Origin of the sequence: Amycolatopsis sp. NPDC026612 (assembly GCF_040638285.1) — a bacterium.
Classification (GTDB): domain Bacteria; phylum Actinomycetota; class Actinomycetes; order Mycobacteriales; family Pseudonocardiaceae; genus Amycolatopsis.
Window position 1 is genome coordinate 1 of sequence record NZ_JBEZYB010000066.1, and the last position, 42,726, is coordinate 42,726.

The window sequence follows — 42,726 nt, forward strand, 5'->3', positions numbered from 1 at the left end:
ACGGTGCCCTTGTTTGCCAACACCCCACCCATGGGGCCCTTCGGTGCGTTCAACGCACCGAAGGCCACATTGGGGCGCTCGGGTCAGCCCAGCGCAGCGTGCGTCGCCGCCAGCGAATCCACCAGGATGTCCAGGCCCTCCTGGGCTTCGTCCGCCGTCAACGTCATCGGCGGACCCAGCCGCAGCACGTTGCCGTGCAGGCCGCCCTTCCCGATCAGCAGCCCGCGCTTCTTCGTCTCCTCCAGCATCCGGGCGGCGGCCGCGACGTTCGGCGAAGTCGTGCCCGGCTCGATCAGCTCCACCCCGATCATCAGGCCCTTGCCACGGACCTCCGCCACGATCGGCGAGGAAGCGGCCCGCAGCCCCGACAGCAGCTGGGCACCCCGGGCCGCGCAGTTCGCCTGCAGGTCGTGGTCCTTGATGTAGTCGAGCACCGCCGTCGCACCGGCCATCGAGACCGGGTTGCCGCCGAACGTCGAGAACGACTGGGCCTGGAAGCAGTCGAGCACGTCGCCGCGGGCCACCACGCCACCGACCGCCAGGCCGTTGCCCAGGCCCTTCGCGAACGTCATCATGTCCGGCGTCACGCCGTGCGCCTCGATGCCCCAGAAGTGCTCGCCCGTGCGGCCCCAGCCCGTCTGGACCTCGTCGGAAATGAACAGCACGCCGTACGAATCCAGGACTTCCTTCATCGCGCGGAAGAGCCCGTCCGGCGGGAGGCTGAACCCGCCGACACCCTGGATCGGCTCGGCGATCAGGCACGCGACGTCGCCCGCCGTCGCCGTGTTCAGGACGTCGACCAGGTCCGCGACGCACGCGTCGATGTACGCCGCGTCCGAAAGGTCGCGGAAGGGGCTTCGGTAGCGGTACCCGCCGTGGACGTAGTCGACCTTGACCGGGCTCAGCGCCGACGCCGACCAGCCGCGGTTGCCGGTGATCGCGACCGTTCCGAACGACCGCCCGTGGTAGGAGTTCCGCATCGCCAGCACCTGGTTGCTGCGCCGGTACTGCGTCGCCAGCATCAGCGCCGTGTCGTTGGCCTCGCTGCCGGAATTCGTGAAGAACACCTTCGCGTCCGGGATGCCGGACAGCTTCGCGATCCGCTCGGCCAGCTCGACCTGCGACCGGATCAGGTAGAGCGTCGAGGTGTGCAGGATGCCCGTGTCGAGCTGCTTGCGCACCGCGTCGCCGATCTCGGCGACGTCGTAGCCCATCGAGTTGGTCAGCACCCCGGCGAAGAAGTCCAGGTAGGTGCGCCCCTGCGAGTCGGTCATCCGCCGGTCGTGCGCGTGCACGATCTCGATCGGCTCTTCGTAGAGCAAGGACATCCAGCTCGGCATGACGGCGCGGTGGCGGGCCAGCAGCTCGTCGGTCATCTCAGACGCCTCCTCTAGGTCTCCAAGGAGTATGGGGAGGCCGTGAACAGCGCTTCAACGATCAGACTGTCGGGACAACCGAGTACGGGCGCACAGTCTGTACGGACTACTCTCTGTCCTCGTGATTGACCCCAGGACTCTGCGCGATGACCCGGAAGCCGTGCGCGCGTCGCAGCGCGCCCGTGGCGAGGACGAAGGAGTGGTCGACAAACTGCTCTCCCTCGACTCCCGGCGCCGGTCCTCGATCGCGGCCGCCGACAAGCTGCGCAACGAGCAGAAGCTGCTGGGCAAGCAGATCCCGAAGGCGCCGCCGGAGGAGAAGCAGCGGCTGCTGGCCACGGCCAAGGACCTCGCCGCGCAGGTCAAGGCCGCCGAGGTGGAGCAGAACACCGCGTCGGAGGAATTCGACCAGCTCTTCCGCACGGTGCCGAACCTCGTCCACCCGGACGCGCCGGTGGGCGGCGAGGACGACTTCACCGTCGTCAAGCACGTCGGCGAACCGACGAAGCTCGGCTTCACCCCGCGCGACCACCTCGAGCTGCTCGAAGCGCTCGGCGGCGTCGACATGGAACGCGGCGCGAAGGTTTCGGGCTCGCGGTTCTACTTCCTCACCGGCATCGGCGCGCAGCTGCAGCTCGGCCTGCTCAACATGGCCATCGCGCAGGCCCTCGAGAACGGCTTCACGCCGATGATCACGCCGTCGCTGGTCCGCCCGGAGATCATGGCGGGCACCGGCTTCCTCGGCCAGCACTCGAGCGAGATCTACCACCTCGAGGACGACGACCTCTACCTCGTCGGCACGTCCGAGGTGCCGCTCGCCGGCTTCCACGCCGACGAGATCCTCGACCTGACCGACGGCCCGAACCGGTACGCCGGCTGGTCGTCCTGCTACCGGCGCGAGGCCGGCTCGTACGGCAAGGACACCCGCGGCATCATCCGCGTCCACCAGTTCGACAAGGTCGAGATGTTCGTCTACGCCAAGCCGGAGGACGCCGAGGCGGAGCACGAGCGGCTGCTCGGCTGGGAAGAGGAGATGCTCGCGAAGATCGAGGTGCCCTACCGGGTGATCGACACCGCGACCGGCGACCTCGGCACGTCCGCGCACCGCAAGTTCGACTGCGAAGCGTGGATCCCGACGCAGGAGACCTACCGCGAGCTGACCTCGACGTCCAACTGCACGACGTTCCAGGCCCGCCGCCTGTCGGTCCGCTACCGCGGCGAGAACGGCAAGCCGCAGATCGCCGCGACGCTCAACGGCACCCTGGCCACCACCCGCTGGATCGTCGCGATCGTCGAGAACCACCAGCAGGAAGACGGTTCGGTCCGGGTGCCGGAGGCCCTGCGCCCGTTCGTCGGCGGCAAGGAAGTCCTCACGCCCCGCTGATTCGAGTGGATCCGCGGTGCTGCTCCGTTCGTCCCAGTACAGTCCGGGCCGAACGGGAGAGGACTCTTCGCATGCGGATGAAGTGGCAGGCCGCGGCGGCGGTGGCGGCCGCGGCCGTGGTGGCAGGCTGCACCGTGACGGTCGGCGGTTCGGCGTCGCCGGTGCCCGGCCAGGGCCCGGTCACCCAGGCGGTCGACGCCTGCTCGTTGCTGAGCCCGGAGCAGCTCGACGCCCTCGGCTACCGGTCGCCGGGGAAGCCCGTCAAGGAGAACAAAGCGCGGCTCCAGCCACCGATGTGCCTGTGGAACTCGAAGGACGACGTCGAGCCGCCGGCCGTGCTCGACGTCGGCCTCGCCACGGACATGGACTTCGGCGAGTACCTCTCCGGGGCCGTCCCGAAGTCCTCGCCGCAGCAGATCGGCGGCCTGAACTGGGTGCAGTACGGGTCGATCCTGCCCGACGACTGCACGTTCTACGCCACGCTGGGCGCCAAGTCGTTCGCTTACGTCGGTGTCTCGGCGGGCAAGCTCGACAAGTCCTGCGAGCTGGCGAGGCGGGCGATCCCGCAGGCCGCGGCGCACCTGCCCGGCGGGCAGGACGCACCGCCGATCACGGCCTCGGCCAAACCGGGGCCGGCCGGGCCGCTGCTGTCGGTGGACCCGTGCACGATGCTGAAGCCGGACCAGGTGGCGCAGCTGACGAACATCTCGCCCGCGGGGGAGAAGGACACCTCGTCCACGGTGCCGGACGCGTCCTTCTGCCTGTGGGACGACACCGACGGCGACGACGGCCAGAAGGCGTTCGAAGTCTGGCTCGGTCCCAGCACGCCGGTCGGGGAGTGGCCGGGGACGAAGAACGTCAACCCGACCGAAACCGTCGACGTCGGCGGCAAGAAGTGGGGCCTGTTCCCGAACATGGGCGGCCTGCGGGTGACCTGCGGGGCGACCCTGGCGATCACCGACACGTCGTCGGTGCAGGTGGTCAGCGGGTTCATCGGCGACGACGCGAAGACCTGCGACCTCGTGAAGCAGGGCCTGCCGCTGGTGACCGCGAACCTGCCCGGTTAGCCCTCTGAGACCTGGTCCGCGATGTGGCGCGCGATCTCCAGCGCGCTCGTCGCGGCCGGTGACGGCGCGTTCAGGACGTGCACCTGGTCGCGCGCGGTCTCGATGAGGAAGTCGTCGACGAGCGAGCCGTCGCGGCGCATCGCCTGGGCGCGCACGCCCGAGCCGTGGCGGACGATGTCGTCCTCGGTGACGGCCGGGACGAGCCGCGCGAGGCTCGCGGCGAAGCGCTTCTTCGAGAACGACCGCCGGACCTCGTCGAGCCCGGTCGGGAAGGCGTACTTGCGCGCGAGCCGCCAAACGCCGGGGAAGGTCGCCACCTCGGCGACGTCCTTCGCCGAGAAGTCGCTCCAGCGGTAGCCCTCGCGGCGCAGCGCGAGCACGGCGTTCGGGCCGGCGTGCACGCTGCCGTCGAGCATGCGCGTGAGATGCACCCCGAGGAACGGCAGTGTCGGGTCCGGCACCGGGTAGATGAGGCCCTTGACGAGGTGCCGCCGGTCCGGCTTGAGCTCGTAGTACTCCCCGCGGAACGGCACGATCCGCGCGGACGGCGTCAGCCCGGCCAGCCGCGCGACGCGATCGGAGTGCAGGCCGGCGCAGTTCACGAGCGCATCGGCTTGCACGACGTCGTCGCCGGTCGCGACCTCGACCCCGCCGTGGGTCCCGGCCCGGATGGCCAGTGCGGGACTGTTCAGCCGGAGGTCGACGCCGGCTTCGTCGAGCAGCCGGACGAGCGTGTGGCAGACGGCCGGGAAGTCGATGATCCCGGTGGATTCGACGCGCAGGGCGGCGACGCAGGAGACTTCGGGCTCGTACTCGCGAGCTTCGGCGGGTGAGATCGGCTTGGCCGGAACGCCGTTGGCCTCGGCCCGCTCGGCGAGGGTGTTCAGGGCCGGAATCTCGTTCTCGTGGGTCGCGACGACGAGCTTCCCGCACACCTCGACGGGCACGCCGTACTGGCGCGCGAAGTCCACGATGGACCGATTGCCGGCGACGGACATCCGCGCCTTGAAGGAGCCGGGCTTGTAGTAGAGCCCGGCGTGCACGACGTTGGAGTTGTGCCCGGTCTGGTGCGCGGCCCAGCGGGATTCCTTTTCCAGGACGGTGACGTCCAGCCCTCGCCTGGTCAGTTCCCAGGCCACGGCCAGACCGACGATCCCGCCTCCGACGACTACGACGTTGCGCACGATCGACCAGGCTACGCGAGTCCGCGGTGCTGCTGCTCCTGGCGCTACCTAACGTTCGTCAGGTACTTTACCTAACCAATGTCAGGTAAGCGATTGACCCGGGAAGCGCGACGCGAGCGGATCCTCGCCGCGGCCGGCGAGGTGTTCGCCTCGGTGGGTTACGACGCCGCCGGGATGCGCGAGGTCGCGGCGGCCGCCGGGATCAGCACGCCGGTGCTCTACGACCACTTCCCGGCGAAGGCGCAGCTGTACGCGGCCCTGCTGGAGTCCGAAGTGGACAGACTGCCGGCCGGCTGGGCCGAGCGGCCCGTGCCGGGCGATCCGGAGCAGCTGCTGCACAGCCGCGTTTCGGCGATCTTCCAGTGGATCGAGTCCCACGAGCGCGGCTGGCGGATGATCTTCGCGGAGCCGCCGTCGGACCCGGCGGTCGCTTCGGTGCACCGAAGCGGTCAGGCCCGGGCGACGGCCACCCTGGCTTCGCTCTTCCACGGGGTGCCGCTGGACCTGACCGCCCGCATCCCGCGCCCGCTGGCCGACGAGGTGCTGGCCGAAGCGTGCAAGAGCGCGCTCAACTCGATCGCGACGTGGTGGTGGCGCCACCGCGACATTCCGCGTGAGGAGGTGGTGGCACTGACGACCGACCTGCTGTGGCGCGGGCTCGCCACGCTGACCAAGGGGGAACGATGAGAGCACCCGGCCGGCATCCGGACGTCGGCGGCTCGCGGACCCGGGTGTTCGTCCACACCGGGGTGCGTGACGAAAGGGTGCCCCGCCGATCATCGCCCCGGAGGAAACGAGTGCTCCAGCGCCTTCTGGGCCGTCATCCCCAGCCCCGCCGCATAAGCCCGCTCGAACCCGGTCACCCCCAGCGCTTCCCCCACCCGCCGCCGCACCGCCGCAACGTCCGGGTCGCCGCTGATCGCCGTGCCGCGCACCGCCGCCGCCGCGCCCAGCAACACCGCCGCCTGCTCCGGCCGCGCCACCTCCGCCAGCCCCTCCAGCGCGAACGCCACCACGTCACTCGCGTTCCACTGCCGTCCGACCAGCAACGCCTCCCGGTGGAACGCCGCCGCCGAGGACGCGTGGCCCTCCGCCGAAGCCAGCCGGCCCAGTGAGACCAGCGCCGTCGCGCGGACCGCCTCCGCCGCGAACGAGCCACCCGCGCACTCCGCCAACGCGCGCTCGAGCAGCTCGCGGGCCGCGGCCAGGTCGCCGGAGAGCCGGGCGAGGTTCGCCGACCCGACGTACGCCGCCGCGCGGGATTCCGGCATGCCCGAACGGCGGGCCGTGACCGCCGCCAGCTCGTAGTCCGCGCGGGCGCCGGAGAAGTCCCCCGACAGCAGGTGGGTCCACGCGCGGCGGCAGATCAGGTCCGCGACGTCGTCCGTCGCGCCGATCTCGCGCATCAGGCCCAAGGCCTCGTCCATCAGCGGCAACGCGGCCGCGTACTCGCCTCGCCAGGTCAGCAGCTGCGACAGGTGGTCGAGGGCCATCGACAGGCCCCACCGCTCGCCCAGCGCGCGGAACTGCGCGACGCCCTCGCGCAGACCGTCCTCCGCGCCGGCCAGGTCGCCCGCCAGCATCGCCCGCAGGCCCAGGCCCATCGGCAGCAGCGCCCAGCCCCACGCGTCACCGGTGGCCAGCGTGCTCTCACCGCGGCCGAGCAGCTCGACGTCGTCGTCGCCGGGCGGGCCGGCCACCACCGCGAGCAGCATCACCAGCATCGGGTGCCGGGGCGTGGTGTCCTCGTACCTCGCATACCGCCGGACCAGCGGCAGGTACTGCTCCAGCGACTCGTGCGGCCGCCCGGCCAGCGCGCCGAGCACGCACACCACGAACTCGTCGACGTACTCCTCGCGCAGCTCCGGCGGGCACCGAGAAACCACGGCCAGCGACAACCCGGCGCCCTCGAACCGCCGCCCGCGCATCCACCAGTACATCGCCAGCAGCGGCACCAGCCGCAGCGCCAGGACGACGTCGTTCTCGGTGGCCCAGCGCAGCGCGGCCAGGATGTTGTCGTAGTCGGCGTCGATCCGCGCCAGCCACGTCAGCTGCTCCGCGGTCCGCAGCAGCGGATCCGCTTCTTCGGCGAACCGCAGGAAGTACTCGGCGTGCGCGCGGTGGAACGCCTCGGCCTCGCCCGCTTCGGCGAGCTTCTCCGCGCCGAACGCCCGGATCGTCTCCAGCATCCGGAACCGGCCGCCGACGGCCTCGACCAGCGACTTGTCGGCCAGCTCCGGCAGCAGGTCGACGTCGGCGCCGCACACCTCGGCGGCGGCCGAGGCGGTTGCGCCGCCGGGGAACACCGTCAGCCGTCGCGCGAGCTCGCGTTCTTCGCCGGTCAGCAGGTCCCAGCTCCACTCGACGACGCCGCGCAGCGAGCGGTGCCGTGTCTCGGCCGTCCGGCTGCCGCGGGACAGGAGCCGGAACCGGTCGTCGAGCCGGGCCGCGATTTCGCCGAGGTCCAGCGTCCGGACGCGTGCCGCGGCCAGCTCCAGGGCCAGCGGCAGGCCGTCGAGGGCCGCGCAGAGGTGCTGGACGTCGCCGATCGTCGAGTCGTCGACCGCGAAGGCCGGATCATTCGCGGCCGCGCGGTCGGCGAACAGCCGGACGGCCGCGAACTCCCGGGCCCGCGCGGCGGAGGTCCCGGGCGGCGGGACGGTCAGCCGCGGCACCGGCGCCAGCTGCTCGCCGGTGATCCCGAGCGGCTCCCGGCTGGTGGCCAGCACCCGCAGCCGCGGGCACGCGGCGAGCAGGCGCGCGGCCAGCCGGGCCGCCACGTCGACGACGTGTTCGCAGTTGTCGAGCACCAGCAGCACCGAACGGTCGCGCAGCGCCGAAATCAGCCGCTCGACGGGGTCCTGCGGGCCTCCGCGAGCGCTCTCCCGCAGGCCGAGTGTGTCCAGCACCGCGCCGGGGACGTCGGCGCCGCCGTGCGGGGCGAGCTCGACGAACGCCACCGGACCGGCCTGGGCCGCGGCGACCTCGACGGCCAGCCGGGTCTTGCCGGTGCCGCCCGGGCCGGTCAGCGTCACGAGCCGGGCGCGCGCCAGCAGCTCCGCCACCTGCCGCAGCTCGGCGTCCCGGCCGACGAAGCTGGTCAGCTGCGCGGGCAGCGCCGGCAGCACCGGTTTCCCGGTTTCCGCGCGCAGCACGGCGAGGTGGGCTTCGGCGAGTTCCGGGCCCGGGTCGGCGCCCAGTTCGCCGGCCAGCGTGCGGCGGGCGTCCTCGAACGCGGTGAGCGCGTCGGCCGGGCGTCCCGCCGCGGCCAGCGCCCGCACCAGCTGCGCGCGCGGCCGTTCCCGCAGCGGCTGCGCGGCGACGGTCTCCCGCAGCCCGCCGAGGAGGTCTTCGGCCTGCCCGAGGGCCAGCCGGGCCTCGACGTGGTCGTCCACCGCGTCCGCCCGCAGCTGGTCGAGCCGCGTCGCCTGTGCGGCAGCGAACGGCGCGTCCGCCAGGTCGGTGAACGCGGGTCCGCGCCACAACGCCAGCGCCTCGCCCAGCACCTGTGCGGCGCGCGCGTGCTCGCCGTTCTTCAGCAGCGCGCGGCCTTCGCGGGTGCGCTGGTCGAAGCGGTGGACGTCCACTTCGCCCGGTTCGGTGGCCAGCCGGTACCCGGCCGCGGTGAACTCGACCGGCGCGAGCTCCTTCAGCGCCGTGCGCAGCCGCGAGACCTGCGACTGGAGGGCGTTCGCCGCGCCCTCCGGCGGGTGCTCGCCGTACATGCCGTCGATCAGCCGTTCGGCCGCCACGAACCGCCCGGCCTCGAGGGCGAGCAACGCCAGCAGCGTCCGCGACCGCGGGCCGCCCACCGTCACCTGCGTGCCGTCCGGGCGCCACGCGGCGACGGCCCCCAGCACCCCGAATCGCATGGACCCAGCCTAGGACGTCCCCCACCTGCGGTAAGCGACCTTCGAAAGGGGAGTTCGGCGTGGGGCTGTGAATCACCTGAGCGTGCGTCTATACACTTCGCCGGGTCCCCACGCAATGGGAGAGGTATGCCGTCAGAGAGCATTGCCCTCGGTCAGCCGACCGTCGGTGAAGAGGAGCTCGCCGCCGTCGCGGAGGTCTTCCGGTCCGGCTGGCTGGCCGGTGCCGGCCCCGCGTGCCGCCGGTTCGAAGAGCGGTTCGCCCAGGTCACCGGCACGGCGCACGCGCTGACGACCGCCAACTGCGGTTCGGCCCTGTTCCTCGGGCTCAAGGTCCTCGGCGTCCAGCCGGGCGATGAGGTGATCGTCGGCGACTACACCTTCCCGGCGACCGGCCACGCCGTCGTCCAGGCCGGCGCGACCCCGGTGTTCGCCGACATCCGCCCGGACGTCTTCAGCGCGGACCCGGCGCACGTCGAAGCCCTGGTCACCCCGCGGACCGTGGGCATCCTCGCCGTCGACGTCGCCGGCCAGCCCGGTGACTTCGACGAATACCGGGCGATCGCCGACAAGCACGGCCTCTGGCTCTTCGAGGACGCCGCCTGCGCCGCGGGAGCGACGTACAAGACGCGCCCGGCCGGCAGCCTCGCCGACCTCGCCGCGTTCTCCTTCCACGGCCGCAAGGGCATCACCGCGGGCGAGGGCGGCGCGCTGGTCTCCGACCGCGAAGACCTCATCGCGCACGCCCGCAAGCTGCACACCTACGGCATCGAGCCGGCGATCAGCCGCGAAGGCTCGGACACGCTGCCCATCCCGGAGTTCCACGAGCTCGGCTACAACTTCCGCCTCTCGGACGTCCAGGCCGCGATCATGAACGTCCAGCTCGACCGCCTCCCGGACCTCCTCGCCGCCCGCCGCTCGGTCGCGAAGCGCTACCACGAGGCTTTCGCCGACGTCGGCGCGCTGACCGTGCCGGTGGAGCTGCCCGACCGCGAGCACCCGTGGCAGGCGTACCTGCTCACGGTCGCGCCCGAGGTCAGCCGCGACACGCTGGCGCTGCGGATCCGCTCCCAGGGCGTCCAGTGCAACTTCGGCACGTACGCCTCGCACCTGCAGCCGATCTACGGGCCTCAGGCCCCGCTGCCCGTCTCGGCCGACGCGTTCGCGCGTCAGCTCGCCATCCCGATGCACGCCAACCTGACCGACGCGGAAGTCACCCGCGTCGCCGAGGTCGTGCGTGAAGCCGTGCAGTCCCTGTCCTGAAGCCGCCGACCGAGGAGAAATTGGTGTCCGACAAGAAGGTCGAGTTTTCTGGGGCCGAGCCCCAGACCCCGGCCGGGGGGCAAGCCCCCCTGGACCCCCCGAAAAAGGTGCTGTTCACCGGGGGCGGCGGCTTCATCGCCGCGCACGTGATCCCGCTGCTGCTCGAGGGCGGCTACACGGTCCGGATCTTCGACAACATGACCCGCGGCGACCGCGCCCGCGTCAACGAGTTCGTCGCCACCGGCCAGGTCGAGCTGGTCGAGAAGGACGTCCGCTACGGCGGGGCGGTGCGCGAGGCGATGCGCGGCTGCACGCACGTCATCCACTTCGCGACGGTGTCGATCAACAAGTCGATCGCCGACCCGCACGAGTCGATCGACATCAACATGATCGGCAACCACAACGTGTTCGCCGCGGCGGCGGACGAGGGTGTCGAGCGGCTGGTGTTCGCCTCGACCGCGTCGGTCTACGGCGACCCGAAGCGGCTGCCGATGCACGAGGACGACGAGCTGCGGCCGCTCACGCCGTACTGCATCTCGAAGCGCGCCGGCGAGGACCTGCTCGGCTTCTACGAGCGCACCAAGGGCCTGTCCTGGAACGCGCTGCGGTTCTTCAACGTGTACGGCCCGGGCCAGAAGATCGAGGCCTACTACACCTCGGTGATCAACCACTTCATCCAGCGCCTGCGCAGCGGCCGGCCGCCGATCATCGACGGCCGCGGCGACCAGTCGATGGACTTCGTGCACGTCACCGACCTGGCGCAGGCCGTCGTCGCGGCGCTGGAGTCGGAGAAGGCGAACCTGCCGATCAACATCGGCACCGGCATCGACACGTCGATCGCCGCGCTGGCCAAGATCCTCATCGAGGCCGTCGGCGTCGACGTCGAGCCGCTGTTCAACGAGCGGGACGTGCTGGTCTCGCGGCGCGCCGCCGACATCAGCCGGGCGCGGGAAGTGCTGGGCTGGGAGCCGCGGATCACCGTCGAGGACGGGATGCGGGATTTGGTCAAGGAAACGGAGTGAATGCCACCGCCGGGCCTGCCCAGGGGCGTGCGATGCGCATCGCGGTGGTGAACAACTTCTTCCCGCCCCGCGTGGGGGGCAGCGCGCACATGGCGGCCTCGCTGGCGGCGCAGTTCGCCGAGGCCGGGCACGAGGTACTGGCGATCACCGCCGCCTACGGCGATGCCCCGGCCGACGAGGAACGCGACGGCTACCGGGTCGTGCGCTTCCCGGCGACCAAGATGCCGCAGATCGGCCTGTCGATCGACTTCGACATGAGTTTCGCGTCGGTGCGGCCGGGCAACTGGCGGCGGCTGTGGAAGCTGCTGGACGAGTTCAAGCCGGACGCGATCCACCTCCACGGCCAGTTCTTCGACCTGTCGTGGCTGGCGGGGATCTACGCGCGGCGGCACGGAGTCCCGGCGCTGCTGACCATCCACACCCTGCTGATCAGCGACAACAAGCTGTACGGCGGCGTGTTCCGGCTGCTCGACGCGGTGCTCGTGCGGCCGATCCTCGCGTACATGCGGCCGCGGTACGTGATCCTCGACAAGCTGGGCGTCGACTACTGCGTCGAGCGCTACGGCACCAGCGACGCGAACTCGGAGTACTTCCCGATCGCGGTCGACACCGGGCACTTCGCGAAGCCGGTGACGAAGGACGTCCGCGCGGAGCACGAGATCGGCGACGCGCCGCTGATCGTTTCCCTCGGGCACGTCATCCCGCTGCGCAACCGGCTGCCGCTGATCGAGGCGCTGCCGTCCATCTTGGCCAAGCATCCCGGGGTGCGGGTCGTCGTCGTCGGCCGCGTCTACCACGACGCGTTCCTGAAGCGGGCCGCGGAACTGGGCGTTTCGGACGCACTGATCGTCACCGGCGCGGTGCCGAAGGAAGACGTCCCGGCCTACTTCGCGGCGGCGGACATCGTCACGCACGACCTCAACGGCGGCTGCGGCACGGCGTCACTGGAGGCGATGCTGTCGGGTACGGCGACGATCGCGTCGGTCACCGAGGACAACTACCCCGGCATCGAGCTGCGCAACGGCGAGAACGTGCTCCTGGTCCGCCCGGACGACTCGGAAGCCGTGGCCCGCACGGTGATCGAGCTGCTCGACGACCCGGAGCGGCGGGCCCTGATCGCGCAGCGCGAGAGCGAGCTGGTGCGGTCGAACTTCGGCCTCGACGTCGTCGCCGAGGAACACCTGAGGACGTTCGAGAAGCTGGTGTCGGAAGCCGATGTTCTTCGATGACGAGCGCAGCCACCGGCTGCGCCCGCAGATCCTGACCGAGCTCGTCTCGCAGTACATGAACGACGCCGAGCGCGCGCAGTTCTACGGGCTGCCTTCGACGTGCCGCGTCCGCGAGCGAGTGAAGATCATCAGCCCCGAGAACCTGAAGATGGGCGACCACTGCTGGGTGGGTGAAGGAGCGGCGCTCGACGCAAGCGGCGGCCTGGAGATCGGCGAGCACACCAGCATCGGGCTGAACACGCTGATCTTCACGCACTCCAGCTGGCTCGCGAACATGACGCTGCAGAACCACTCGGGCAGCGACCTGATCGAGCGCAAGCCGGTCAAGATCGGCAAGGGCTGCTTCATCGGCGGCCTGGTGGTGATCATGGCCGGCGTGACGATCGGCGACTTCGCCACGGTCCAGCCGAACTCGGTGGTGGCGAAGGACGTCCCGCCGCGGACGCTGGTGGCGGGCAACCCGGCCCGGGTGTTCCAGCGCTACGACGACGAGTACATCCAGTCCGAAGTGGAGCGGGTCCGGGCCGAGAACGCCCGCCGCCGCGAGATCGCGGAGGAACGCGGCGGCGAGGCGGCCGGCTGGGGCGCGCCGTCGGGCGACTTTTCGGAGTAGTTTTCGCGGTGTTCCCCGCTTCGCGATGGAGCCCGCCGGCAGGGCACCCTCGAAGTGGATGACGGCGGCGCCGACGTCGTCGCCGGCGCCGCCGTCGGGGAGCCGCCCGAACACGTGGTGACGCAGGTCAGCGGCGTGCGGCGGCGAAGATTTCCCCCGTGGAGCACCTGAGGTCAATCTAGCTCTCGGTAACTGCGCGCGGTGTTGCGGTTACGCAACGTTTCAGCGCGGACTCCCGAGACGGGCGCGAAGCAACCTTAGCGGCACCTCGGCCGTCGCTGGGAGGACGAAAGAGGTGACGCATGGCGCGAGGCGACGAGGAGTTCGCGGAATTCGTCCGCGCGTCCTCGGCCCGGCTCACCCACGCCGCCTTTCTCCTCACCGGCGACCGCCACCAGGCGGAGGACGCCGCCCAGACCGCCTTCACCCGCACGTACGCGGCCTGGTCGCGGGTCCGGCACAAGGACGCCTACGGCTACGCCCGGACCGTCCTGATGAACCACGTCATCGACGGCTGGCGGCGGCCGATCCGCGAGTACGCCACCGAAGCGATGCCCGAGCGGCCGGACCGCCTCGACGTCGACAAGGCCGTCACCCAGCGCGCGTGGCTCACCGCGGTGCTCAAGACGCTGACCGACCGCGAACGCGCTGTCGTCGTGCTGCGCCACTTCTTCGACCTGCCGGAAGCCGACGTGGCCCGTGAGCTGGGCGTTTCGCTGGGTACCGTGAAGAGCACGAATTCGCGGGCACTGGCCAAGCTGCGGGTCGTGGCCGACCCGGAGGACTCGTTGATCGGAAGGAGCGGGAGGTGAACGATCTCGACGACTTCCGCGCCGCCCTCCGGCAGCCGCCCGGCAAGCCCTTCGCGGAACCCGACCTGGCCAGGATCATGGCCGACGGCACGCGCCTCCGGCGTCGCCGCCGCGTGCTGACTGCCACCGGCGGGGTCGCCGCCGCGGCCGCTGTCGTGCTCGTCGTGGTGTTCGCCATCCAGCTGCGGCAGCCCGCGCCCGCGCCCGCGCCGGTCGCGCAGCCGCCGTCGCCCGCCTCGGTCACGCCCACGAGCACCCAGCCGCCCGCGGAGCGGGCGATCGGCGAGGTCGTCGGTACCGGCATCAAGACCCGCGCCGGCGAGCTCGTGCTCTACGCGCGGGCCATCGACTTGCCAGGGCGGCTGGACATCCACTTCGGCCTGGTGGCGGGCTTCCGGTCCGGCAGCTCGCTGCAGCCAGCGCTGGCGACGAACGAGGTCCGCGGCTCCGACCGGTCGTTCGGCTTCCACGCCACCGACGGCGGCGAGGTCGTCGGCGATCAGCTGATGCCGGTCTTCGGCTACTTCGCCGGCCCGGCGGCCAGGATCACCACGACCGTCCGCGGCGCCACCGTCGAGGCCAAGCTGGCGAAGTGGACCGCGGACCCGAACGTGGTCATCTTCTGGTTCGACCCCGACGCCGTCCCGGACTCCGCCGTCCTGACGCCGCTGGTCGCCTACGACGCCGACGGCAAGCGGCTCACCAAGTAGCCCCTCCGGTCACCAACTTGGCCGTTCCGGTCACCAACTTGGCCCCTCCGGTCACCAACTTGGCCGTTCAGGCACCCCGCCGAACCTTTCGCCGCCGGAGCGCTCCTTCGATCTCACTCAGAACTCTCCCCGGCGAATCGAATACGTCCTTGCGCGCGCGGATGACGATCCACCCCCGTGCGGTCAGCCTCCGGTCACGATCGGCGTCTTCGGCGGTGCGGTCTTCGTGTGCTTCGTAGCCGTCATATTCGAGGGCGATCCGCAACGACGGCCACGCGAGGTCGAGGCGATACATGACCGCGCCGGACAGCGAGAGAACCTCGTGCTGGAGCACCGGAGCCGGGAAGCCCGCCTGGATCACCAGCAGCCTCAGCCGGCTTTCCTGCGGTGACTCCGCTTTCCCCGAACCCAGGCAGAGCAGTGATTCGGCGATGCGGGTACCACGACGGTCCGCACGGTCAGCCAGCTGCCGATCGATCTTCGCGACCAGTGCCCGGGCCTGCGGGTCACCGAGCCCGGACAAGGCTTCGTCCAGACAGGCAAGAGCACGCCACGATGGCGGGCAGCACAGGACGTCCGCGATCACCGCTTCGAGTTCGAACACCGGCAGACCATGCCGTTCGACGACATCTTCGCGGGCGAAATGGCGGTGGTGAACGACGAGCCCCTTCCTGGACTTCGCCCAGTGTGAGTAAGGGACTGTCACGTGCACGTCGGTGGTCGTCAGCACGGTGCAGCCGTGCAGAGCGGCAGCTGTGTCATGGGAGAGAACGGCTTCCGAGCCGACCACCAGCAACCCCGCGGCCGCGCGGGTCAGCGGATCCAGCTCCCGGCTGCCCAGGACGACCACCCCTCGCCAAGGCTGGACCAAGGAGCGGTTACCGAGGGCAGCGCGCAATGCCCGGTTGCCGATGGTGCTGCTTACCTGTTGACGGGATTGGGCGCCGTGCCGCGCAGGGAATGTCGGGTCCATGTCTCACAGCGTGTATCACCGGTGTCGCATTGGGTGAGAAGACCGCAGATCTGTGGACAACTTGATCCGATGTGGATAACTCGGGCGACCCGTTGGCCAAATTGGTGACCGGGGCGGCCAACTCGGTGACCGGGGCGGCCAAGTGGGCGGTACCCGCTAGGCCGCCGCCTGCGTGAGGACCTGCTCGACGACGTGGTGCGACGGCAGGATCAGGTCGCGCTCGGTGTCGGCGTCGATCTTGCCTTCGAGGAGGTCGCAGAAGCGGTCCAGCTGGGTGGCCAGCGGCTCCCGGGCCGTTACGAGCTCCGGGATCTCGATCACCGTCTGCTGCCGGTAGCCGAGGCCGTCCGGGGTGACGGAGTCGTGCGAGATGTGCCGGTAGATCGTGACGTCGCGGCGCAGCAGGTCGATCTCGATCAGCCGGTCGAGCTCCGACACCATCAGCGACCGGACCTTCCGCTGCCCCAGCCGGGACGCCGACACCGTGGCCAGGCCGGTCGGGAACGACAGGACCGTCTCGATGGTGTCCTCGGCGCCCTCGGCCGACTGCGGGTGGAAGTAGCCCGCGCCGGAGGTCACCCGCGACGGCGTCGCGCCGCCGAAGAACTGGATCGCCAGGTCGACGTCGTGCACCAGCAGGTCCCACGCGACACCGGTCTTGATCCGCGGCGCGTACGGGCCGTGCCGGCGCGCCATCAGGTGGATCGGCTCCTGCACCAGCGCCCGCGCGGTCATCACCGCCGGGTTGTAGCGCTCCAGCAGCCCGCACATCAGCGGGATGTCGTTCTTCGCCGACAGCGCGACGATTTCCTGGGACTTCTCGAAGCTGTTGCAGACCGGCTTCTCGACCAGCATCGGCTTGCCCTGGCGGAAGATCTCCTGCGCCAGGTCGTAGTGCACCTCGGTGGCCGACGCGAGCACGACAGCGTCCACATCGGACAGTGAGCCGATCTCCGGCGTCCACTGCGTCTCGTACCGCTCGGCGACGGCCCGGCCCGCTTCCTCGCGCGGATCGATCACGCGCACCAGGTCGACGCGCTCGTTGCCGGCGAGCACGCGGGCGTGGAGGGAACCCATGTTCCCCGTGCCGACAACAGCGATCCGATGCGTCATGCGCCCAGTACCTCGCGAACGGTTTCGATGATGGTGTCCAGGTCGGACTCGGTCAGGTGCGGGTGCACCGGCAGCGAAAGCGCCTGCTCCGAAACGGCGCGAGCCACCGGGAAGTCCTCGACGCGCGCGCCCGGGATCAGGTCGTGACCCGCGTAGCAGTCGTAGTCGAAGACGATCTTCGGGTAGTAGATGCCGTTGCCGATCCCGCGCTCGGTCAGCGCCGCGGCGAGCTCGTCGCGCGAGAGGAACGCGTGCGGCCCGACCAGCACGGTGTACTGGTGCCAGACGTGCTCGCGGCCCGGCAGCACCTTCGGCACCTCGAGGCCCGGCGTGCCGGCGAGGCCCTCGGACAGGCGCTTCGCGTTCGCCTGGCGGGCGGCGGTCAGCTGGTCGAGCTTCGCCAACTGCGGGATGCCGACAGCGGCGTGCAGGTCGGTCATCCGGTAGTTGTGGCCGGCGACCTCGTACTGGTAGCGGGCGCGCATGCCCTGGTTGCGCAGCACGCGCAGCTTGTCGGCCAGCGCGTCGTCGTCCGTGGTGATGACGCCGCCCTCGGCGGTGGTGATGTTCTTCGTCGCGTACAGCGAGAAGCAGCCGATGCCGAACGAACCGGCCTGCTTGCCCTCGAACGACGCGCCGACGGCCTGCGCCGAGTCCTCGATCACCTGCAGGCCGCGCTCGGCGGCCAGAGGCGCGAGCTTGCCCATGTCCGCGGTCTGGCCGTAGAGGTGCACCGGCATGAGCACCTTCGTGCGGTCCGTCACGGCGGCCGCGGTGCTTTCGGGGTCGATCGCGAAGTCGTCGCGCCGGATGTCGGCGAAGCGGACGGTCGCGCCGGCCTCGAGGATCGCGTTCAGGGTCGCGACGAAGGTGAACGGCGAGGTGATGACCTCGTCGCCCGGCTTCAGGTCCAGGACCTGCAGGGCGGCGACCAGCGCGGTGGTCCCGTTGTTGACCGCGACCGCGTGCTTCGTCCCGGAGACCGCCGCAAAGGCGTCTTCGAAGCGCTTGACCATCGGTCCCTGTGCGATGGCGCCGGAGCGCAGCACCTCGACGACGAGGTCCTCCGCGTCGCGGACGTCGACCACAGTGATGGGGATCATGGGGCAGTCTCTCTCGGCAGGCGATTTCGGTGCGTCCGGTACAGTGAGCCGCCGGTTCTGCGCCCGGCCGCCCTGCAGCAACGCGGGCCACACGTTACCGGGCGCGGTAGCACGCCCAGTACCCAGCCGCCGACGAACGGATACCCGCCCGTGGCCAACCGCATCCACCCGACCGCCGTCCTCGGTGAAGGCGTCGAACTCGGCGACGGCAACGTCATCGGCCCGTTCGCGGTGATCGCCGGGCCGGCCCGGATCGGCGACGGCAACTGGATCGGCCCGCACGTGACGATCGGCACGCCCGGCGAGGACCGCAGCCGTCCGCACCCGGCGGCTTGGGAAGATGCACCGACCGGTGACCCGGATCACGACGGCCACGGCGTCGTCATCGGCAGCCGCAACCGGATCCGCGAGTACGTGAGTGTCCACCAAGGGACCTGGCGGACAACGACCGTCGGCAGCGACGGCTACTACCTCCGCAACAGCCACATCGCGCACGACTGCCTGGTCGGCGACGGCGTGACGATCGCCTCCAACGCCGTGACGGGTGGCCACTGCCACGTCTGGGACGGCGCGAACCTCGGCATGGGCGCGATCCTGCACCAGAAGGTCGTGATCGGGCCCGGCGCGATGATCGGGATGGGCTCGGCGGTGCGGCGGGAGATCGGCGCGTTCACCATCGCCGTCGGCAACCCGGCCCGCGTCACCGGCGTCAACGTGGTGGGCCTGTCGCGCCGCGGCCTCGACGAGGCGACCATCGAGGCGCTCGGGCCGTGGCTGAAGGGCAAGGAAGGTCTCCCGGACGTCACGCTGCCCGAAGACCTCTCTACCTTGGTAAAGGCGTGGGACGCCCGCCCGCGCGAAGAGCACTAGGAGCAATGCAGATGTCTGAAGTCGCCCCCAAGCTGCGCGAGGTCTTCGTCGAGGCGCTGGACCTCGATGGCGGTGTGGACGTCGAAAACCTGAAGTACCGCGACCTCGAGGCGTGGGATTCGGTCGGCCACATGGCGCTGGTCGCGGCCATCGAGGACGAGTTCGACGTCGAATTCGACACCGACCAGGTCATCGACATGTCGAGCTTCAAGGTCGCCGTGGACATGGTGACCGAGCTGCAGTCGAAGAATGACTGATTTGTCGCTGTCGGGTCGCGTCGCGCTCGTCACCGGCGGGACGCGGGGGATCGGCCTGGCCACCGTCCGCGCGCTCGTCGAAGCGGGCGCGACGGTGGTGCTCACCGGCCGTGACGAAGCTCGCGCGAAGGACGCCGCGGCCGCCGCGGGTGCCGCAGCCGGGCTCGCCCTCGACGTCACCGACGCGAAGGCAGTGTCTTCGCTGGTCAGGGGTGTCGCGAAGGAGCACGGAAAGCTCGACATCGTCGTCGCGAACGCCGGGATCATGGAGGACGCGCTCCTCGGGATGATCAAGGAAGAGCTCGTCGACACCACGCTGAGCACGAACGTCGCCGGCACGCTGCACACCGTCCAGGCCGCGGCCCGGGCGATGATGCGCAAGAAGACCGGTTCGATCGTGGTGCTCGCGTCGATCGTCGGCGAGTACGGAAGCGCTGGTCAGACCGTGTACGCAGCCTCGAAAGCGGCGGTGGCGAACATCGCGCGGTCGGCGGCGAAGGAACTCGGCCGGTCCGGTATCCGCGTCAACGCGGTCGCGCCCGGCGTGATCGAGACCGACCTGACCGCGGGCCTGAGCGAGGACGCGAAGGCGGAGAACACCGGCAAGACACCGCTCGGGCGGCTCGGCCGGCCCGAGGACGTGGCGAAGGCGATCCGGTTCCTGGTGAGTGATGAGGCGTCCTTCATCACCGGCCAGGTACTGGGCGTCGACGGAGGCTTGGTGCTGTGACGTTGCTGGGTGCGGGAGCTCGGCTGGTGGACGTGGCCGGGGGCCGCACGCTGGCGGGGGCGGAACTGGCGGCCGAGGTCGGCCGCGCGGGGGAAGCGCTGCGCGTGCTGCCCACCGGTGTCGTGTTCGCGCGGATGGCGATCGACCTGCCGAGCGTGCTGACCTACCTCGGCGCGTTCGAGACCGGGCGGGCGATCGCGCTGATCGACCCGGCACTCGACGTCGACGTGCTGGCCGGACTGGTCGAGCGCTTCCGGCCGGCGGCCGTGCTGTCGGCAACCGGTGCCGCGCCGGCCGGCTACACCACGCGGGGGGCCGACTGGGTCCGGGCGAGCGACGAGGGTGTCCAGCCGCACCCCGACCTCGCCGTCCTGCTCCCGACCAGCGGATCAACCGGCAACCCGAAGCTTGTCCGGCTCAGCAGGCAGAGTCTTCTGGCCAACGCCGACGCCATCGCCCAGGTGCTGCACATCGACGCCGATGAGGTCGCGCCCACCTGCCTGCCGCTGCACTACAGCTACGGCCTCTCGGTGCTGAACTCGCACCTGGTGCGGGACGCGACCGTCGTGATCGAACCGTCCGGCGTGCTCGGGCGCGGGTTCTGGGACGCGGTGAACACCCACGGCGTCACGTCGCTTTCGGGCGTGCCGTACCACTACGAAATGCTGCGGCGGCTCAAGTTCGACCCCGCGAAGTACCCGACGCTGCGCACCTTGACGCAGGCCGGCGGGAAGCTGCGCGACGAGCTGATCACCGAGTTCAACGAGAAGATGCTGGCCGTCGGCGGCCGGATGTACGTCATGTACGGCCAGACCGAGGCGGCGCCGCGGATGACGACGGTGCCGGCCGAACGGCTGGCCGAAAAGCTCGGTTCCGCCGGGCCGGCGCTGCCGGGCGGGAAGTTCGCGGTGCGCCGGGACGACGGTTCGGAGACGACGCACCCCAAAATCGTCGGCGAGGTCGTCTACCGTGGGCCCAACGTGATGATGGGCTATGCGGACGACGAGTCCGGACTGGCCAAGGGCGACGAGTACGGCGGCGTACTGGCCACCGGTGACCTCGGGTACCTCGACCAAGAGGGGTACCTGTTCATCACCGGGCGCCTCAAGCGCATCGGCAAGGTGTTCGGCAACCGCATCAGCCTCGACGACCTCGAGCAGGCCGTGCGCACGGCGGCGGTGGGGATCGACGTGGTGGCCGCGGTACCCGCCGGCGACAAGGTGGTGCTGTTCGCCGAAGGGGCGGACAAGGACATCTGCAAGGACGCGTCGCGGGCGCTGTCCGAGCGGCTGCACCTGCACGTCAGCGGGTTCGACGTCCGCCCGATCGACACCGTGCCGCTGCTGGCCAGCGGCAAGATCGACTACCGGTCCCTGGAGGCGAAGGTATGAGTGTGTTCACTCGGTCGCAGGCCGACCGGGAAGCCTTGCTGCTGCCCGAGCTCGTGTCCCTGACGGCCCACCACCGGGACAACTCCGCGGGCTACGACCGGATCCTCGCGTCGCTGGGGATCGCGCCGGACGCGTCGTTCGCCACGATCGCCGACCTGCCCTGGCTCCCGGTGCGGATGTTCAAGACGCACGACCTGAAGTCCGTGCCGGACAGCGAGGTGTTCAAGACGCTGACGTCGTCGGGCACCACCGGCGCCGGCGCGTCGCGGATCTACCTCGACAAGGAAGCGGCGGGCGCGCAGACCAAGCAGCTGGGCGCGACGCTGCAGGAGGTCCTCGGCGGCGAGCGGCTGCCGATGCTGATGGTCGACACGATCGGCATCATCAAGAACCGCCGGTCGTTCTCCGCGCGCGGCGCCGGCGTGCTGGGCATGGCGAACTTCGGCCGCAAGCACACGTACGTGCTGGACGAGAACGACCAGCCGGACGTCGAGGCGGTCAAGAAGTTCCTGGCCGAATACGGCGGCAAGCCGTTCCTGATCTTCGGTTTCACCTTCATGGTCTGGCAGTACCTCTACGAAGTCGCGCGTGACCACAGGCTCGACCTGTCCAACGGGATCCTGATCCACAGTGGTGGCTGGAAGAAGCTGATCGACCGCGCGGTGGACAACACGGAGTTCCGGCGGCGGTTCAAGGAGGACACTGGGCTCACCCGGATCCACAACTACTACGGGATGATCGAGCAGATCGGCACGGTGTTCCTCGAAGGCCCGTCCGGGAATTCGCTCTACTGCCCGGACTTCGCCGACGTCGTCATCCGCAACCCGGAGACGTGGGAGGAGCAGCCGGTCGGGGAGCCGGGCGTGATCGAGGTCGTCTCGACGCTGCCGCGGTCCTACCCCGGGCACGTGCTGCTCACCGAAGACCTCGGCGTGTACAACGGCATCGACGACGGCGACTGGCCGGGCAAGCACTTCTCCGTGCTGGGCAGGCTGCCGAAGGCGGAAGCCCGCGGCTGCTCCGACACGTTCTCCGGAGCGGCGGCATGACTTCCCTGACTCAGCGTTTCCCCGCGGCGGCACCGGTCGAGGTCGGTGCCCTGGTCGGCGAGCTGCGCGCCGAACCGCCGGGTGGCCGGTTGAAGGTCGGCGACCCGCGGATCGTCGAATTCGTCACGAAGTTCGCGCGCAAGCTGCTGGCCCCGGCCACCGCGCGCCGGTTCCCGGAACTGGCGTCGCTCGGCTTCTTCCTGCGCAAGGGCGAACTCGCCAAGGCACTGTCCACCCTGGACACCCGGAACGGCGCACTGCGGTTCCCGCGCGGGCTGGTGTTCCACGTGCCGCCGGCGAACGTCGACACGATCTTCGTCTACTCGTGGGCGCTGTCCGCGCTGGCGGGCAACCACAACGTCGTGCGGGTCTCGTCGCGTTCGGCCGGCGCCGCCGAGGCGGTGCTGGAGGCGCTGAACTCAGCACTGTCCGAAGTGGACGCTTCGACCGCCGCCGCGATCACGGCCACCCAGCGGATGGTGACGTACGACCGCAGTGACGAGGTGAGCGGCGCCCTGTCGCTCGCCGCGGACCTCCGGGTCATCTGGGGCGGCGACGGCTCGGTCGCGGCCCTGCGGAAGTACCCCCTCGCCCCGCACGCGCGTGACCTGACGTTCCCGGACCGTTCGTCCTTCGCCGTCGCCTCGGTGGCGGGCTGGCAGCGGGCGTCGGCGGCCGAGCGCCAGGCGGCCGCCGAGGGCTTCTACAACGACTCGTACTGGTTCGACCAGGCCGCCTGCTCGTCACCGCGCGCGGTGTTCTGGATCGGCGACGAGCCCGGCGCCCGGGCGGCCGGTCAAGAGTTCCGGACCCTGCTGGCGGCGGTGCTGAAGACGAAGCAGCACGTCACGGAGCCGGCGATGGCGGTCCAGAAGCGCGTCTCGGCGTACGGCGCGGCGGTCGACGGGCTCGTCAAGGAGATCGAATTCCAGGGCAACGGCCTGGCCACCCTGGAGCTGGCCGATCCGGCGGTGCTGCCGCGCGAGTGGCTCGGCGCCGGCACCTTCGCCAACGCCCGCGTGTCTTCGCTGTCCGATCTGGTGCCGACCGTCCTCCGGAAGGACCAGACGGTCAGCCAGTTCGGGTTCACCGCCGAAGAGCTGACGGCGTTCGCGCATGAGCTCGCCGGCCGTGGCGTCGACCGGATCGTGCCGTTCGGGTCCGCCCTGACCTTCTCGGCGGTGTGGGACGGCTACGATCTGCTCTCCGAGTTCAGCCGCCTGGTCACGGTCCAGGCCTGAGGAGAGCCGTCGATGACGACAGTTGAGGACCTGCCGGCTGCGGGCAAGCAGCCGAAGTCCACCCGGGCGAAGATCCTCGACGTCGTCCGGTGGGTGGCGATCCTGCTGGTCATCGGCTTCGCGGCGAAGCAGCTGGCGGCCAACTGGGGCGAGTTCTGGCACACCCTGCGCGACGTCGCCTGGGAGTCGTCCCTGCTGAGCCTGCTCGCTCTGGTCGCCGCGATCCTGGTGTCCACCTGGGGCTGGCAGATGATGGTCGACGACCTCGGCGAGCCGATCGGCTACGCCCGTGGCGCGCAGATCTGCCTGGTCGGTTCGCTCGGCAAGTACGTGCCCGGCTCGGTCTGGGCGTACCTGCTGCAGATGGAGCTGGGCCGCAAGGCGGGCCTGGCCCGGGCCCGGATCTTCACCGGCTCCCTGATCCAGCTCGGCGTGGGCATCGTGTCGGCACTGGTGGTGTCGCTGCTGGCGGCGCCGGCGGTGTTCAGCAACAGCCCGCACGCGCTGTGGCTGTTCGTGCTCATCCCGCTCGGCCTGGCGATGCTGCATCCGAAGATCCTCACCTGGGGCACTTCGCTCGTCCTGCGGATCCTCCGCCGCCCGCCACTGGCGCACCCGCTGGGCTGGCGGGTGATCGGCAAGGTGTTCGCCGCCTCGACGGCGGCGTGGTGCCTGCAGGGCGTCCACCTGTGGCTCCTGGCCAACTCGGTGGGCACACCGGGACTCAGCGGCTTCGTGCTGTGCGTGGGCGCGATGGCCGTGGCCATGACGGTGGGCACGTTCGCGTTCATCCTCCCGAGCGGCGTCGGCGTCCGCGAGGTGGCCCAGGTCGCGGTCCTGACGGCCAGCGGCCTGACGGTCGGCCAGGCCACGGCGTTCGCGGTGGCTTCCCGCGTGATGTTCACGGTGGCCGACCTCCTGACCGCGGGCCTCGCGGCCGTGGCGGCCCGCTCGGCCCGGCCGGCGGTCACCCCGGCCTGAGCCGGTTGTCCACCGGTTGTCCACAGCTGTTGCGCACATGTGGACAACTCGCGCCTCAGGCCGTCAGCCGGTAGATCACCGCGTCCGGGTTGCGGTAGACCTCCGTCAAGAACGGCTCGTCCGCCAATCCGACCAGGCCCGGTTGATAAGGCTTGCCGGGTTCGGTGGACGGCTTTCCCAAAATCACCCACCGGACGTTCAACCGCCGCACCGCCGCCCGCACCTCGGAGTCCGTCGAATAGTCGCGAAAGCGGTTCGCCAGCACCACCGCGTCCCGGGGTGGGGAAGTTTCGTCGAAATGCCCGGCGACCGTTCGAATTCCCGTCAAAGCGTACGTCCAGGCGGTTCCGTCGAACCGGTCGTTCATGGCCCACTCGCCGGGCTTGGCCAGTGCACCGAGTTCCGCCATCGCCGACTCCTCGCCGGGCGTCACGCGGAGCGTCGACGGGTCCGCCGCGTGGTAACCCAGGGACACCTGGGCTCCGTTGGACCGGACGTACAGCCCGTTCGAAAGCAGCACGAACCCCAGCAGCACCACCACCGCGAGGGCCGCCGACGGCACCCGGGAGGGCAGCCGGTCGCGCAGCCACGCCTGCGTCGAGGCCAAGCCGTGGGCCGCCAGGACCGACAGCGGGATCGCCGCCATCGAGAAGAACCGGTACGGGTCGTCCCACCAGGGCCGCGACAGCGCCATCACGAGCGGCGCGTTCGACGACGCCACCGCCAGGTACGCCAGGCCCGTCACCGCCGCAGTCAGGCCGATCCAACGCAGCTCGCCCGCCCGGGCGAAGAACACGATCCCCAGGAACAACGCGACCGACAGCCACACCTGCGGGTGCGCCTCGAAGTGCTGGAACCCCAGCAGCGCACCCAGTGCCGTCGAGGCGCGGTACTCGCTCGGCCAGCCGTAGTACGGCAGCGTGCTCGTCGCCAGGCCCAGCGCGCCGAACAGCTGCAGCCACGCCACCAGCAGCGACACCACCGCGATCGGCAGCAGCGCGAGCAGGTCCCGGCCGAGCCGGCGCCGCTCCACGAGCCAGCGGTGCACCAGCAGCGGCCCGGCGAACAGGAGCCCGCCGAACAACGTCGACGAGTGGACGCACAGCAGCCCCACCGCGGCCAGCACCAGGACGAGCCCGGTGTCCGGCGCGACCCGGTCCAGGTACCGCCGCAGCGCCACCGCGGCCAGCGGGGTCAGCGTCACGCCCAGCGCGAACGGCAGCAGCGGCCCGCGGTCCATCGACTCGTAAACGCCCATCACCGGCGTCACCGCCGTCAGCGCCACCGCGCCGGCCAGCACCGCCCGGCCGCGGAACTCCCGCACCAGCGTCACCAGCGACAACGCCAGCAGCGCGGGCAGGAGCACGGTGTTCGCGTCCAGCGTCTCCGGGATCGACGCCCCGCTGAGCCGGTAGGTCACCGCCGCCACCAGGTGGTAGGCGTTGGGGTAGAACACCGGCGCCGCGTCGCCGTACCAGTTCACGTGGCCGGTGCCGAACAGGCTGCCGTCCCCCGTGTCGGCGATGTAGCGGACCGCGTTGCCGTGGTAGACGGCATCGAAGCCCTGGGGCAGCACGCCGAGGTGACCCAGCCCGAGCAGCGTCGCGGAGAAGCCGATCGCCGCCGCGAACAGCAGGCACGCCACCACCGCCAGGTGCCCGCGCTGCGCCCACAGGCCGGGTTCGGGCGCCGGCGGCCGGCGGCGCACGGTGAGCCTCCGGGCACCGAAGGCGACCGCGGTGAACGCGACGGTCGAACCGGCGTAGGTCAGCGGGGTGAACGACACCCCCACCGCGGCGGTCCACGGGCCGGTCAGCCCGCCGATGGCGTAACTCAGCAGCGGCGCGAGCCCGGCGAGGGCCCAGCCGCGCAGACCCGCGGCGAGACCCGCCAGGAGACCGGGCACGGCGATGACGAAAATGGCGATGCCGACGGAGAGCACGGTGGAGCCTAAGCCGGTAATGGTCAGCCGGATGCGCTGGGTGGATACCCCGTTCGGCGCTTTTCCGAGACGTCACTTCAGCCGTCGGACGCAACACCCGATCGGGTTATATTGACGGGTGAATTTCCCTGCTTGACTGTCGCCGGCGAAGTGATCTACCCCCATTCGGGCAAGTGATCCGTCCACGGGAAACGCCTCGCCGCCGATGATCGATAACCTGGCGAGAGCCGGCCGGGCAGGTGCGGCGCGAGGCGGAGGGGGCCGGGTGGTCTACGCGGTCGTGGTGGCGTGGCTGGTCGTCGCCGCGATCGTGGTGCTGACCTGGAACCGTCTCGACACCGACCGTGGCTGGCGCGGCTTCGTCCTCACGCTCACCCTCGGCCTGTCCCTGCTGCACCAGCTGCTGTTCGCCACCGTGACCGAGGATGCGCTCGTCACGTTCCGGTACGCGCAGAACATCGCCGACGGCAACGGCCCGGTCTTCAACCCCGGCGAACGCGTCGAGGGGTACACGAACTTCCTCTGGCTGGTGCTGGTCGCCCTCCCGCGCGCTGCGTTCGGCGCCGACGTCCGCACCGCGGCCGTGGTGTTCGGGGTCCTCGCCGCACTCGGCTGCGTGCTCCTCTCCTGCTTCCTGGTCAACCGGGTCGTCGCCGCGGCCGCACCGCGCGGCGCCGAGCCGCGTCCCGCGATCGGAGTGGCCGCCGCGGTGCTCACCGCGAGCGCCGGCGGCCTGGCCGTCTACGGGGCGTCGGGCTCCGAAGTCCCGCTGTTCGTGCTGCTCGTCCTCGCCGTCGGCTACTCGCTTGCCGCGCGCCGCCCGGTGGTCGCCGGGGTGCTCGTCGCCTTCGCCGTCATGACCAGTCCGGAAGGCCTGCTGGTCGCGGTGCTGGCCGGCCTCTGGCTGGTCGGCGCCGCGCTGAAGCGGAAGCACAGCTGGTGGGCGCCGGTGGGGTACGCGCTGGGCGCACTGGTTTTCCTGATCCCCCGGCTGGCTTGGCGAGCCACGTTCTACCAGCACTTCCTCCCCGCGCCGCTGGCCGCGAAGCTCGGCGGCTCGCTCAGCTCGAACCTCGCCGCCGGCTGGCCGTATCTGTCCGGGTTCGCCTTGGCGCACCAGGGTTTCCTGCTGCTCGGCCTGGTCGCCGCGGTCGCGCTGCTGCTGCGTCGCACCCGGGTCCGGGGCGATGCCACGGTTGTCCCAGCGACCGAGGCCGGTGCCCTGCTCTGGCTGCTGTTCGCGCTGGCCGTGGGGCTGGCCGCGGCCGCGGTGCTGATGGGTGGCGACCCCGGTCCGTCGTGGCGGTTGCTGGCCCCGGTGCCGCCGCTGCTGGCCGTGGCCGCCGCGGGGGTCTACGGCGTGCTCACCGTGGAGGCCGCCGGGAAGCCGTCGCCGCGGCCGAAGCCGTGGCCCGTCGCGACGCGGCTGGTCCCGGTGACCGCCTGCGGACTGGCCGGCATCGCGGTCCTCGTCTCGGTGTTCAGCCCCGAGATGCTCGACCGCGTGCGCGACTGGCACTCGTACGGCACCGAGCTCGTCGAGATCGGCGGCTGGCTCGGCGACTACCTGCCGCCCGGGTCGGTGGTCAGCGCCGCCGCTCCCGGGGCACTGGCCGAGCAGGGCGGCCAGCTGCTCATCATCGACGTTCTCGGCCGCACCGACGACCACATCGCCCGCGAAGGGCAGCACGACGGCGGCGTCGCGACCGACTACGACTACGTCGTCAACGGCCGCCGCCCGACCGTCGCCGTGCCCGCGGACGGTGGCTACGCCGACCGTCAGCACTGCGTGATCGACCCGGTGTACGCGGGCAAGTACGAAGTCGCGACGTTCCGCCGCGTCGGCACGCCGTACTGGGTCTCCGTGTACCCGCGGGCGGAACAGGCGAAATCCCTGGTCGCCGACCTCGACAAGGGCCCGGACTTCCGCTACGTACCCTGTCCCACGTGAAGCTCGAGGCCCCGGAACGGCAGCTCGGCGCGCAGGCGCGGCTCGGGATGGGGGTGTTCGGGACGGCGCTCGCCCTGCTCGCGGTGCGGTTCCTGGTGCCGAGGCCGATCGCGATGTCGAACAACGGCGACGGCGCCCGGGTGCTGTGCGGTGCGGGGATCACCTGGCACGGCGGGCCCGAGCCGTTCGTCCACCTGGCGTACACCGCCGAGCCCGGCGCGACGCCGTGCCGGCCGACGTACCTGCTCACGCAGAGCTGGCTCGCGGACCTCGCCGTCCGGATCGGCAGGCTGATCGGTCTCCACACGACGCTGAGCCTCGTCGTGCTGGGCCTGCTGAGCAGCGTCATCGCGGCGGCGGCGATCACCGCGATCGTGCTCGGCCTGCCGTACCGGCCCCGGGTTCGGTGGGCCGTGGCGGCCGGGCTCCTGCTGGTCGTCGCGGACTCGGCGTTCTTCGGGTACTTCGCCGCCGTGCTCGGTGAAGGCGCGGCCTTCCTGGGCGTGCTGCTCGCCGTCGGCGGCCTGCTCCTGACCGCCCGGGAGGGCCGGTGGAGCTACGCCGGCCTGGCCGTGACGTTCGCGGGTGGCGTCCTGGTGGTCAACGCCAAGGTCCAGACGCTGACCATTCTGCCGATCCTCGCGCTCGCGATCCTGTTCGTCCGGCCCGGCACCCTGCGCGGCGCCCGGCGGTGGGCCGCAGCGGCGCTCGTCATCGGCGCCACCGGGGCGGTCACGCTCTACGCGCAACAGAGCGTCGAACCGGCCGTCGCCCCGGACGGCACCCTCGCCGCGCGGCCCGGCGACGACTCGCGCGAGATCAACGCCTTCAACTCGATCTTCCTGAACATCGTCGACGGACGGCACGACACGCAGGCCGACCTGGCCGAGCTCGGGCTGCCGCCGTCGTTCGCGCAGTACGCGGGCAACGGCTGGTGGCACCCGCACCCGGCGACGATGGACCCGCGTTACCCGCAGTACCGCGACCGGGTCAGCCGCCGGAACGTCGTGACGTACTTCGCGACCCACCCCGGCCGGACCCTCGAAGTGCTCGACCGCGCCGCGACCGACCAGCTCACGGCGCGGCCGGACTACCTCGGCAGCTTCGACCGGAGCGCCGGGTTCGCGCCGCACGCGCAGGAGTACCGGGTGCCGGTCGTATCGGGGCTGACCGGCCTGATCGCCCCGCTCGGGCTGTTCGCGCTGGTGCCGATCTGGCTGTTCGTGCTGGTCAGCGCCTGGGTGCGGCGGCGGACCGCGCTCGGCGTCGCGCTGGCGTTCCTGTTCGCCGTCTCGGTGACGCAGTTCGGCACCGCGGCTTTGGGCGACGGCATCGAGGGCATCAAGCACCAGTCCGTCGCGCTGTTCACGCTCCTGGTGGCCCTCGCGTTGTGTTCTTCCCCGCTGAACGGCCGTTCCGAACCTACGGTCCCGTAACCTTGCCGGATGGCTGACCTGGTGTACCCGCCCGTGATCGCGGCGGCCCGGACGATGTTCCGGGTACTCGACAACCGCATCCGGATCGAGGGTGCGGAGCACATCCCGCGCCGTGGCGGCGCGGTCATCGCGTGCAACCACGTGAGCTACCTCGACTTCATCTTCTGCGGGCTCGGCGCCCGCCCGGCCAAGCGGCTGACGCGGTTCATGGCGAAGAAGGAGATCTTCGACAACCGCATCGCCGGGCCGCTGATGCGGGGGATGCACCACATCCCCGTCGACCGCTCCGCCGGGCTGGCGTCGTACCGCACGGCGCTCGAAAAGCTGCAGGCCGGCGAGGTGGTCGGCGTCTTCCCCGAAGCCACCATCAGCCGGTCGTTCACCGTCAAGGAGATCAAGTCGGGCGCCGTTCGGATGGCCGCGGCGGCCGACGTCCCGGTCGTGCCGATGGCGCTGTGGGGCACGCAACGGCTCTGGACCAAGGGCCGGCCTAAGGACCTGACCCGGCGGCACGTGCCGGTCTCGATCCTCATCGGCGAGCCGATGCACCCGGCGAAGGGTGACGACTGGGACGTCGTGACGAAGGAGCTGCGCACCCGGATGAGCGCGCTGCTCGAGCGTGCCCAGGCCGAGTACCCGGATCGGCCCGCGTCCGACGAGGACCGCTGGTGGCTGCCCGCGCACCTCGGCGGCACGGCGCCGACCCCGGCCGAAGCGGCCGAGCTCGACCGGCTGTGACATCCGGGGCTCCGCCACCCGGACCCCCGCAAGACGGCTAGAACCAGCGCTCGAGGACCTGCGCGACACCGTCCTCGCCGGCGGGGCCGGTCACCTCGTCGGCCACGGACAGGACCGCCGGGTGCCCGTTCTGCATCGCGACGCCGTGGCCGGCCCAGCGGAGCATCTCGACGTCGTTGGGCATGTCGCCGAAGGCGATCACCTGCGCCTGCTCGACGCCCAGCCGCTCGGCGACGTCGGCGAGACCGGTCGCCTTGGTGATGCCGTGCGCGGACAGCTCGACCAGGCCGCCGGACGACGAGTACGTCACGTCGACGTCCCGGTCGAACAGCGCGTTCACCGCGTCCGCCATTTCCGCGGAGGCCATGCCGCGGTGGCTGACCAGCAGCTTGATCGCGGGGTGCCCGAGGACCTCGGCCCGCGGCCCGGTGCGGCCCTCGCCGTCGCCCCACGGGTTGTGGTAGTCCGGCTCGATCACGAAGTTGCGCATGTCGTGGTCCACCGCGCCGGTGCTGACGCGCTCGGTCGCCAGCCGGCAGCCCGGCAGCGCCTTGTCGAGCGCGTGCGCGATGTCGTGCAGCAGCATGGGCTGGAGCAGGCCGTGCACCTCGACGATCTCTTCGCGGGCGCAGTCGTACAGGACCGCGCCGTTCGCGCACACGGCGTACCCGGTGAGCTCGAGGGGTTTCGCGATCGGGGCGATCCAGCGCGGCGGGCGGCCGCTGGCCAGGACGAACGGCACCCCCGCCTCGATCACCCGGCGGACGGTCGCGATCGTGCGGCCGGTGAGGGATTCGGAGGGGCCGAGCAGGGTGCCGTCGACATCGGACGCGATCAACTGGGGTCTCTCCACCCGGCCATTGTCCCTGACCCGTCCGGGCGAAGGCTTGCCCGTCCGTGCGACAGTCGGCGGCGACCCTCCGCCTTCCTCCCCTCCACCACCCTCAATGGAGAAGCTTCGCTTCACTGCTACGGTCCGGAACTGTGCGAGCTGGCATCGTCATTCTCCCGGAAGATCGTTGGTGGGCCGCCGAGCCGAAGTGGCGTGCCGCCGAGGAGTACGGCTTCGACCACGCCTGGACCTACGACCACCTGGGCTGGCGCCACCTGGTCGACGGCCCGTGGTTCTCGGCGATCCCGACCCTGACCGCGGCGGCGATGGTCACGTCCCGCATCCGGCTGGGCACCTTCGTGGCGTCCCCGGTCGCCCGGCACCCCGTGCCGTTCATGCGCGAGCTGAACACCCTCGACGACGTCTCGGACGGCCGGCTCGTCCTCGGCGTCGGCGCGGGCGTCGACCACCAGCACTACGACGGCGCGGTGCTCGACGCCCCCGAGCTCACGCCGAAGGAGCGCGCGGACCGCTTCACCGAGTTCGTCGAGGCGCTCGACGGGCTGCTCATGACCGACAAGTTCGACTTCGCGGGCGAGTACTACCGGGCTCGCGGGGCCCGCAACCTGCCGGGCCCGGTGCAGCGGCCGCGGCTGCCGTTCGTCGTCGCGGCGAACGGCCCGCGCACGATGACCCTCGCCGCGCGCTTCGGCGCCGGCTGGGTGACGACCGGCAAGGGCGGCGACACGGCCGACGAGTGGTGGCGCGGCGTGGCGGACCTGTGCACGGTCTTCGACCGGCGGCTGGACGCGGTGGGCCGCGAGCGGGCGAGCATCCAGCGGCACCTCAGCCTGGACGCGTCCCCGGTGTTCTCGCTGAGCAGCGTGGAGGCGTTCCGCGACGCCGTGGGCCGCGCGGGGGAACTGGGCTTCACCGACGTGATCTCGCACTGGCCGCGGTCGTCGTCGCCGTATGAGGGGCGCGAAGCCGTCCTGGAGCAGGTCGCGAGCGACGTCCTGCCGGAGCTGCGCTAGTCCGAACGGGTGAGATCCGGGGCGCCGGGAAACCAATTGCCGGTGCTGAGGCGTCGGTACTTGCAGACGATCCGGATCACCCCGGGGGTGCGGGGGCCCTCGTGGCCGCGGAGGGGCGCCGCGGCCACGAGGGCGTTCTACTTCGTGATCCGGTAGATCACCGCACCCGGGTTCCGGTACACGACGTCCAGGAAGTCGTGCCCGTCCAGGTGCTGCAGGCCCCACGCGATGGGCGTGTCCCGCCGGATGGTGCCGCTGCCCACCAGGACGTAGTGGATGTTCAGGCGCCTGGTGGCCGCGCGCACCTCGGGGTCGCTGTCGTAGTCGGCGAAGTGCTGGGCGAGGTAGAGCGCGTCCGGGGGAGCCACGCCCGCGTCGTAGTGGCCGGCCACCGGGTGCACGCCGGTGAGGGCGTACATCCAGGCCGTGCCGTCGAGCCGGTCGTTGAGCACCTTCTGGTCGGCGGGGATCCCGAGCGTGCCGAGCCGCTCCATCGCGTCGATCTCGTCCGCGCTCACCGGCGGGACCACTTCGCCGGGCAGGCCGTTGTAGTACAGCAGCGACACCGTCTTGGCGTTGGCCGCGCGGTAGAACCCGCCGGTGAGCACGCCCATAGCCACGACCAGCAGCACCGCCGACACCAGCCCGACCCGGCCGGTCAGCCCCGGCCGCGCCCGCACCCACGCGCGTCCGCTCGCAAGCTTCGCCACCCACCGCTGGGTCTCGCTCATCCCGTGCGCGGCGAGCAGGCACAGCGGGATCGAGGCGAGCGCCATCAGCCGGAACCGGTCGTTCCACCAGGGCCGCGACAGGCTGATCACCCAGTCTTCCCCGCCGAAGCACGCGACGACCACGAACAACGCCGACAGCCCGAGTGCCGAGAGCACCAGCCAGCGCATCCGCCGCAGCGCGACGAGCGTCAGCACGCCGATGGCGAGGAACACCGTCAGCCAGATCTGCGGCACCGGCAGCACCTGCTTGAACGTCGCCAGCATCGCCAGCGCCTTCCACACCGGCATGTGCGAGCCCCAGGCGTGGTACGGGTACGAGCCGGACGTGAAGCCGATCGCGCCGAGGATCATCGGCGCCCCCAGCAGCCCGGCCGCCACCATCACCGGCAGCATCCGCAGGACGTCGCCGCCGAGCACCCGCCAGGCGCGCTTGCCCGCGGCGACGCCGTCGACGCGGCGCCCCCGCACGGCGCGGTACCAGCGCTGCACGACCAGGGGGAACGCGAACAGGATCGCCCCGAACAGCGCGCTCGAGTGCGCGGCGAGCAGGCCGGTCGCGCTCAGCGCCAGCACCGCGCCGGTGTCGACCCCCGGCCGCACCACGAACCGCTGCAGCGCGATCACCGCCAGCGGGGTCAGCACGATGCCGAGCGCGAACGGCAGCAGTCCGCTCGACACCGATTCGTAGGCCCCCGTCGTCGCGCCGCCCGCGACCAGCGCGGCGCTGCCGGCGAACACCGCACGGCCGCCCAGCTGGCGCACCAGCGCGGCCATGGCCAGCGCGAACAGCCCGGCGATGGGCATCGTGATCGCGTTCAGCGTGACCGGTATCGACGTGCCGGACAGCTGGTAGACCAGTGCGCCGGCCAGGTGGTAGGCGTTCGGGTAGAACGAGCCGTCCGGGTACCAGTTGATGGTGCCCATGCCGGTGAGGGAGCCGTCCCCGGTCTCGGCGATGTAGCGGATGCCGTTCGCGTGGAAGACGGTGTCCCAGCGCTGGAACACCGCGGTCGTCCCGCCGCGGCCGGTGATCACGACGGCGATCGACACGGCCACGGCGATCGCGACGCAGGACGCGACGGCCAGGTGCGCCCGCCGCGTCCACGGCACCGCCGGCTCCTCGGCCCCCGGTGTCATCCAGCCGCGGGTGACCGCCAGCCGGCGCAGGCCGGACAGCGCGGCGGCGAGGAGCAGGGTGCAGGCGGCGACGCTGAGCGGGCCGTACGGCACGTGCGCGATGGCCAGCCACGGCCCGGCCAGGCCGGTGATGGCGTAGCTGAGCAGCGGCGCGAGCCCGGCCAGGGCCCAGCCGCGCAGGCCGGCGGCCCACCCGACGACCCCGCCGGGGACCGCCAGCACGGCCACGTAAGTGGCCACCGCGGCGAAGTAGCTCCAGAAGTCCTCGGGTGCAGGCACTGCTTTCCAGGTGTGTCGTAGGCCGAAATGTGATAGTCGGGTGCGAGCCGGGTCAGCGACCCCCGTACCCTCGACGCCCGTGAGCGCGCACACGAACCCCGCCAAGATTACTGAAGCCGATTTCGCAGGTTACGACCTCGTCATCGTCGGGTCCGGTTTCTTCGGCCTGACCGTCGCCGAACGGGCCGCGGCCGAGCTGGGCAAGAAGGTCCTCATCCTCGAACGGCGCAGCCACCTCGGCGGCAACGCGTACTCGGAGCCCGACCCGGAGACCGGGATCGAGGTGCACAAGTACGGGGCGCACCTGTTCCACACCTCGAACAAGCGCGTGTGGGAGTACGTGAACCGGTTCACCGAGTTCACGAACTACCAGCACCGGGTGTTCGCCAAGGTCAAGGACCAGGTCTACTCGTTCCCGATGAACCTGGCCCTGATCAACCAGTTCTTCGGCAAGTCGCACACGCCGGACGAGGCCCGCGAGCTCATCGCCAAGCAGTCGTCCGAGTTCGAGACCGACGCCGCGCAGAACCTCGAGGAGAAGGCCATCTCGCTGGTCGGCCGTCCCCTCTACGAAGCCTTCATCCGCGGGTACACCGCGAAGCAGTGGGAGAACGACCCCAAGAACCTCGGCGCCAACATCATCACGCGCCTGCCGGTTCGCTACACGTTCGACAACCGGTACTTCAACGACACCTACGAGGGCCTGCCCGTCAACGGGTACACCGCGTGGCTCGAGAATATGGCCGAGCACGAGAACATCGACATCCGGCTGAACGTCGACTACTTCGACGTGCGCGAGCACATCCCGGCGGGCACCCCGACCGTCTACACCGGGCCGCTGGACCGCTACTTCGGCTACTCGGCGGGCCGGTTCACCTGGCGCACCGTCGACTTCGAGTCCGAGGTCGCCGAGACCGGTGACTTCCAGGGCACCTCGGTCGTCAACTACAACGACCAGGAAGTCCCGTACACCCGCATCATCGAGTTCCGGCACTTCCACCCGGAGCGGGACTACCCCAAGGACAAGACGGTCATCTTCCGCGAGTTCTCCCGCTTCGCGAACGAGGACGACGAGCCGTACTACCCGATCAACACGCCGGAAAACCGCGAGAAGCTCGAGGCCTACCGCGAGCTGGCCAAGACCGAGGCGCGCGAGCGGAACGTCCTGTTCGGCGGCCGGCTGGGCACGTACAAGTACCTCGACATGCACATGGCCATCGGCTCGGCGCTGTCGGCGTTCGACAACAAGATCGCCCCGCACCTGACCGACGGCGCGCCGCTCGACGGGTCCCTCGATGCTTGAGAAGGGGCAGCCCACCGGAGAGGTGGCGGTCCTGGCCAAGGCCCAGGGCTTTCTGAAGAGTGAAGTTTCGGTGAAAGCCGCGCGCGGGCTTTCGCACTTCGGCGAGCACAGCGCCGGGTGGTTCGCCCTCGGCCTGATCGGGGCTGCGGTCGACAAGAAGCGCCGCAAGGACTGGCTGGTCGCCTCGGTCGGCGTCGTCGGCGCCCACGCCGCGTCGATCGCGGTGAAACGCGTGGTCAGGCGCCCCCGACCGGACCACCCGAGCGTCGAGGTACTGGTCGGCACGCCGAGCAAGCTGAGCTTCCCGTCGTCGCACGCGACGTCCACGACGGCGGCGGCGGTGCTCTACTCCGGATTGACCGGGCGTAACCTGGTGCCCGCCCTGGTACCGCCGATGCTCGCCTCGCGGCTCGTGCTCGGCGTTCACTATCCGACAGACGTCCTGGCCGGTGCGGCCCTCGGGGGACTCGTCGGCGGATTGATTCGACGGAAGCTGAAGAAGAACCCATGAGCGAAACGACCGAGCGCAACAGCGATGAAGCGGCCGTGACTCCTGAGGCGCCGGAGACCCCGGTGACTGTGCAGTCTTCGGAGCCGACGACGGCGGCAGCCGGGCGGTTCGGCCTGGTCGGCGGCGTCATCAAGACGGCGCGGCCGCGCCAGTGGGTGAAGAACGTCCTGGTCTTCGCGGCCCCGTTCTTCGCGTTCTCGAAGTCGACCGACCGCACCGGTCTCCTGATCGACGCGATCATCGCCTTCGTGGCTTTCTCGCTGACGGCGAGCTCGGTCTACCTCATCAACGACGCCATCGACGTCGAGGCCGACCGCGCCCACCCGACCAAGCGGAACCGGCCGATCGCGGCCGGGATCGTGCCGGTCCCCGTCGCGTACGGGGCCGCGGTCGTGTTCTTCCTGGCCGGTCTCGGCGTGTCGTTCACGGCGAGCTGGCAGCTCGCCGTGGTGCTGGGGGTCTACGAGGCCGTCCAGCTCGGCTACTGCTTCGGCCTCAAGCACCAGCCCGTGGTCGACCTGGCCATCGTCGGCTCGGGCTTCCTGATGCGGTCCATCGCCGGTGGTGTGGCGGGCGGCATCGCGCTTTCGCAGTGGTTCCTGCTGGTCACGGCGTTCGGTTCGCTGTTCATGGTGGCCGGGAAGCGCTACGCGGAGATCATGCTGTTCGAGCGCACCGGCGCGAAGATCCGGTCGTCGCTGAAGAAGTACTCGGCCAGCTACCTGCGGTTCGTCTGGGCGACGTCGGCGGCGATCCTGATCATGTCCTACTGCCTGTGGGCGTTCGAGATCCGCCAGACCGAGCACAACTCGGTGTGGGCGCTCATCTCGATGGTGCCGTTCCTGGTGGCGGTGCTGCGCTACGCGGTCGACGTCGACGGCGGTATCGCGGGCGAGCCCGAGGAGATCGCGCTCAAGGACCGCATCCTGCAGGTCCTCGGCGCCTCCTGGGTGGTCACGCTGTTCCTGGCGTTCTACCTGTGATCCACGGCCGGGTTCATGGCGGATCGACAGGTTCGCTTCAGCCGGCACACAGCTGAGCGGCGCACGCTGAGGTGGTGGGGGCGGGCACTGCGCCCGTCCCCGTGACCACAGGAGTGACGACGATGAACGACCAGCCGCGCGAGGAGAAGGCCCCGGAGCGGGCCGACCAACCCACGGTCGAGCAACCCACCGCGGCCGACCAGCCGACGGCCGTGCACGGCACGCCGGCCGCGGCGCCAACCGAGCCCCCTGCAGCGCCTGAGGCGGCCCAGGACCAACCCGCGGCGCCCGGCCAGGCGGCTTCGGCCGCCCCGGCTGCCGCTCACGGCCAGCAGCCCGCTGCCGCGCAGGTTCCAGGCGGGACCGCCGAGCAACCCAGTCCCGCGGACGCGCAGGCTCCGGCCGGGACGGCGGACCAGACCGCCGTGCACGGCCAGCAGCCCCCGCCCGGGCCGCCCACTCCGCAGCTCTCCCAGCCCGGCCCCGCCCAGACCTACGCCGCGTGGGGCCCGCCGCAGGCGGCCCCTCGGCAGTCCGGCGGCTTCCGGCGGTTCGTCGGGCACCGCGCCACCCAGCTGGTCGGCGTCGGCCTGCTCGGGGTCCTGCTCGGCGGCGGCATCGTCGGCGGCATCGCGGCGGCGAGCCACCACGGTCCCGGTGGCGGCCGCCCCGGCATCCACCGCCAGCACAACGGCCCGAACAACGGCCCGAACAACGGCCCGAACAACGGCCCGAACAACGGCCCGAACGGCGGCCAGGGCTTCGACGGCCGCGGTCCCGGCTTCGGCGGCCGTGGCAACGCGGGCTCCGGCTCCGGGGACGGCATCTGACCCGGAACTGTGGGCTGGGCCACCCCCGCCCGGTTGAGATCACGAAAGCATCACGGGCGGGGTACGGTGGCTCCGATGCGAAGCGCCTCCGCAGAACTCCCCCAAGCCGTCCGTGCGCTGCCGCCGGCCATCCCCGTCGCCCGGTCGTGGGCCCTGCCGACCGGGGCCGCGGCCGCCTCCGCGCTGGTGTTCGCCCTGGTCAGCAGCCATCTCATCGATGACACCTACATCACGCTGTCCTACGCGAAGAACCTCGCCTTCCACGGACACTGGGGCCTGATCGAGCAGGGGACGGCGAACACCGCGACGTCCCCGCTGAACGTCCTGGCCCTCGGCGCGGTCACGTTCGTGGTGCGCGACGCGGTGCTCGCCGCCGGGGTCGTGTTCGTCGCGGCGCAGGTGATGCTGGTGCTGGGCCTGCGCCGCCTGGGCGAGCGCACCGGGCTGCCATCGGCGTTCGCGCCGCTGACGTTCGCGTTGCTGCTGGTCAACCCGCTGCTGCTGTCCTCGATCGGGCTGGAGGTGGCGCTCGGCGCCACCGGCGTCGTCTGGACGCTGGTCTATGCGGGCGAGCGGCGGCCGGAACGGCTCGGCGTCGTGGTCGGGCTGCTCGCACTCGTCCGGCTCGACCTGCTGCTGATCGCCGCGGTGCTGTTCCTGGCCCGCCGCGAGTTCTGGACCGGCATCTGGCGGACGGCGTTCGCGGCGCTCGCGGTGACGCTGCCCTGGTTCGGGTTCAGCTGGGTGGTGCTCGGCTCGGCCGTGCCGGACACGCTCGTCATCAAGATCAGCCAGCAGTCGTGGGGACCGTTCAGCTTCACCAACGGCCCGCTGCTCTACTGGCGCAACTTCCCGGCCGCGGCCACGCTGTCGTTCCTGCCGCTGGTGCTCGCGGGCCTGGCCGGGGTGGCCTGGATCGTCCAGTACCGCCGCGGCTCCGAGACCGCCCGCCGCCTGACGCCGTTCGCGGCGCTCGCCGTCGCGGGCGCCCTGCACTACCTGGCCTACAGCCGGCTGGGCGTGCCGCCCTACCACTGGTACTACGCGCCGAGCATCATCGGCGCGACGATCTTCCTCGCCGCCTGCGCGTCGGCGGTCCCGGAGCGGGTGCGGCGCGGGACGTGGACGCTGGCCGGGCTGGCGCTCGCGGCGAGCGTCGCCGTGTACGCGCTGCCGGGCATGCCCCGCCAGTTCGCGCCGATCACGAGCAACCACGCGTCGACGACGGAGTACCGCGAGATCGGCCAGGAGCTCGCGGCGATCGCGCACGGCCGCAAGGTCGAGACGGCGGGCGAGGTCGGCGCGCTGGCGTACGCGTGCGACTGCGAACTGGTCGACGAGTTCTCCGACCGCGGCGCGGTCGACCCGGCGATCACCGAGACCAAGCGCCGCAGCGACGACCTCGGCCGGGCGTTGCTCGAAGCCAACTTCCACAACTTCGACCACAGCGTGGCGCCGATCAGCCCGGACCTCGTCCTGGCGACGACCCGCCGCGAGCCGCCGCCGTCGGCGCTGGCGAGCTGGCACATCGACTCGCCGTGGATGGGCAGCCAGAACCTCTACCTGATGCCCGCCCACGCCGCCGGCGGCTGAGCTGGTCTGTCCACAGGCACCCGCCAATGTGGACAGCTGCCGCGCTGGGCGCCTTTCCGGCGGATTCCGTCGCCCCTCGCCGATAGACTGGACTTGGGCACGCCCCCCAAGGGAGGGCGGGGGAGTTCCGGCCGATGTCCAGCCGCACTCCGTGAGCTCAGATCGGGAGCTTGCGGAAGATCGGCCGCGGGACGTGCCGCAGCGCCGACATCACCAGGCGGAACGGGGCGGGCGCCCACACCAGGTCCTTGCCCGCGCGGGCCGCGCCGACGGCGATCTCCGCCACCTGCTCGGCCGTCTGCGCCAGGGGAGCGTCCTTCAGGCCTTCGGTCATCTTCGTCTTGACGTGCCCCGGACGGACGACCGTCACCTTCACCCCGAAAGGCGCGAGAGCCTCACCCAGGCCCAGGTAGAAGCCGTCGAAGCCGGCCTTGGTCGAGCCGTAGACGAAGTTGGACCGCCGGACGCGCTCGCCGGCCACCGACGACAGCGCGATCACCGTGCCGTGGCCCTGGACCTTGAGCTTCTCCGACAGCGCGACGCCGACCGACACCGCGGCGGTGTAGTTCACCGTCGCCAGCTCCACGGCCTTGGCGTGGTCCTGCCAGACCTCTTCCGGGTCGCCGAGCAGGCCGAACGCCACGACCGCGACGTCGACGTCGCCGCCCTCGAACGCCTTGTCCAGCACGCCGGGGTGCGCCGCCGTGTCCTTGGCGTCGAAGTCCACGGTGGCCACCTCGGCGCCCTTGTCCTTCAGGCGCTGTGCGGCCGCGTCGAGCCGCGGCGACGGCCGGGCGGCCAGCACGACCCGCAGCGGCTTCTCGGCCAGGTACTTCTCGGCGATCGCCAGCGCGATGTCGGACGTGCCGCCGAGCAGGAGCAGGGATTGGGGGTTGCCCACCGCGTCGATCACAGTTCGAGCCTCCGGCTCATATCAGAGGCGAAAACGCCTTCGGGGTCGATGGAAGCGCGGACCTTGCGCCATTCTTCGAGCCGCGGGTACATCTTCGCGAACGTCTCGGGCGACGTGCGCGAGTCCTTCGCGGTGTACAGCCGCCCGCCCAGCGCCAGGACGTCTTCGTCGAGCTCCTGGCAGAACCGGCTCAGGCCGTCCTTGATCGGGAAGTCGACGCAGATCATCCAGCCGGGGTGCGGGAACGACAGCGGCGCCGCGTTGCCCGCCCCCATCCGCTTGAAGACGTTGAGGAAGGACACGTGCCCCGACTCGGCGATCTTCTTGACGATCTTCCGCAGCGGCTCGTGCGCGTTCAGCGGCGTCGAGAACTGGTACTGCAGGAAACCCTTCGAGCCGTAGGCGCGGTTCCACTCGCCGAACATGTCCAGCGGGTGGTAGAAGGCCGTCAGGTTCTGGATGACGCCGCGGGCTTCCTTCGGCGTCTTCCGGTAGTACAGCTCGCCGATCGCGCCGAAGGTCAGCTTGTTCGCCAGGCCGTTCGGGAAGGCGTCCGGCAGCGTCACGAGCTGCGGGGCGTCGAACTTGAGCGGGTTCGCGCGCAGCTTCGGCGGCAGCTCGTCGAGCTTGGCCAGCGAGCCGCGGCCGAAGGCGGCGCGGCCCAGCTTCGCACCGGTGGAGATCGTGTCGAACCACGCCGACGAGTACGTGTAGTTGTCGTCGGAGCCGTTGCTGACCAGTTCGAGCGTCTCGTCGACGTTGTTCGTGCGCTCGTTGTCCGCGATGAAGTACGCGGTCTCGGTCTTGGTCATCCGGATGGTCGCCCGGACGATGATCCCGGTCAGGCCGATGCCCGCCACGGTCGCCCAGAACAGCTCGGCGTCCGGGCCCTCCGGCGTCAGCGTGCGGATCTGCCCGTCGGCGGTGATCAGGTCCATCGACACGACGTGGTTGCCGAAGCTGCCCGCGCTGTGGTGGTTCTTGCCGTGGATGTCGTTGGCGATCGCGCCGCCGATGGTCACCTGGCGCGTGCCCGGCAGCACCGGGACCCACAGGCCGTACGGCAGCGCCTCGCGCATCAGCTGGTCCAGGCTCACCCCGGCGTCGACGACGACGAGCGCGGAATCCGGGTCGATCGAGTGGATCCGGTTCAGCGCCGTCATGTCGACCACGAGGCCGCCCGCGTTCTGCGCGGGGTCGCCGTAGGAGCGGCCGAGGCCGCGGGCGATGACGCCGCGCGCACCGGCCTGGGCCACGGCGCGGGCGATCACCTCGACATCCGAGGTGGTCAGCACGTCGGCGATGGTCGGTGAAGTCCGCGCCCAGCCCATGAGCGTGCGACGCTGTGTCTCGGGTCCTTGGGTCACCCGACCAGGGTAGCCACGCCGAACGACGCCCGGAACGTGACCCTGAAGTGCCCGCTTCTACACTTTGCGCATCAAGGCACAAGCGCCCGCGCGGGTGACCGTGACACAGGTGACGAGGTAATGCAGTGGTGGCGACCGATCCGCAAGCCGAGGTAACGGCTGCACAGTCCTCCCCAGGACTGCTGGGCCAGCTCATCCGCTTCGCCCTGATCGGCGGCTTCTGCGCGCTGATCGACCTGGGCACGTACACGCTGCTCACCCAGGTGGCCGGGATGGCGACTTCACCGTGGGTCGACATCGCTCGCGCTATCAGTTTCATCGTGGGCACGACCACGGCGTTCTTCCTGAACCGGAAGTTCACCTTCTCCGGCGGCCGCCGCGACGGGAAAGCGCAGGTCGGCTCGTTCGTGCTGCTCTACACCGTGACGTTCTTCGTCGCGGTCGGGGTGAACCAGCTCATGCTCCAGGTGCTGCCGGAATCCGCGTGGCAGCACACGCTCTGCTGGGCCGTGTCGCAGGCCACGGCCACCGTGATCAATTTCGTGATGCTCAAGTGGGTCGTCTTCCGCGAGCCGTCGACTGAGGAGAACTGAGGAACTCAATGCCCGGTAAAACAGCAACCCCGGCGCCGACCACCCAAGCCGGCGCGGCCGCCGAGACGCGGTTCACCGAGCACACTCCGCAGGGTCGCCTCACGGCGCAGCGCGGTCTCTACGCCGGCCCGGCGCCGATCGTCAGCAAGGACCTCTACGCCGAGCTCGAGTGGGGTTCGGCCGTGCGGGATCGTGCGGTGATCACCCTCGAGCCCGCCTCCAAGGTGTCGGGCAACACGTACTTCGGGCGGTTCCCGGCCAGCTACTGGCAGCGCTGGACCACGGTGACCGAAGTCTCGGTCGAGGCCGTCGTCAC

37 protein-coding genes and 1 pseudogene are annotated in these 42,726 nt (G+C 70.9%); 27 read left to right on the plus strand and 11 right to left on the minus strand.

Annotation, left to right across the window (positions count from 1 at the left end):
- Positions 1-83 precede the first annotated feature (83 nt).
- Positions 84-1,376: an aspartate aminotransferase family protein gene (locus tag AB0F15_RS35665; RefSeq protein ID WP_360280380.1), complete on the minus strand. Its 1,293-nt coding sequence runs from the start codon at positions 1,374-1,376 to the stop codon at positions 84-86.
- A 121-nt stretch (positions 1,377-1,497) separates the two neighbouring features.
- Here AB0F15_RS35665 and serS point away from each other — a divergent pair, with 121 nt between their 5' ends.
- Positions 1,498-2,760, plus strand: a complete 1,263-nt coding sequence (serS, locus tag AB0F15_RS35670; protein WP_360280383.1) for a serine--tRNA ligase — start codon at positions 1,498-1,500, stop codon at positions 2,758-2,760.
- A gap of 71 nt (positions 2,761-2,831) precedes the next feature.
- Positions 2,832-3,827, plus strand: coding sequence for a DUF3558 family protein (locus tag AB0F15_RS35675; RefSeq protein WP_360280386.1), 996 nt, complete (start codon positions 2,832-2,834; stop codon positions 3,825-3,827).
- Here the strand turns inward: AB0F15_RS35675 and lhgO are convergent.
- Positions 3,824-5,011, minus strand: a complete 1,188-nt coding sequence (gene lhgO / locus AB0F15_RS35680) for an L-2-hydroxyglutarate oxidase (protein WP_360280389.1) — start codon at positions 5,009-5,011, stop codon at positions 3,824-3,826. The two genes, AB0F15_RS35675 and lhgO, sit on opposite strands and share 4 nt — an antisense overlap.
- Before the next feature lie 93 nt (positions 5,012-5,104).
- Between lhgO and AB0F15_RS35685 the strand changes: the two genes are divergently transcribed.
- Positions 5,105-5,698, plus strand: coding sequence for a TetR/AcrR family transcriptional regulator (locus AB0F15_RS35685; RefSeq protein WP_360280392.1), 594 nt, complete (start codon positions 5,105-5,107; stop codon positions 5,696-5,698).
- Positions 5,699-5,787: 89 nt separating this feature from the next.
- Here AB0F15_RS35685 and AB0F15_RS35690 read toward each other — a convergent pair whose 3' ends face one another.
- Positions 5,788-8,883 carry a BTAD domain-containing putative transcriptional regulator gene (locus AB0F15_RS35690; protein ID WP_360280395.1) on the minus strand — a complete coding sequence of 1,032 codons (3,096 nt, stop codon included), beginning with the start codon at positions 8,881-8,883 and terminating at the stop codon, positions 5,788-5,790.
- Positions 8,884-9,009: 126 nt separating this feature from the next.
- Between AB0F15_RS35690 and AB0F15_RS35695 the strand changes: the two genes are divergently transcribed.
- The 6 genes from AB0F15_RS35695 (at position 9,010) to AB0F15_RS35720 (ending at position 14,529) form a co-directional block, all read left to right on the plus strand.
- Positions 9,010-10,143, plus strand: a complete 1,134-nt coding sequence (locus AB0F15_RS35695; protein ID WP_360280398.1) for a DegT/DnrJ/EryC1/StrS family aminotransferase — start codon at positions 9,010-9,012, stop codon at positions 10,141-10,143.
- Between the two features lie 89 nt (positions 10,144-10,232).
- Entirely contained in the window at positions 10,233-11,165 is a 933-nt protein-coding gene (locus AB0F15_RS35700; RefSeq protein WP_360280479.1) for an NAD-dependent epimerase/dehydratase family protein, read from the plus strand.
- Between the two features lie 32 nt (positions 11,166-11,197).
- Complete coding sequence (locus AB0F15_RS35705; RefSeq protein WP_360280401.1) at positions 11,198-12,394, plus strand: glycosyltransferase family 4 protein; 1,197 nt, start codon at positions 11,198-11,200, stop codon at positions 12,392-12,394.
- Positions 12,381-13,007: an acyltransferase gene (locus tag AB0F15_RS35710; RefSeq protein WP_360280403.1), complete on the plus strand. Its 627-nt coding sequence runs from the start codon at positions 12,381-12,383 to the stop codon at positions 13,005-13,007. Before AB0F15_RS35705 ends, AB0F15_RS35710 begins: the two co-directional genes overlap by 14 nt.
- A gap of 302 nt (positions 13,008-13,309) precedes the next feature.
- Complete coding sequence (locus AB0F15_RS35715) at positions 13,310-13,819, plus strand: SigE family RNA polymerase sigma factor (RefSeq protein ID WP_360280406.1); 510 nt, start codon at positions 13,310-13,312, stop codon at positions 13,817-13,819.
- Positions 13,816-14,529, plus strand: a complete 714-nt coding sequence (locus AB0F15_RS35720; protein ID WP_360280408.1) for a hypothetical protein — start codon at positions 13,816-13,818, stop codon at positions 14,527-14,529. Before AB0F15_RS35715 ends, AB0F15_RS35720 begins: the two co-directional genes overlap by 4 nt.
- A gap of 67 nt (positions 14,530-14,596) precedes the next feature.
- On the opposite strand, the gene AB0F15_RS35725 is transcribed toward AB0F15_RS35720, so the two are convergent.
- From AB0F15_RS35725 to AB0F15_RS35735, 3 genes are all read right to left on the minus strand, one after another.
- Positions 14,597-15,502 carry a DUF559 domain-containing protein gene (locus tag AB0F15_RS35725; protein ID WP_360280411.1) on the minus strand — a complete coding sequence of 302 codons (906 nt, stop codon included), beginning with the start codon at positions 15,500-15,502 and terminating at the stop codon, positions 14,597-14,599.
- Between the two features lie 156 nt (positions 15,503-15,658).
- Complete coding sequence (locus tag AB0F15_RS35730; RefSeq protein ID WP_360280414.1) at positions 15,659-16,615, minus strand: Gfo/Idh/MocA family oxidoreductase; 957 nt, start codon at positions 16,613-16,615, stop codon at positions 15,659-15,661.
- A complete protein-coding gene (locus AB0F15_RS35735) occupies positions 16,612-17,718 on the minus strand; it encodes a DegT/DnrJ/EryC1/StrS family aminotransferase (RefSeq protein ID WP_360280417.1) in 1,107 nt (368 codons plus the stop codon). Before AB0F15_RS35735 ends, AB0F15_RS35730 begins: the two co-directional genes overlap by 4 nt.
- Before the next feature lie 150 nt (positions 17,719-17,868).
- Between AB0F15_RS35735 and AB0F15_RS35740 the strand changes: the two genes are divergently transcribed.
- From AB0F15_RS35740 to AB0F15_RS35770, 7 genes are read left to right on the plus strand one after another with little or no spacing between them, the layout of a single operon-like run.
- The gene (locus AB0F15_RS35740; RefSeq protein ID WP_360280420.1) at positions 17,869-18,588 is read left to right on the plus strand and encodes a UDP-N-acetylglucosamine acyltransferase; all 720 of its coding nucleotides are present in this window, start codon (positions 17,869-17,871) and stop codon (positions 18,586-18,588) included.
- Between the two features lie 11 nt (positions 18,589-18,599).
- Entirely contained in the window at positions 18,600-18,845 is a 246-nt protein-coding gene (locus AB0F15_RS35745) for an acyl carrier protein (protein WP_360280423.1), read from the plus strand.
- A complete protein-coding gene (locus AB0F15_RS35750; RefSeq protein ID WP_360280426.1) occupies positions 18,838-19,575 on the plus strand; it encodes a glucose 1-dehydrogenase in 738 nt (245 codons plus the stop codon). The genes AB0F15_RS35745 and AB0F15_RS35750 overlap by 8 nt, the downstream gene beginning before the upstream one ends.
- Positions 19,572-20,966 (plus strand): AMP-binding protein, encoded by a 1,395-nt coding sequence (locus AB0F15_RS35755; protein ID WP_360280429.1) that lies wholly within the window; start codon positions 19,572-19,574, stop codon positions 20,964-20,966. The genes AB0F15_RS35750 and AB0F15_RS35755 overlap by 4 nt, the downstream gene beginning before the upstream one ends.
- The gene (locus tag AB0F15_RS35760; protein WP_360280432.1) at positions 20,963-22,015 is read left to right on the plus strand and encodes an acyl-protein synthetase; all 1,053 of its coding nucleotides are present in this window, start codon (positions 20,963-20,965) and stop codon (positions 22,013-22,015) included. The genes AB0F15_RS35755 and AB0F15_RS35760 overlap by 4 nt, the downstream gene beginning before the upstream one ends.
- Positions 22,012-23,256, plus strand: coding sequence for an acyl-CoA reductase (locus tag AB0F15_RS35765; RefSeq protein ID WP_360280435.1), 1,245 nt, complete (start codon positions 22,012-22,014; stop codon positions 23,254-23,256). The genes AB0F15_RS35760 and AB0F15_RS35765 overlap by 4 nt, the downstream gene beginning before the upstream one ends.
- 12 nt (positions 23,257-23,268) lie before the next feature.
- Positions 23,269-24,237: a lysylphosphatidylglycerol synthase transmembrane domain-containing protein gene (locus tag AB0F15_RS35770; RefSeq protein ID WP_360280438.1), complete on the plus strand. Its 969-nt coding sequence runs from the start codon at positions 23,269-23,271 to the stop codon at positions 24,235-24,237.
- A 55-nt stretch (positions 24,238-24,292) separates the two neighbouring features.
- Here AB0F15_RS35770 and AB0F15_RS35775 read toward each other — a convergent pair whose 3' ends face one another.
- On the minus strand, positions 24,293-26,179 hold the full coding sequence (locus tag AB0F15_RS35775) for a DUF6541 family protein (RefSeq protein WP_360280441.1): 1,887 nt from the start codon (positions 26,177-26,179) through the stop codon (positions 24,293-24,295).
- A gap of 265 nt (positions 26,180-26,444) precedes the next feature.
- Here AB0F15_RS35775 and AB0F15_RS35780 point away from each other — a divergent pair, with 265 nt between their 5' ends.
- Genes AB0F15_RS35780 through AB0F15_RS35790 form a run of 3 tightly spaced genes read left to right on the plus strand, consistent with a single transcriptional unit; the run spans position 26,445 to position 30,304 of the window.
- The gene (locus AB0F15_RS35780; protein ID WP_360280443.1) at positions 26,445-28,130 is read left to right on the plus strand and encodes a hypothetical protein; all 1,686 of its coding nucleotides are present in this window, start codon (positions 26,445-26,447) and stop codon (positions 28,128-28,130) included.
- Positions 28,127-29,566, plus strand: a complete 1,440-nt coding sequence (locus tag AB0F15_RS35785; RefSeq protein ID WP_360280446.1) for a hypothetical protein — start codon at positions 28,127-28,129, stop codon at positions 29,564-29,566. Before AB0F15_RS35780 ends, AB0F15_RS35785 begins: the two co-directional genes overlap by 4 nt.
- A gap of 9 nt (positions 29,567-29,575) precedes the next feature.
- Positions 29,576-30,304, plus strand: coding sequence for a lysophospholipid acyltransferase family protein (locus tag AB0F15_RS35790; RefSeq protein WP_360280449.1), 729 nt, complete (start codon positions 29,576-29,578; stop codon positions 30,302-30,304).
- A 37-nt stretch (positions 30,305-30,341) separates the two neighbouring features.
- Here AB0F15_RS35790 and AB0F15_RS35795 read toward each other — a convergent pair whose 3' ends face one another.
- On the minus strand, positions 30,342-31,142 hold the full coding sequence (locus tag AB0F15_RS35795; protein WP_360280481.1) for an HAD family hydrolase: 801 nt from the start codon (positions 31,140-31,142) through the stop codon (positions 30,342-30,344).
- 146 nt (positions 31,143-31,288) lie between these two features.
- On the opposite strand from AB0F15_RS35795, the gene AB0F15_RS35800 reads away from it, so the two are divergent.
- On the plus strand, positions 31,289-32,170 hold the full coding sequence (locus AB0F15_RS35800; RefSeq protein ID WP_360280452.1) for an LLM class flavin-dependent oxidoreductase: 882 nt from the start codon (positions 31,289-31,291) through the stop codon (positions 32,168-32,170).
- 137 nt (positions 32,171-32,307) lie between these two features.
- On the opposite strand, the gene AB0F15_RS35805 is transcribed toward AB0F15_RS35800, so the two are convergent.
- Positions 32,308-34,317, minus strand: a complete 2,010-nt coding sequence (locus AB0F15_RS35805; RefSeq protein ID WP_360280455.1) for a DUF6541 family protein — start codon at positions 34,315-34,317, stop codon at positions 32,308-32,310.
- 79 nt (positions 34,318-34,396) lie between these two features.
- Here AB0F15_RS35805 and glf point away from each other — a divergent pair, with 79 nt between their 5' ends.
- From glf to AB0F15_RS35830, 5 genes are all read left to right on the plus strand, one after another.
- On the plus strand, positions 34,397-35,620 hold the full coding sequence (glf, locus tag AB0F15_RS35810) for a UDP-galactopyranose mutase (RefSeq protein WP_360280458.1): 1,224 nt from the start codon (positions 34,397-34,399) through the stop codon (positions 35,618-35,620).
- Positions 35,613-36,131 carry a phosphatase PAP2 family protein gene (locus tag AB0F15_RS35815; protein WP_360280461.1) on the plus strand — a complete coding sequence of 173 codons (519 nt, stop codon included), beginning with the start codon at positions 35,613-35,615 and terminating at the stop codon, positions 36,129-36,131. The genes glf and AB0F15_RS35815 overlap by 8 nt, the downstream gene beginning before the upstream one ends.
- On the plus strand, positions 36,128-37,114 hold the full coding sequence (locus AB0F15_RS35820) for a decaprenyl-phosphate phosphoribosyltransferase (RefSeq protein WP_360280464.1): 987 nt from the start codon (positions 36,128-36,130) through the stop codon (positions 37,112-37,114). The genes AB0F15_RS35815 and AB0F15_RS35820 overlap by 4 nt, the downstream gene beginning before the upstream one ends.
- A 122-nt stretch (positions 37,115-37,236) precedes the next feature.
- The gene (locus AB0F15_RS35825; protein WP_360280467.1) at positions 37,237-37,944 is read left to right on the plus strand and encodes a hypothetical protein; all 708 of its coding nucleotides are present in this window, start codon (positions 37,237-37,239) and stop codon (positions 37,942-37,944) included.
- A gap of 75 nt (positions 37,945-38,019) precedes the next feature.
- Positions 38,020-39,537, plus strand: a complete 1,518-nt coding sequence (locus AB0F15_RS35830) for a hypothetical protein (protein ID WP_360280470.1) — start codon at positions 38,020-38,022, stop codon at positions 39,535-39,537.
- A gap of 157 nt (positions 39,538-39,694) precedes the next feature.
- On the opposite strand, the gene AB0F15_RS35835 is transcribed toward AB0F15_RS35830, so the two are convergent.
- Both AB0F15_RS35835 and AB0F15_RS35840 read right to left on the minus strand, forming a co-directional pair.
- Positions 39,695-40,450 carry a decaprenylphospho-beta-D-erythro-pentofuranosid-2-ulose 2-reductase gene (locus AB0F15_RS35835; protein ID WP_360280473.1) on the minus strand — a complete coding sequence of 252 codons (756 nt, stop codon included), beginning with the start codon at positions 40,448-40,450 and terminating at the stop codon, positions 39,695-39,697.
- Entirely contained in the window at positions 40,447-41,781 is a 1,335-nt protein-coding gene (locus AB0F15_RS35840; RefSeq protein ID WP_360280484.1) for an FAD-binding oxidoreductase, read from the minus strand. The genes AB0F15_RS35835 and AB0F15_RS35840 overlap by 4 nt, the downstream gene beginning before the upstream one ends.
- A 161-nt stretch (positions 41,782-41,942) precedes the next feature.
- Here AB0F15_RS35840 and AB0F15_RS35845 point away from each other — a divergent pair, with 161 nt between their 5' ends.
- Positions 41,943-42,410 carry a GtrA family protein gene (locus AB0F15_RS35845; RefSeq protein ID WP_360280476.1) on the plus strand — a complete coding sequence of 156 codons (468 nt, stop codon included), beginning with the start codon at positions 41,943-41,945 and terminating at the stop codon, positions 42,408-42,410.
- Positions 42,411-42,418: 8 nt separating this feature from the next.
- Positions 42,419-42,726: pseudogene (locus AB0F15_RS35850) on the plus strand (glycosyltransferase family 2 protein); the annotation flags it as partial.

What these genes read in the sequence shown, in the direction of transcription:
- AB0F15_RS35665 (WP_360280380.1), bottom strand. Translation starts at nt 1,376, where the DNA reads ATGACCGACGAGCTGCTGGCCCGCCACCGCGCCGTCATGCCGAGCTGG.
- AB0F15_RS35675 (WP_360280386.1), top strand. Translation starts at nt 2,832, where the DNA reads ATGCGGATGAAGTGGCAGGCCGCGGCGGCGGTGGCGGCCGCGGCCGTG.
- AB0F15_RS35690 (WP_360280395.1), bottom strand. Translation starts at nt 8,883, where the DNA reads ATGCGATTCGGGGTGCTGGGGGCCGTCGCCGCGTGGCGCCCGGACGGC.
- AB0F15_RS35695 (WP_360280398.1), top strand. Translation starts at nt 9,010, where the DNA reads ATGCCGTCAGAGAGCATTGCCCTCGGTCAGCCGACCGTCGGTGAAGAG.
- AB0F15_RS35705 (WP_360280401.1), top strand. Translation starts at nt 11,198, where the DNA reads ATGCGCATCGCGGTGGTGAACAACTTCTTCCCGCCCCGCGTGGGGGGC.
- AB0F15_RS35710 (WP_360280403.1), top strand. Translation starts at nt 12,381, where the DNA reads ATGTTCTTCGATGACGAGCGCAGCCACCGGCTGCGCCCGCAGATCCTG.
- AB0F15_RS35715 (WP_360280406.1), top strand. Translation starts at nt 13,310, where the DNA reads ATGGCGCGAGGCGACGAGGAGTTCGCGGAATTCGTCCGCGCGTCCTCG.
- AB0F15_RS35725 (WP_360280411.1), bottom strand. Translation starts at nt 15,502, where the DNA reads ATGGACCCGACATTCCCTGCGCGGCACGGCGCCCAATCCCGTCAACAG.
- AB0F15_RS35730 (WP_360280414.1), bottom strand. Translation starts at nt 16,615, where the DNA reads ATGACGCATCGGATCGCTGTTGTCGGCACGGGGAACATGGGTTCCCTC.
- AB0F15_RS35735 (WP_360280417.1), bottom strand. Translation starts at nt 17,718, where the DNA reads ATGATCCCCATCACTGTGGTCGACGTCCGCGACGCGGAGGACCTCGTC.
- AB0F15_RS35745 (WP_360280423.1), top strand. Translation starts at nt 18,600, where the DNA reads ATGTCTGAAGTCGCCCCCAAGCTGCGCGAGGTCTTCGTCGAGGCGCTG.
- AB0F15_RS35750 (WP_360280426.1), top strand. Translation starts at nt 18,838, where the DNA reads ATGACTGATTTGTCGCTGTCGGGTCGCGTCGCGCTCGTCACCGGCGGG.
- AB0F15_RS35760 (WP_360280432.1), top strand. Translation starts at nt 20,963, where the DNA reads ATGAGTGTGTTCACTCGGTCGCAGGCCGACCGGGAAGCCTTGCTGCTG.
- AB0F15_RS35765 (WP_360280435.1), top strand. Translation starts at nt 22,012, where the DNA reads ATGACTTCCCTGACTCAGCGTTTCCCCGCGGCGGCACCGGTCGAGGTC.
- AB0F15_RS35770 (WP_360280438.1), top strand. Translation starts at nt 23,269, where the DNA reads ATGACGACAGTTGAGGACCTGCCGGCTGCGGGCAAGCAGCCGAAGTCC.
- AB0F15_RS35790 (WP_360280449.1), top strand. Translation starts at nt 29,576, where the DNA reads ATGGCTGACCTGGTGTACCCGCCCGTGATCGCGGCGGCCCGGACGATG.
- AB0F15_RS35815 (WP_360280461.1), top strand. Translation starts at nt 35,613, where the DNA reads ATGCTTGAGAAGGGGCAGCCCACCGGAGAGGTGGCGGTCCTGGCCAAG.
- AB0F15_RS35820 (WP_360280464.1), top strand. Translation starts at nt 36,128, where the DNA reads ATGAGCGAAACGACCGAGCGCAACAGCGATGAAGCGGCCGTGACTCCT.
- AB0F15_RS35825 (WP_360280467.1), top strand. Translation starts at nt 37,237, where the DNA reads ATGAACGACCAGCCGCGCGAGGAGAAGGCCCCGGAGCGGGCCGACCAA.
- AB0F15_RS35830 (WP_360280470.1), top strand. Translation starts at nt 38,020, where the DNA reads ATGCGAAGCGCCTCCGCAGAACTCCCCCAAGCCGTCCGTGCGCTGCCG.
- AB0F15_RS35840 (WP_360280484.1), bottom strand. Translation starts at nt 41,781, where the DNA reads ATGGGCTGGGCGCGGACTTCACCGACCATCGCCGACGTGCTGACCACC.